Source organism: Methylocystis sp. Se48 (assembly GCF_056269425.1).
In genome coordinates, this window is sequence record NZ_CM149850.1 from 223,481 (window position 1) to 279,919 (window position 56,439).

Genomic DNA, 56,439 nt, shown 5'->3' on the forward strand with positions numbered 1-56,439 from the left:
CGGCTCGGCTCTCGCGAAAATTTCGGGCTCGGCGCCACACATGACAGTGAGCGCGCCGTTCTCCGCTCCCGCCTGTCCGCCGGAGATCGGCGCGTCGATCGCGCCGAGCCCGCGCGATCCGGCTTCGGCGTAAAGTTCCCGGGCGACCTGCGCCGAGGCGGTGGTGTGGTCGACGAAAATCGCGCCCGGAGACATGCCGGCGAAGGCGCCGTTTTCCCCGAGCGTCACCGCGCGCAGGTCGTCGTCATTGCCCACGCAGGCGAAGACGAATTCCGCGCCGGCCGCGGCTTCGCGGGGCGTCGGGGCCCATTTTGCTGCACTATGCTGCGATGCAGCAAACTTCTCCGCCTTCTCGCGCGAGCGGTTATAGACCGTGACCTCATGGCCCGCGCGGACGAGATGCCCGGCCATGGGATAACCCATGACGCCGAGGCCGATGAAGGCGACCTTCTTTGATCCGGTCATGACGTCAGCCGCCCGTCATGCTCATGTGGCGCGCGACCGCCGGGGTCTGCGTCGCGCGGTCGATGACGAAGTCATGGCCCTTGGGCTTGCGGCGGATCGCCGCCTCGATCGCGGCGTGGAGCAGCGCGTCGTCGCCGCTCTCGCGCAGCGGCGCGCGCAAATCGGCCGCGTCCTCCTGTCCGAGGCACATAAAAAGCGTGCCGGTGCAAGTGACGCGCACGCGGTTGCAGCTCTCGCAGAAATTATGGGTCATCGGCGTGATGAAGCCGATACGCCCGCCCGTCTCCGACGCGCGCATGTAGCGGGCCGGGCCGCCGGTGCGATAGTCGATCTCGTCGAGCGTGAAGGCCTCGGCGAGCTTTTCGCGCACGGCCGTCATCGGCAGATACTGGTCGACGCGCGCAGGACCGTCGAGTTCGCCGAGCGGCATCACCTCGATGAAGGTCATGTCCATGCCGCGCTCATGGGCGAAGCGCGCGAGGGGGATGAATTCGTCCTCATTGACGCCTTTCAGCGCCACGGCGTTGAGCTTCACGCTCAAGCCCGCCCTCAGCGCGGCGTCGATCCCGGCCAGGACGCGGGCGTGATCGCCCGTGCGGGTCAGCGCCTTGAAGCGGTCCGGGTCGAGCGTGTCGAGCGACACATTGATCCGTCGCACGCCGCAGTCGGCGAGTTCGGCGGCGAAGCGGGCGAGCTGCGAACCGTTGGTGGTGAGCGTCAGCTCCTCCAGCCTGCCGTAGACGAGGTGGCGGGAGAGCGCGCGGAAGAGCTTCATCACGTCGTGGCGCACCAGCGGCTCGCCGCCGGTGATGCGCAGCTTCCTCGTGCCGCGAGCGACGAAGGCGGAACACAACCGGTCGAGTTCCTCGAGCGTGAGCAAATCCTTCCGTGGCAGGAAGGTCATATGTTCGGCCATGCAGTAGACGCAGCGAAAGTCGCAGCGGTCCGTCACCGACACGCGGACATAGGAGATCGCGCGGCCGTAAGGGTCGACGAGCGGCGCGGGCGCGGCGCGCCCTGGCGGTTGCGTAAAGGCGTTCATGTCGGGCGCTTCCTCGGGCGGTCGTCTCGCCGCCCCGGCTACTCCATATATTGCCGCCGGCGAAACTCGTGAAGCCCGAGGCCTTTCTATGCGCCGATCGGGAATCCCGATGAGCCCCAGGAAAAACGCGGGCTGACAGCGGCTTCCGCACTGTAATAGTTTCCGCGCAAATCGCGACGTCCCTGATCCGGAGCCTTCCTTGACCGCAGAACCCTGGCCCACCGAAATCCGCCTGCTCGACAACGGCCGCAATTTGCGCGTGACCTTCGACGACGGGAGCGCCTTCACGCTGAGCGCGGAGCTGCTGCGCGTGAGAAGCCCCAGCGCCGAGGTGCAGGGCCATTCCCCCGCGGACCAGAAGACGGTCGGCGGCAAGCGCAACGTGACGATCATCGCCGTCGCGCCGGTCGGCAATTATGCGGTGAAGCTCGATTTCGACGACATGCACCGAACCGGCATCTACACATGGCGCTATCTGCGCCAGCTCGGCGAGAGCGCCGAGGCGAGCTTCGTGGCCTATCTCGGGGAGCTGAAGGCCAAGGGGTTGGATCGCGATCGGCCGGGGGAGGCGTGAGGCCCGCCCGGCGTTTCTTCCTGGCGGACCGGCGCCGCCGACAGAGAAACGGCCGACCCGGGGCCGGCCGCTCCAAAACCCGGGAGGCGGGCTGCCTACCGCGTCACGACCACCTTTGTGCCGACGCGGACGCGATCATAGAGATCCACCACGTCGTCGTTGGTCATGCGGATGCAGCCCGAGGACACGGCCTGGCCGATCGTCTCCGGCTCGTTGGAGCCGTGGATGCGGTAGAGCGTGCCCGAGAGATACATGGCGCGGGCGCCGAGCGGGTTGTTGACGCCGCCCTCCATGTGGCGCGGCAAATCGGGACGGCGCTTCAGCATCTGCGCGGGCGGCGTCCAGTCCGGCCATTCGCGCTTGCTGGAGATGTAGCGCACGCCCGCCCATTCGAAGCCAGGACGGCCCACGCCCACGCCGTAACGAATCGCCTGGCCGTTGCCGAGCACGTAATAGAGCCGGCGCTCGCTGGTGTTGATCACGATCGTTCCCGGCGCGAATTTGCCGTCGAAGGACACGGTCTCGCGCGGAATGGCGACCGCCTGCGGCCGCCCGTCCGGACCCGCCGGAGCGGGGGCGGGCGCGCCGCCGAACAGCTCCGTCAGCGGGTCGACGTCGGCCTGGGGCGCGGCCTCGCGCGCGAGGCCCGGCGATGAAAGCGCGCCGACGGCGGCGAGGAGGCACAGCGATGCAAGTACGAGCCGTCGCATGAGAATCCCTTGTTCGATTGCGGGAAGAAACAATCCGGCCGGCGCACTGAAATGCGGCTCCGACGCGGCCATTGCGTCGATTAGTCTCGCAGGCGCAGGGCCTTCGCAAGGGCGAAGAAAGCCTCCCAGAACCCGCCCGCGGCGTTTAGGTCGCGAGCGTTGCAGTTATGCAACAGTGAGGAAAGAAAAGGCTTTCTAGAACCTTAACGTCACCGCCTGTTTCACCCCGGGCAGGGCCCGGACGGCGGCGAGCGCGTCCTCGGGCAGCGCGCCGTCGATGGCCACGAGCGCCACCGCGCAGCCGCCGGGTCGGTCGCGCCCGAGCGCGAATGTCGCGATATTGACCTGCGCCTCGCCCAGAACGCCCGCGAAACGGCCGATGAAACCGGGCCGGTCCTCGTTGCGCGTGTAGATCATGGAGGGGGAGAACTCGGCGTCCACGCCGATGTCCCCGATCCGCATAATTCGGGGCTTGCCGTCGTGGAAGACCGTGCCGGCGACCCGGATTTCTCCCCCGGCGGTCTTCGCGACGAGCGTCAGCAGCGATTCGTAGCCGCTGTGCGCCTCGCGCGTCACTTCCTCGACCGCGAGGCCGCGCTCTTTCGCAATGACCGACGCCGAGACGGGATTGACATCCTCCAGGATCGGCTTCAGCAGGCCGGACAGCGCCGCCGCCGCGATGGCGCGCGTCTTCTGCTGCGCGACGGCGCCTTCGAAAACGATCGACAGCGTCTCGACCCCCGAGCGGGCGATCTGTCCGGCGAAGAGGCCAAGCTTTTCCCCGAGGTCGACGAAGGGCGCGAGGCGGGGCGCCTCCTCGGCGGTGATCGACGGGAAGTTGACGGCGTTCGTGATCGCGCCGCGGATCAGATAATCGGACATCTGCTCCGCGATCTGCAACGCCACCTTCTCCTGCGCCTCGGCCGTCGAGGCGCCGAGATGCGGCGTGCAAACGACGTTGGCCCGCCCGAACAGCGGGTTCTCCGTTGCGGGCTCCGACGCGAAGACGTCGAGCGCCGCGCCGGCGACATGGCCGGCGTCGAGCGCCGCGCGCAGCGCCGCCTCGTCGACGAGCCCGCCGCGCGCGCAATTGACGATGCGCACGCCCTTCTTCGTCCTGGCCAGCGCCTCGGCGGAGAGGATGTTTTTCGTCTGCGCCGTCAGCGGCGTGTGGAGGGTGATGAAGTCCGCGCGCCCGAGCAGTTCGTCGAGATCGACTTTTTCGACCCCGAGCGTCTGGGCGCGCTCCTCGGTGAGAAAGGGGTCGTAGGCGAGAACGCGCATCTTCAGGCCCAGCGCCCGGTCCACGACGATCGCGCCGATGTTGCCGCAGCCGATGACGCCGAGAGTCTTGCCCGCGATCTCGACGCCCATGAAGCGATTCTTCTCCCATTTGCCGGCCTGGGTGGAGGCGTCGGCGGCGGGGATTTCCCGCGCGAGCGCGAACATCAGGGCGATGGCGTGCTCGGCGGTGGTGACGGAATTGCCGAAGGGCGTGTTCATCACCATCACGCCGCGCGCCGTCGCGGCCGCGACGTCGACATTGTCGACCCCGATGCCGGCCCGCCCGATGACCCTGAGCCGTCCGGCCCTCGCCAGGATCTCCGCCGTGACCTTCGTGGCGGACCGGATGGCGAGCCCGTCATAGCCGCCGATCGCGGATGCGAGCTTTTCCCTGTCCTTGCCGAGCGCAGGCTGGAAATCGGCCTCGATTCCCCGCATGCGGAAAATCTCTACGGCGGCAGGGGAAAGCGAATCGGAGATGAGGACGCGGGGAGGCATCGTTGGTTTCCGTCGGCGCGCGAATCGGGGCTTTTGCGTTCGAGGCCGCTCTATACATGAATAGCGCGGCCGTCCGTCGAAAGCTCTTTGTCGCAGGCCCTGCCGGGATGAGGGAACCAAAGGCCGCTTTCGGTGTTGTTCAGAATGATTTGACAAGTTTGCTCTTTGATTTTTTGCGAGGAGTCGAGATGGTTTCCGTCCCGCCGCTGAATCCGCTTCCCTACAGCGCCGACCTTGAAAATCCGGACGCCGACGATCCCGAGACACGGGCCGAGGTGGTCGCGACCATCTGCGGCATCGTCGACGGCGCTTTCGAACGCAGCGGCCATGCGCGCCGCGCCGTCCACGCCAAGAGCCACGGCCTTCTCGTCGGAGAAGCGGAGGTTTTGCCGGATCTGCCGGAGCCCTACCGGCAGGGATTGTTTGCGAAACCCGCGACCTATCCGCTCCTCATGCGTTTCTCGACGCTGCCCTGCAACATCATTTCGGACGAAGTGTCCCTTCCGCGCGGGCTGGGGTTGAAAATCGTGGGAGTCGAGGGCGAGCGTCTGCCGGATTTTCCCGACGACGTGACGCAGGACTTCCTGCTCGCCACGGGCGACGCCTTTCCCTCGCCGACGGCGGACCGCTACGCTCGCGCGCTGCGGCTCTTCGCCGAGGCGACGGAGAAGCCGGAGTTCCTGAAGCGGGCGGTGGCGGGAATCGCCAAGGCCATTGCGCCGGCGCTCGAAAATTTCGGCGTCCCGGCCGCCCTCTTCAACGCGCTCGGCGCCTATCCGCCGAAGAATGTTTTGAACGACGCCTATTTTAGTCAGGGCGCGCTGCTCTTCGGCCGGTATGTCGCCAAACTCTCGGTCGCGCCAGTCTCGCCGGCGCTGAAGGCGCTCGGGCTCGTGGACCTCTCGACAGGACCGAATGCGCTGCGCGAGGCGGTCGCGGCGTTTTTCGCAAGAGAGGGCGGGGAATGGGAGCTGCGCGCGCAGCTTTGCGTGGACGCGAAGGCCATGCCGATCGAGGATCCGTCGGCGCCCTGGTCCGAGGAAAAGAGCCCCTATGTGCCCGTGGCGCGGCTGCGCGCGCCGCCGCAACCGGCGTGGAGCGAAGACCGCTCCCGCCTCATCGACGACGCTTATTCCTTCACGCCCTGGCGGGGCCTCGCCGCCCATCGGCCGCTCGGGTCTGTGATGCGCGCTCGGCGCTCGGCCTATGCGGCTTCGGCCAACCGCCGCGCCGAGCGAAACGGCCTCGCGCTGCGAGAGCCGAGGTCGGCCGCCGATCTGCCTTCGGCGGCGGGCTAAACCGCCTCCCCGGCCGCCTCGGCGTAGGCCCAGTCGAGCCATTCGGTCAGGGTCGAGACGTCCCGCGCCTCGACGGTCGCGCCGCACCAGATGCGGAAGCCGGGGGGCGCGTCGCGATAGGCGCCGAAATCGTAGCCCGCGCCCTCCGCCTCGATCATGGCGACCATCTTTTTGGCGAGGGCCGCCTTTTCCTCCGGCGTGCGCGCCGCGCACTGCTCAGAAAAGACGAGGCAAACGCTCGTATTCGAGCGGGTCGCGGGATTTTTGGCGAGATGGTCGACCCAGGGCGTTCTGGCCACCCAATCCGCGACCGTCTTTGCGCTCGCGTCGCAGCGCGCGATCAGCGCGTCGAGGCCGCCGATCGACCGCCCCCAGCGCAGCGCGTCGAGATAGTCCTCGACCGCGAGAAGCGAGGGCGTGTTGATCGTCTCGCCCTCGAAGATGCCCTCGTTGATCTTGCCCTTCTTCGTCAGCCGGAAAATTTTCGGCATGGGCCAGGGCGGCGCGTAGCTCTCGAGCCGCTCGACGGCGCGCGGCGAGAGGATCAGCATCCCATGCGCCGCCTCGCCGCCCATCACCTTCTGCCAGCTGTAGGTGGTCGCGTCGAGCTTCGAAAAATCCAAGTTCTGCGCGAAAGCGGCCGAGGTCGCGTCGCAGATCGTCAATCCCTTCCGGCCGGCGGGAATGAAATCGGCGTCGGGGACGCGCACGCCAGAGGTCGTCCCGTTCCATGCGAAGACGAAATCATTGTCGAAATCGACCCGAGAGAGATCCGGCAATTCGCCGAATGGCGCGGCGAAGGTCCGGGTCCGGGGCAGCTTCAGCTGCTTGACGACGTCCGTCACCCAATCGGCCGAGAAGCTTTCCCAGGCGGCCACATCGACTCCGCGCGGGCCGAGCAGCGACCACAGCGCCATCTCGACCGCCCCCGTGTCGGAGGCCGGAACGACGCCGATGCGATAGTCGGCGGGAACGCGCAGCACCTCGCGGGTGAGGTCGATGGCCTGTTTCAGCTTCTCCTTGCCGGCCTTCGAGCGGTGCGAGCGCCCGAGCGCCGCGCCCTTCAGATTGTCGAGGGACCAGCCCGGACGCTTGGCGCAGGGACCGGACGAAAAGCGGGGATCGGCCGGCTTTTCGCCGGGCTTGGGGGTCGCCATTTCGCGTATTTCCTGATTTTGCCGCGCGAAGCGGATTCTGCGCCCGCGCTACGCGCCCGCGCGGCTTCCGTCAAGGCGCGCCTGCCGGCGCGAGAAGACGGCCAGCGCGGTCAGTCCCGCGCAAGGGGCGCGCGCCAGGGTGGAGAGTCGAAAACGTCCGGAGTCCGAAAAGAGGGCGCCCCGGTCCAGCCATCGGGCGCGAAAGTCGATGGAAACAGTCAAGACGGCGTCGGTCTTTCTTGTCGTTTGCGCGGCCTTCGCCTTCAATCTGAAGCTCTACGCCGACAAGCAGGGCGTGCTGCTCTCGACCGCAAAAGATCCAGGCGGGTGGCATGTCAATTGCCGCTATTATGCGCCGTTCCGCCTATATTACCTCAAGCAGCCGTTGCAGTTCGGCTGCCCGGATTACGCGCCCGCCGATTGAGCGCGTTCGGTCGGATCCTGGACATGATGCGTTTCGTCGTCTCAGTTTTGGTCTCGCTCCTTCTTGCCGCCGCGCCCGCTTGGGCCATTCCCTTGCGGCAGGTGATTCGCGACTGCGGCGCGGATGGGAAGGCCTATTGCGAGGGCGTCGGCTATGGCGCGCCCATGCAGGCGTGCCTCGCGCGCAACAAGAAGAAGCTCGCCCCCGCCTGCCGGGCCGTCATCGAGCGGCTGGAGAAAGGCGAGGAGGTCGAGATTTTCGGCTAGCGCCCGTCCGGCCGCCGCATGTCGCGCGAAACCTGGCCAGACTTTCGGGAGCGGGCGCCCTGGTGGGGCCCGGACCTTCAGACGATTCGCAATATTCTGCTCCCTGCGCCGGCGGAGCTCCCCGGCGGCGAGCGGCTGCTGCTGCCCATGCCGGACGGCGACCGTCTGGCGGCCCGGCTCGACCGCTCTGCTCATCCTTCCGAAAGGCCCCTCGTCGTCCTCGTCCACGGCCTCACCGGCACAGAGGCGAGCGTCAATGTCGTGCGGACGGCGCGGCATCTCGTCTCCGAAGGCTGGCCGGTGCTGCGCCTCAATCTGCGCGGCTCGGCGGTTTCCCGTCCGACCTCGAAGGGCCGCTATCACGCGGGGCGGACGGAAGACCTCGCCGAGGCGCTGCGCCAATTGCCGCCCGCGCTTGTCCGTCACGGCGTCGCGCTCGTCGGCCATTCGCTCGGCGGCAATCTCGTCCTAAAATTCATGGGCGAGGGCGGCCATGGCGCGCCTGTCCTCGGCGCGGTCGCCGTTTCGACCCCGCTCGACCTCGCGGCGGCGAGCCTGCGCATTCAGTCGCGGCGCAACGCCGTCTACCATCTCTATTTGCTGAACGGCCTGAAAAGCGAGGCCCTCGCGCCGGGCGCCGGCATCACGCCAGCACAGCGCGCGGCGATCGCGACGGCGCGGACGATCTGGGAATTCGACGACCGCTTTGTCGCGCCCAGCTTCGGCTTTCAGGGCGCCGCCGACTATTATCAGCGGAACTCAGCGGGCCGTTTTTTGCGCAGCATCGACCGTCCCACGCTGGTCGTCCACGCGATGGACGACCCCTGGATTCCGGCCGCCAGCTACGAGGCGGTCGATTGGCCGGGCCTTGCCGCCGTCGAAACCGCCTTCGCGCCGGGCGGCGGGCATTTGGGGTTCCATGACCGGGCCAGCCGTATCGGGTGGCATGACAGGGTGACGGCGGCGTGGCTCGCGCGGACGTTCCCGGCCGGGTGAGCCGCCACGCCGGGCTACGCCTCCCCCGGCGCCCTCGCCCCGATCGCCAGCGCGTGGACCCCTTCGGCGATTTCCTGCGCCAACAGGGCGTTCACCATCCTGTGCCGCTCGATCCGGCTCTTGCCCGTAAAGGCGGCGCTCACCACCTCCACCCGGAAGTGGCTCTCCCTCCCGTGGCGCTTGTCGCCGGGATGGCCGTGGCCGGCGTGATGATGCGATTCGTCGATCACTTGCAATGAAACCGGCGCGAGCGCCTCGGCAAGCTTGCGTTCGATCCTGGCCGCCACCGGTCCTTTACCCTGATCCGTCATAGTTCCTCCGTCCAATGTTCCGTCAGCTGGAGCCGGAGCGCCCGCCTTGCAAGATCGGGCGCGCAACGAAAATTGGCGCGGTCCGCGCTTGCGGCGGAGCCCGCCGCCATCATAATGGGATCACATGAATCTGAATTCGCCCCTCTTCGATCGCATCAGAACGCAGCGTCAGCCGCGGGAGGAGAAGCGCGAGACGACGATCAAATGCGATTCGCCCGGTTGCGAGGCTGAAGGCGCCTATCGCGCCCCCATGGGCCGGCTGCGCGAGGGGCAATATTTCTGCTTCTGCCTCGACCACGTCCGCGAATACAATGCGACCTACAATTATTTCAATGGGATGAACGACGCCGACGTCGCCCGCTACATGAAGGACGCGACCGTCGGCCATCGCCCGACCTGGGCCATGGGCGCGCGCCGCGGGCAGGCGGGCTTCCGCGAGGACGGCCGCCCCACGGGCGATCCGCTCGGCATGTATCGCGCCCGCCGCCATTGCCGCGCGGCCGAGAAGAAGCAGCCGCGCTATTCGCCCGTCGCGATGCGCGCCTTCGAGGCGCTCGGCCTCGATGAAACCGCCGGTGCGGAGGCGATCCGGGCGCGCTACAAGGAACTCGTCAAGCGTCACCACCCCGACGCAAATGGCGGCGATCGTTCCCGCGAGGAAAAATTGCGGGAAATCATCCATGCCTATAAGACGCTGAGGGCCGCGCGGCTCGTCTGACCGCTCAGACGCCGGTTCCGCGCGAGAATTCACGCCCCGCCAGACGGAGGACGATTTTGGTCGATGAAGTTAAATCCGGCTCGGGCCTCGAAAGTATGCCGGACATGAAGGTGTCGGCGCGCGAGGTTTTCGGCATCGACACTGATCTCGTGGTTCCGGCCTTCTCCGAGCGCAACGAGCATGTCCCGGACGTCGACCCGGACTATCTCTTCGACCGCCAGACGACGCTGGCCATTCTCGCGGGCTTCGCGAGGAACCGCCGCGTCATGGTCACGGGCTATCACGGCACCGGCAAATCGACCCATATCGAGCAGGTGGCGGCGCGGCTCAACTGGCCCTTCGTGCGCGTCAATCTCGACAGCCACATCTCCCGCATCGACCTCGTCGGCAAGGACGCGATCGTGCTGAAGGACGGCAAGCAGGTCACGGAGTTCCGCGACGGGATCCTGCCCTGGGCGGTCCAGCACAATGTCGCGCTCTGCTTCGACGAATATGACGCCGGCCGCCCGGACGTGATGTTCGTCATCCAGCGCGTGCTGGAGGTCTCGGGCCGCCTGACGCTGCTCGACCAGAACCGCGTCATTCGCCCGCATCCGGCCTTCCGCCTGTTCGCCACGGCCAATACGGTGGGGCTCGGCGACACCTCGGGCCTTTATCACGGCGTGCAGCAGATCAATCAGGCGCAGATGGACCGCTGGTCGATCGTGACGACCCTGAACTATCTGCCGCACGACGCCGAGACCAACATCGTCCTCTCCAAGGTGAAGTCCTACGCCGCCGCCAAGGAGGGCCGCGACATCGCCAACAAGATGGTGCGCGTCGCGGACCTGACCCGCAACGCCTTCATGGCCGGCGACCTCTCAACGGTCATGAGCCCGCGTACGGTCATCACCTGGGCGGAGAACGCCGAAATCTTCAACGATGTCGGCTTCGCCTTCCGCCTCACCTTCCTCAACAAATGCGACGAGCTGGAGCGGCCGCTGGTCGCAGAGTTTTATCAGCGCTGCTTCGGCAAGGAACTGCCGGAGAGCGCGGTGAACGTCGTGATGACGTAGGAACGCGCGAGCCGATCGTCGGCCTGCGTCATGCAGGGCGGCGTATCGCTCCGCCGCGTCCGGCGATAGCGCGCTCATCGGCGATCTGGAGGGGGCGTCGCCGTTTGCCTGAGAAGCCCTGGGTTTCCGGCGCCCGGGCGAGAATCAGCCCGCGCGCCGGGCGTCGTCATGCGGCCGTCATCTTCCCGCCGGTCACTGGCTGCATATAGAGAAGCCGAGCGCATGACCCAAGACCGCCTCAAGGACGCCCCCCACGCCGGCATTCCCGGCTGCCTCTGGATTCTCCGCTTCGATGCGCAGGGCCGCGCTGCGCCGGGCGATGCGGCGGATCTCGATTCCATTGGCCAGCCACGCGAGGGTTTCGTCTGGCTGCACATGGATTTGACGGATGTGCGCACGCGGCCGCTCATCGGGCGCCTCGCGGCGCTTTCGGACAGCGCGCGGGAAGCGCTCTGCGATCCGGTCGACCACCAATATCTCGAATATTCGGCTGGCCTCGTCAGCGGCGCGCTGCTCGACCACGAGCGCACGCTCGCCGGTCCCGCCTCGCGCACCGATTTTCTGCGGTTCGCGATCGGCGAGACCTTCTTCGTCTCGGCCCGTCGCCGGCCGATGAGCTGCGTCGAGGCCGCGCGCGGCGCGATCGGCCGCGGCGCGCGGGTCGAGTCGCCGCTCGCCCTCTTCGAGCTGATGGCGGCGCGTCTCGTCGACGAATTGAGCCGCATGGCGAACGACATCGGCGCCGCCTTCGACCGCGCCGAGGATCTCATCATCGACTCGCGCGGTCGCGCGGCCCGTCCGCTCCTCGGGGGCGGACGGCGAGACGCGGTGCGCCTGTCGCGCCAGATCGGCGGCCTCGTCTCGACCCTGGCGCGCCTCGAGGCCATCGACGACGATCCAGAGGATCCGACCGACAATGAGCTGCGCGAAATGGCGGCGCGCCTCGTTCAGCACACCGAATCGCTCGCGCGCGACATGCAGACGCTGCAGGAGCGCGCCCGACTCCTGCAGGACGAACTCAACGCCATTCTCAATCTCGAGACGAACGACCGGCTCTATGTGCTGACCCTCGTCACCACCCTGCTGCTGCCGGCAACCTTCGTCACCGGCTTTTTCGGCATGAATCTGAAAAATCTTCCCTTCGCCGAGAGCGAGGAGGGAACCATCTACGCCACGATTGTCTGCTTCGTCGCGGCCGGGGCCGTCATGCTCCTGATGCGCCGCTGGGGGCTCACGGGACGCGGACCCGAGGAGGAAAGCCGCCCGCGCACGCCGCCGCCCTCGCGCCCGGCGGACGGCGGCTATTGAGAGGCGACGCTTTACATCCCGTCGCGCCCCGCCTAATTTCCGCGCCATCCGACGCGGGAGCGCCGCTCCCGAATTCATCGAAAGCTAGAGACATATGCGCGCCGAGCCGCTTGCGCTCAAGGAACAGATCGAGCAGTCCGTGGGACTGCTGAGGAGGCATCTTTGACGTCGAGACCGCAACCCGCCGTCTCGCCGAACTGAACGTCAAGGCCGAAGACCCCACTCTCTGGAACGATCCCGACGAAGCGCAGAAGCTCATGCGCGAACGCACCCAGCTCGAGGAGCAGATGGGCGCGCTCGACAAGCTCGCCCGCGATCTCGACGATGCGCTGACGCTCGTCGAACTCGGCGAGGAAGCCGGCGACGCAGACACGGAGAAAGAGGGAATCGAGGCCCTCAAGGCCGTTCTCAAGGAGGCCCAGACGCGCCAGATCGAGGCGCTGTTCTCGGGCGAAGCCGACGGCAACGACACCTTCATCGAAATCCATTCGGGGGCCGGCGGCACGGAAAGCCAGGACTGGGCGCGCATGCTGTTCCGCATGTACGCTCGCTGGGCCGAGCGCAAGAAATTCAAGGTCGAGGTCATCGAGGAGACCGCCGGCGAAGAGGCGGGCATCAAGTCGGGGACGCTGCTGATCAAGGGCCACAACGCCCATGGCTGGGCCAAGACCGAGTCGGGCGTCCATCGCCTGGTGCGCATTTCGCCCTTCGACTCGAACGCGCGCCGGCATACGAGCTTCGCCTCCGTCTGGGTCTATCCCGTCGTCGATGACAAAATTGAAATAGACGTTAAGGAGTCGGATTGCCGTATCGACACGTATAGATCGTCGGGGGCGGGCGGCCAGCACGTCAATACGACCGATTCCGCCATCCGCATCACCCATATTCCGACCGGCATCGTCGTCGCCTGTCAGGCCGAGCGCTCGCAGCACAAGAACCGCGCCACGGCCTGGAATATGCTCCGCGCGCGTCTCTATGAGCTCGAGCTCGAAAAGCGCGAGGCGGAGGCGAACAAGGCGGCCGCGAGCAAGACCGACATCGGCTGGGGCCACCAGATCCGCTCCTACGTCCTGCAGCCCTATCAGCTCGTGAAGGATCTGCGCACCGGCGTCACCTCCGGCACGCCGCAGGAGGTGCTCGACGGCGACCTCGACGCCTTCATGCAGGCTTCTCTCGCCCAGCGCATCTATGGCGGCGGGCCCGAGAAGGTGGAGGACGTGGAGTAGGGGCTTACGCCCAGCTTTCCAGCGCGAGACCGGGGATATCCCCGAAATCCTGCGGACTCAGCGTGACGAGCGCGAGCCCGAGGGAGACCGCCTGTGCGGCCGCCATCCGGTCGAGCGCGCGGCGCCGCTTGGGTTCGATTTTGCGCAGCATTCGCCCATAGGCATCGGCCGCGGCGCGGTCGAAGGGGAGAATATCGAGATTTTGCCCGAGGAGCGCGATGTTTTCCGCGAGCCGAGCATCTTTCGGCGCCTGCGCGGCCGCCCCCAGAAGCTCCGCATAGACGATAGCGGAAATAGCGACGTCGCCGATCGCGAGTCTGGAGAGCCGGGCGAGCGTCGCCATCTCGCCGCTCGCAGCGGCGAAGACGACCGAAGCGTCGAGCAGATAACGCGCCATGGGGTCAGTCCTCTGCCCATGGGCGCCGGGGCGGCTTGAATTCCAGGCGTTCCAGCGCGGCGCCGGGTTGCGGCGGGAGCGCCAGCCTCGACACGAGCGTCTTCATGTCGAGCCGGGCGGGCGAGACCAGCAGGCTCTCCCCCTGGCGGGAGACAATCACTTCCGCACCCTCGGGAAAGGCGATGTCGCGCGGCAGGCGCACCGCGAGGCTGTTGCCGGATTTGAAGATCTTCGTCTTCGCCATGGCGGCAGCGTCCCACTGGGCGGGCCCGCTGTCAATCCTTGTATCTACTGAATGATTCCGCCCAGCGCCGAGGCCGCTTTCAGGAAGCGCGTTGGGTCGACCGCCTCGCCGTCGATGCGCACTTCGTAATGAAGATGCGGGCCGGTCGAACGGCCGGTCGAGCCGACCCGGCCCACCACCGCGCCCGGCGCGACCTGCTGGCCCGGCGTCACGTTGACGGCCGAAAGATGGCCGTAGCGGGTGGAGAGGCCGCCGCCGTGGTCGATCTCGACGAGATTGCCGTAGCCGCCCTGCGGGCCGGCGACGCTGACGACGCCCGCCGCCGTCGCCTTGACCGGCGCGCCATATTCCTCCCGCAGATCGACGCCGCTGTGCAGCGCAGGGCGCCCGAAGAACGGATCGGTGCGGTAACCGAAGGTCGAGGTCATCTGGAGGTCGCCGGAGAGCGGCTTCCTGAGCGGCGTCATCGGCAGCGCGCGGCGCAGGCCGTCGAGAGTCGCGACGGCCGTCTGGGCGGCGGCGAGATCGCGTTCGAAAAGCCCGTCCGCCGCTTTCGGATCCGCCGCCACGAAGGGCCCGCCGACGGCGTCGCGCGCATCCTTGCGGCGGATTTTCGAAATGAAGCGCTCGACCGGAAGCCCGGCGATGTCGAAGGCGCGCCGCAGGCGCGTCGCCGCCTCGATCGCCGGGCGGACGATCCCGTTGAGGCGGCGGGCCTGATCGCGCTCGATCCGGTCGAGCGACAGGGCGAGGCTCTCAAGCCGCGCCGGCATGGGCGCGTCCGGATTGGCGGCGTGGGCGAGCGACGCCGCCGGGGCGTTGGCCTGAGGCGCGAAAGAGGTGTCGATCGGCAGGATTTCGCCCTGCCGGGGGGCGGCGCTGGGCGGCGCCAGCGGCAGCGGTTTGGATTCCCCGTTGAGCCGCAAATCGAGCCCCTCCGGCTCCGGCTTGCCGGAGTAGCTCATGATGGGCTCCCCGATGGCGCCCTTCGCGGCCGTCGGCGCGGCGGCCTTCGCGAGCGGCTGGCCCGGCCTGGCGGCGCCGGAGGCGGGCGCGTCGGCGCGCATGGCCGGCGAGATCAACGTTACGCCCGCGTCGCGGGAGATGGTGCGCTCCAGGAGCTGCGCCACCACGGCGGCGCGCGTCTCGAGCTGCGCTTGCCGCAACACGAGGTTCTGAACCTTTCCTTCCACGCCGTCCTGATCGATGAACTGCCGGCTCGCGACCTGGTCGAGGCGCAGGCGCAACGCGGCGATCCTGTCCTCATAGGCGTATTGCATCTGGGTCTGGCGGTCGATGAGGCCGGCGAGCAGTTCGTCGCGAAACATGAGATAGCCGCCGGCGGCGATCACGGCGGCGCCGACGAGGCCGGCGACGCCGGCGCAGGCGGCGAGGACGACCGGAGAAACCCTGAATTTGCGGCTGAAATGGCCGCGCGACACCTGCACGACGTAGTCGCCGGACGCGTCGACGTAATGAAAGGACTGATCACGGTTGCGCATTGTCGACCCTGGCGGGGCGGCGAGCCCCGATACAGCCGGCCGGCGCTCCCACTCGCGAAAGAATGGTTGCCGACCTCAGGGGATGATCAGACCCCATTAAGGTTAACGCTTCGCCAAAACGCCGCCGGAATCGGCGCCGGCGCCCGCGCCCCGCTTAGCCCGCGCGTGGACAGGCGCCGCGCAACCTCTTATCCTTGCGGCGATGCTTCGCCTCCTGACCCGTTTTCTCGGTCTTTTGCTTCTCGCCGGCGGTTTCATCGCCCTCATCGTCGACGGCACGCGCTCGATCGCGGGCGGCGCGCTGATGGTCACGACCCTGCGCCGGGGCGCTTCCGAGACATTTCCGGCGCTTTATGAGTCGCTGCGCGCGGGCCTTGAGGCGAAATCGGCTTTCCTATGGGATCCCGTCGCGACGACGCTGATGCTGCTGCCGGTGAGCGTCGCCTTTGGCGGCCTCGGCGCGCTGATGATTCTCTTCAGCCACAAGCGCGAAACCGGCTATCGGGCTTGGCGGCGCTGAGCCGCGACCTACCTCTGGAGCATGTCCATCTTCGACAAGCTCGGCTTCGCCCGTCTTCTGACCCCAATCCCCGACCGCGAGACGCCGGTCGCGCATGGCGCGCGCCACTTCGTCAACGGCCATCCGCTCGACCCGCCCTTCCCGCTCGGAACAGAGGAGGTTCTGTTCGGCATGGGCTGTTTCTGGGGCGCCGAGCGCAAGTTCTGGCAGGTCGGCGAGGGCGTTTACGTCACGGCCGTCGGCTATGCGGGCGGGACGACGCGGAACCCGACCTATGAAGACGTCTGCTCGGGCCGGACGGGCCACGCCGAAGTCGTGCGCGTGGTCTATTGCCCCGCAGCGCTTTCTTTCGAGGCCCTGTTGAAGATTTTCTGGGAGAGCCACGACCCGACGCAGGGCATGCGGCAGGGCAATGACGTCGGAACGCAGTACCGCTCCGTCATCTATGCGCCGACGGCAGGCCAACTGGCGGCGGCGGAAGCCTCCCGCGCCGCGTACCAACGCGTGCTGACGACGGCGGGCTATGGCCCGATCACGACGGAAATCAGGGCGGCTCCGCCCTTCTATTACGCGGAGGACTATCACCAGCAATACCTTGCCAAAAATCCCGGCGGCTATTGCGGGTTGGGGGGTACGGGCGTCTCCTGTCCCGCGGGGGCCGGCGCGGCCTGACGCGGGCGGCTCACTTCGCCGTCAGAACCTCTTTGCAAGCGCTGGGCAGAGCCGCCATGGTCATCGGCGGCCAGACCTTGTTCGATTTCTTGGGATGCAGCGCCTCGTCGGTGAACCACCAGGCGAGGGACTGGTCGCACCCGTCGCCCGGCGGCGTCGGATCCTGATCCTTGCAGCTTGAGCCTTCCGGGCAGAAGAGCCGGACATGGAAGTGATAATTGTGCCCCCACATGGGGCGCACCTTGCGCATCCAGGGCTCGCCCTCCGCGACACGGCACAACGCGCGCTTGATCGCGGCGTTGACGAAGATGCGCTGGACCTTCGGCTCCAGCGCGGCCGCGCGAATCACCGCAACATGGCCATCGCTCCAGACGTCGGATTTCACGTCCAGGAGGTCTTCGCGCACGACGTCGGTGGCCGACATTTCCTCCCGCTCGGCGCGGGTCAATTCGCGCCGGGGCATGGGCGTGAGCCATATATCCGCGTCTAGACCAATCTGGTGAGAGGCGTGGCCGGTCAGCATCGGCCCGCCGCGCGGTTGCGACAGATCGCCGATCAAAAGCCCCGGCCAGCCCGAGGCCTGCGCCGCCTTTCCGGCGAAATGCTGAAGGAATTTAACGAGTTCCGGGTGACCCCAGTTTCGATTTCGCGACAGGCGCATCACCTGCCAGTGCGGGCCGCTGATCGGCAATTGCTCGCCGCCCGCGAGACAGCCGCGCGAGTAGAAGCCGATCGGGTCGGGGTCGAGCGGCGCGCTCTCCCGCGCGCGGCCGAACAACTCCTTGGCCGGCGTCGACGGGTCCGAGGGATGGGCCAGCGGCGGCAGGGGCCTGGGATCGAGCGTGCCCTTCTCCTGCGCGTCCGCCTGCCCGGCGAGGGCCAGCGCGAGAAAGGCCGCGGCAAGTTTCGATGCGCGCATGTCGTGTCACCCGTTCGATTATTCGCGAAAAGCCGCTCTCTGCGGTCCTTTACCGATCCTTGCCGGTCAACCTTACCGGTTCATTTACGTTGCCGGACAAACTCTTTCGAGCCACAATCGTGGCAATAAGCGTTCCGTTCGGAGTTGCGTCATGCGTTTGAAACTCGTTCTTTTGGTGCTGGCGTCCCTGTTCGCGTCGATGGGGCTCGCCCGCGCCGCAGCCCATATTCACATCGATCTGTCCACGCAGACCATGCATGTGGAGTCTGATTCGGGCAGCTACACCTGGCCCGTCTCGACCGCCCGCGCCGGCTATTCGACGCCGCGCGGCTCCTATGCGCCGACGGGAATGGAGCGCATGCATTACTCGCGCAAATATCACATGTCGCCCATGCCCTATTCCATCTTCTTCCGCGGCGGCTACGCCATTCACGGCACTTACGCCACTGGCGCGCTGGGCCGGCCGGCGTCGCACGGCTGCGTGCGTCTCTCGCCGGCCAACGCCAAGCGGCTCTATGAGATTGTCCAGGCCGAAGGCGGCAGCATTTCGATCACCGGCGCGCCTCCCGTAGGAGCCCGCTACGCCGCCGCCAAGCCGCGTCACAGCGCCGCCCGCTACGCCAGCCTGCGCCACGGAGGGCGCGCCATGGCCTATGCGCCGGTCCGTCATTCCTATCGCGACACGGTCCGCAGTTGGCAGGCCCATCCCTATTTCGCGCCCTTCTGACGCGGCGACGGGGGGCCGTCGCCCGGGCCGGAGCGCCAGCGTCGCCGTTAACGTAAGCGGCCGTTAACGGCTCTCGGACACAATGCGGACCAAGCGGAGCCATTGTGGGGCCGCTTTCGACAAGGGCCCGCAGGGAAAATGCGCGGCCCGCTTCAGGGCCGGCATGGGCGACATCATCGAAACGATCATCATCGGCGCCGGTCCGGCCGGCCTGACAGCAGGATACACGCTCGCCAAACACGGACGCGAGGTGCTCGTGCTGGAGCAGGATCCGGTCTATGTCGGCGGCATCTCGCGCACGGCGAACTACAAGGGTTTTCTGTTCGACATCGGCGGCCATCGCTTCTTCTCCAAGTCCAAGGAGATCGTCGATCTTTGGAACGAGATCCTGCCCGACGATTTCCTTGAGCGGCCGCGTCTGTCGCGCATCTACTACAGGGGCAAATTCTACGCCTATCCGCTGCGGGCCTTCGAGGCGCTGAAGAATCTCGGCTTCGTCGAGAGCGCGCTGTGCATGGCCTCCTTCGCCTGGGCGAAGGCTTTTCCGGTGAAAGCGCCCAGAACCTTCCACGAATGGGTGCGCAACCAGTTCGGCGAGCGCCTCTTCGGCATCTTCTTCAAGACCTACACCGAGAAGGTCTGGGGCATGGGCTGCGACGAGATTTCCGCCGACTGGGCGGCCCAGCGCATCAAGGGCCTCTCGCTCGCCGCGGCGATCGCTGACGGCCTGCGCCGGTCCCTCGGCTTGCGCAAGGGCGAGGCGGGCGCCAAGGGCGCCAAGACGCTGATCGAATCCTTCCGCTATCCGCGCCGCGGCCCCGGCATGATGTGGGAGGCCTGCGCCCGCAAGATGCGGGAGATGGGCGGGCGGCTCCTGATGGGCCGCAGCGTCGACGGGCTGCATTACGACGAGGCCGCCGGGCTCTGGACGGTGCGCGCCTCCAACGCGCAGGGCGAAACCGAAACCTTTCAGGCCCGCCACGTGCTGTCCTCCGCGCCAATGCGCGACCTGATGAACGCCATCGAGCCGAAGCCCCTGAGCCTTTTCAACGCCCGCGACCTCAAATATCGCGACTTCCTGACCGTCGTGCTCATCGGCCGCCCGCAGCGGGAACTGCCGGACAACTGGGTCTACATCCACGATCCGGCGGTGAAGGTGGGCCGCGTGCAAAATTTCCGCAGCTGGTCGCCGGAGATGATCGCCGACGGCGTTTCGACCTGCCTCGGGCTCGAATATTTCTGCTTCGAGGGCGACGGCCTCTGGAACGCGCCCGACGCAGAGCTAATCGCGCTCGCCAAGCGCGAGATCGGGCGGATCGGGCTGATGGATCCGGCCGACGTCGACGACGCCTGCGTGGTGCGCCAGGCCAAGGCCTATCCCGTCTATGACGAAACCTACGCGCAAAATGTCGAGACGATCCGCCGCGAGATCGCCGCGCGCTTTCCGACGCTCCATCCGATCGGCCGCAACGGGATGCACAAATACAATAATCAGGACCATGCGATGATGACGGGAATGCTGACCGCGCTCAACATCATTCGCGGAGAAGAAATCTTCGACGTCTGGCAGGTCAACGAGGACGCGGAGTATTCGGAGGCCGGCGTCGAGGGGGCCGTTCAGGCGCTCTCGAGCGAGCGGCTCGTGCCGCGCAAGGTCGCCGCGGCATGAGCGTCGTCGACGCCTTCCTCGCGCGCGCGCCGGCCTTCGAGGCTCGGCGCCTGCTGTCCGATCTCGTGAGATACGGCCTCGCGAGCGCCATGGCCCTCGCGCTCGATTTCGCGACGCTGATGCTTCTCTACAAGGGTTTCGGCGTGAACCACCTCGTCGCCGCGGCGGCGGGTTTCCTCGGCGGCCTTGCGCTCGTTTACGCGTTGAGCGTTCGCGTCGTTTTCCGCGGCCGCCGCCGACTCGGCGTCCGCGTCGAGATGATCGGCTTTCTCGTCACGGGCCTCGCCGGCCTCGCGTTGACGGAGGCGCTGATGCATCTCTTCGTAGACTGGCTCGGCCTCGCCGTCGCGCTGGCGAAGGCTCCCACCGCCGGCTGCGTGTTTCTGTTCAATTTCACCGCCCGCCGCGCGCTGTTCTCGTCGGAGGCGCGCGCGTCATGAGCGATCTCGCGGCGCCGGGCGCCCTGCTGCGCACGACACCCTTCAGCGCGCGCGCCGCCTTCGTCGCGACGCTGTTCGTCTCGCTGCTCATCGCCGCGCTGCTCTCTTATTCGCGCGCGGCGATCGTCTGGCGCACGGGCGCCTTCTTCGACTCCGACGACGCCATGCGCGCCGTCGAGCTGCGCGACTTCCTCGCCGGCCAGCCCTGGTTCGACCTCACGGCGCATCGCGTCGATCCGCCGAACGGCCTGCCCATGCACTGGTCGCGCGTCGTCGACGTTCCGCTCGCCGCGCTCGATCTCTTCTTTTCGACATTCCTCGCGCCGGATGATGCGGAGCGGGCGACGCGCCTCGTCTTCCCCTTCGCGCTGCTCGCGGCGCTCCTCTCCCTGTCGAGCTGGATCGCCTCCATTTTGTCTTGCGCGGCGTCGCGGCTCGCGGCGATCTGGCTCGTCATGCTGTCGGGCGCGATGTTTCTGCAATTCGCGCCGGGCCGGATCGACCATCACGCCCCGCAGATCGTGACGCTCGCGGCGGCCTTCGGCTGCTTTCTGCAGGGGCTCGATCCCGCGCGCGCCCCACGGCTCGCCATATCGGCCGCGCTGATGGCGCTTTCGGTGTCGATCAGCCTCGAGAACCTGCCTTTCTTCGTCGTGATGATCGCGGCGGCGCCGGTCCTCTTCGTTCTCGACGGAGCGGCGGCGCGCGCGCAACTGCTTTGGTTCGCGGCCGGGGCGCTCGTCGCCTTTCCGGCGCTCTATGTCGCGACCGTTCCGCCGGCCGCCGTTCTCGCTTCGGCCTGCGACGCTTTCTCCTTCGTGCATCTCGCGGCGATTCTTGTCGGCGCGGGCGCCCTCGCGGTGCTCGGCCTGTACGCGCCGCGCCTCGCGCGCCTGCGGGCGCGTCTCGCCGCCGTCGCCATCGCGGGCGCAGCGGCGCTTGCGAGCGTCCTTGCCACCGAGCCGAAATGCCTGGGCGATCCGCTGGGGGAGCTCGATCCGCTGCTGCGCGATCTGTGGCTGTCGCATGTCGTCGAGGCCCAGCCGCTGCTCTCGCTCGCCGCGACGGCGCCGAGCATGGGCGTCGCGACGGCGGCGCCGGTTCTGCTCGGCCTGCTTTCCGCGCTCCTCTTCGCGCAGCGCGCGGAGGGCGTCGCGCGGCGCCGCTGGCTCCTCGCCGCGGCGACCATCGCCATCGGATTCGCCGCGGGCCTTTGGCAGATGCGCGTCTTTACCTCCGTGACGCCGATCGCGCTCGTCCCGCTCGCCGCCGCGATCGTCGCGCTCGCCTCGCGTCTCGAGGTGAGCGACATGTTGCGCGCTGCGCTGGTCGCGATGATCGCGGCCCTCGTTTCGCCCGTCGGCCTCGCTCTGGCGCTGCCCTCGAAGGACGATCCCGGCGCCGGCGCCGAACGCGCCTGTCTTGCGCCGGAGGCTCTCGCGCCTCTGGCCGAATTGCCGCCTGCCCGCGTCGTCGCTTCCTTCGATCTCGGCGCGCATATTCTGGCGCATACGCCGCACAGCGTTTTCGCCGCGCCCTACCATCGCGACAATCACGGCAACCGCATCGCCGCCGACGCCTTGCTCGCGCCGCCCGAAAAAGCGGAGAATATCCTGCGCGCCGCGGGCGCGGAACTCGTCGTCTGGTGCCCGCGCGCCGGGCGGCCTTCGCCGCTCGTCGCAGCTGCGCCCGACGGGCTCGCCGCCATGCTCGCGCGGGGCGAGGCGCCCGTCTGGCTCGCGCGGGAAACGCTTCCGGGAACGTCTCTCCTTGTTTTCGCCGTGAGACCGGCACAATAGAAGCGTCTGACGGCCCGCGCCGGGAAAACCCAAGGATCAGACCGCCTTGACGACGATGTTCGATCGCCGCCGCTTGCTCGTTGGCGCGGGCGCCCTCGCCGCCGCGCCCGCCTTCGCGCAACCCTCGGCTCAGGAGCTCGCCGACGAGCTTCAGGTGCGCGTGGAAAACAAATCGGCGCCCGAACTTTGCGCCGAGAAGGACAATATCGAGCTCGATTTCATTTCGCCGCGCATCCGCAGCCTGCAAATCCAGGCCGTGCATCCCTCCTACATCAACACCATCGTCTCGGACCGCTGGGCGCCGGACTGGTCGAGCTGCGACCTCTCGCACGATCCGAAATTCTTCGCGCGGGCGCGGCGGCGCACCTTCTGGGAGACGCCGGAATTCTGGATGACCGGCTACACTTTCCCCTCCTTCTGGCGTCCCAACGACGTCCCGATCCGGGTGGGGGACACGGTCGAAAAGGGCTTCCATCTCGTCCAGTTCTGGATGTGGTATCGCGAGCGCGCGGAGGAGATCATGGTCTTCTACCCGCCGGACGGCTATTGGCGCGCGCGCCCCCTGCCTTTCGAAGACATGCGTTGGACCGCCTATGGCTCTTCCTTTCTCGTCGGACCCGTGGAGACGCAGGAGCGGCCCATCGTGGCGCTCGAGGAAATCGTCTTCGATCCCGCGACGCGCTCCTTCACGCTGAAATTCAGGCGCGGCGGCGAGGCGCGGCTTTCTATCAGGAGCGTGGATCAGGAGCGGCTCACGCTGGACGTTTCCTTCGACGACGCCATGCCCGGCGGCCGGCCCTTCGCGGCGCTACGCTCCATGTATGCGATGGAGACGATGAGCGACGCGGCGATCGTCGCCTGGCGCTCGAAGCGCGGGAAGGGCTGGCAGGAGGCGCCGGTGATCGATTTCGACGGCGCCAATGCGGTGGAGGTCTGGGTCGGCCGCCATTTGCCTTCGCGCCACAATCTCTCGGCGCCGGACATGGTGTTCAGCAAATTTCAGGGCGCCGCGTCGAAATGAGCGCGCGCTGGGGAGCGCTCGACGCCGCGCGCGGCCTCGCCGTGGCGGCGATGGTCGTCTTTCACCTCGTCTGGGATCTCGGCCATTTCGGCTATATCGCCGCGAGCATTCCCTGGTCGCCGCCGGTGAAGGCCTTCGGCCACGCCATCGCCTTTTCCTTTCTGTTCATCGCGGGCATCTCGCTGACGCTCGTCCATGGCGACGGCCTTCGCTGGCCCGCCTTCTGGCGGCGTTTCGCCATCGTCGCGGGGGCTGCGGCGCTGGTCAGCGCGGGCACTTACGTCGCCTTTCCCGCCGCTTTCGTCTTTTTCGGCATTCTTCACTGCATCGCGGCGGCGAGCCTCGTCGCGCTGCCCTTCCTGCGGGCCCCGTGGCCGGTCGCGGTCGCGGCGGGCGCGGTGTTTTTCGCCGCGCCGCACGTCGTGGCGTCGCCCGTGTTCAACGCCGCCGCGCTGCAATGGCTGGGGCTCGGAACGGCGGAGCCGCTGACGCAGGACTGGCGCCCGCTCTTTCCCTGGGCGGGGGCGCTGCTGATGGGCGTGGGCGCCGGACGCCTGCTTCCGCGCCCGGCGCGCGGGGGTCGGGACTGGCGCGCGCTCGGCTTTCTCGGCCGCCACAGCCTGCTGATCTATCTCGTCCACCAGCCGCTGCTTTTCGCGCTCTTCACGGCGCTCGTCGCCGTGGCCCCGCCGCCTCAGGACGCGACGGCCTTCATTCTCGACTGCGAGGCGAGCTGCCGCGCCGACGGCGCGGAAAAGAAATTCTGCCACGACGCCTGCGTGTGCACGGCGCAGGAAGCGATCCGCAGCAAGGCGCTCGATGGCGTGACGGACGACGAAGAGCGGGGCCGGCGGCTACGGGCGATCGCCGAGCGGTGCTTGGGCGCGGCGGCGAAGTGACGGTCGTTTGCCCCGTCCTGGCGAGGCGCAAATCGGCGCGGCGCGGCTGACGCGGCGCCGGAGCGCCGCGCATTGCTCGCGCCGCCAGACCGGCCCTCACATCCCGCCCAAATGCTCCGCGACCGTGAAAATGTCCTTGTCGCCGCGGCCGCACATGTTCATCACCATGATGTGGTCGCGCGGCTTTTGCGGCGCGAGTTCGAAGACCTTGGCGAGCGCGTGGGACGGCTCCAGCGCCGGGATGATGCCCTCGAGCTTGGAGCACAGCTGGAAGGCGTTCAACGCCTCCTTGTCGGTCGCGCTGATATATTTCACGCGGCCGGTCTCGTGCAGCCAGGAGTGCTCCGGGCCGATGCCGGGATAGTCGAGGCCCGCCGAGATCGAATGGCCTTCGAGGATCTGACCGTCGTCGTCCATCAGGAGATAGGTGCGGTTGCCGTGCAGAACGCCCGGGCGCCCGCCGGTGAGCGAGGCCGCATGGCCGTTCGGCACGTTGATGCCGTGGCCCGCCGCCTCGACGCCGTAGATTTCGACGCCTGGGTCGTCGAGGAAGGGGTGGAAGAGCCCGATCGCGTTGGAGCCGCCGCCGATGCAGGCGACGAGCGAGTCAGGCAGACGCCCCTCCATCTCCTGCATCTGGACCTTCGTCTCATTGCCGATGATCGACTGGAAATCGCGCACCATGGCCGGATAGGGATGGGGGCCCGCGGCGGTGCCGATGCAGTAGAAGGTGTCGGCGACATTGGTCACCCAGTCGCGCAGCGCCTCGTTCATCGCGTCTTTCAGCGTGCGCGCGCCGGACTGTACCGGCACGACCTCGGCGCCGAGCATCTTCATGCGGAAGACGTTGGGCTTCTGACGCTCGACGTCCACCGCGCCCATATAGACGACGCATTGCAGGCCGAAGCGCGCGCAGGCGGTGGCGGTCGCGACGCCATGCTGGCCGGCGCCGGTCTCGGCGATGATGCGCTTCTTGCCCATGCGCCGCGCGAGGAGGATCTGGCCCAGCACATTGTTGATCTTGTGCGCGCCGGTGTGATTGAGCTCGTCGCGCTTGAAATAGACTTTGGCGCCTTTGCCCGCGCCCGCCTTCTCGCGCACATGCTCGGTGATGCGCTCCGCGAAATAGAGCGGGCTGGGCCGGCCAACGTAGTGCTTGTGCAGGCCGGCGAGTTCTTCGTGGAAGGCGGGGTCGTTCCTCGCGTCCTGATAGGCCTGCTCGAGATCGAGAACGAGCGGCATCAGGGTCTCGGCGACGAAGCGACCGCCGAAAATGCCGAAACGGCCGTTTTCGTCGGGCCCGGCGCGGAAGGAATTGGGAAGCGGCTTGTTCACGGAGCGATCCTCGGGCGTGGGAGCGGCGTCGGCGTCTTCTCTCGCGTCCAAGAAGCGGGCGAGCCGGCCGGCGCGGCTGTTTCGTTTGGCTTGCCGAAATCTTTAGAGCCTTCGGGCTTCAAATCAAAGGGACCGGACCGCTTCGACGAACGCCTTTATCCTGTCCGCGTCCTTCACCCCCCGCGCGCGCTCCACGCCCGACGAGACGTCCACGGCCGGCGCGCCGGTGCGGCGGATCGCCGCCGCGACGTTTTCCGGGTCGAGTCCGCCCGACAGCATCCATTTTGCGGCGCCTATATTGCGCAGCAAATCCCAATCGAAGGTTACGCCCGCGCCGCCTGGAACGGTCGCGTCCGGGGCGGGCTTGGCGTCGAAGAGGAGGGCGTCGGCGACGCCCTCATAGGCGCGCCCCGCCGCGACGTCCTCGGGCGACGCGACGCCGATCGCCTTGATGACGGGCAGGCCGAATCGGGTCTTCACCGCAGCGACGCGGGCGGGACTCTCATGGCCGTGAAGTTGCAAAAGCTCCGGCGCGAGGGCGGCGACGATCTTCTCGAGGGCGGCGTCCTCCGCATCGACGGTGAGGGCGACCTTCGCGATTTTTCCCTGCGCCAGGAGACCGAGCGTGCGGGCGGTTTCGAGATCGACGCGCCGCGGGCTCTTATCGAAGAAGACGAAACCCGCCATATCGGCGCCCGCCTCGATGGCCGCAAGCAGGGTTTCAGGGCTGGAGAGGCCGCAAATCTTGACGGCGACGTCGGCCATGTCACCCGCGATTATAGGCGTCCTGGAAGCGGACGATGTCGTCCTCGCCCAGATAGGAGCCCGTCTGCACCTCGATCAGCTCCAGGTCGATCTTGCCGGGGTTGATGAGCCGGTGCTTGCAGCCGATCGGCAGATAGATCGACTCGTTCTCGTGCACGAGATGCACCTCGTCGTCCCGGCCGACCTCGGCCGTGCCGCGCACCACGATCCAGTGCTCTGCGCGGTGGAAGTGCTTTTGCAGCGACAGGCGCTCGCCCGGCTTCACGACGATGCGCTTCACCTGATAACGCTGGCCCTCGTCGATGGACTGATAATAGCCCCAGGGGCGGAAGATGCGCTTGTGCGCGCCGGCCTCGCGGCGGTTCTGGGTCTTCAGCTCATCGACGAGCTGCTTCACCTTGTCGCCGTGGTCGTGGCTGAGCACGAGCACCGCGTCCTGCGTCGTCACCACGATGACGTCGTCGACTCCGACGACGGTGGTCAGCGTCTCCTCCGAGCGGACATGGACGTTCTTCGCGTCCATGACGACGCCCTGTCCGCGCACGGAGTTGCCGTATTCGTCACGCTCGGACAATTCCCAGACCGCGCGCCAGGTTCCGACGTCCGACCAGCCGATGTCGGCGGGAATCAGCGCCGCTTTTTCGGTCTTTTCCATCACGGCGTAGTCGATGGATTTCTTGGGCGCGCGGGAGAACGCCTCCGCGCCGAGCACGCAGAAGCCCAAATCATGGCTCGCGCCGTCGATCGCGGCCTCCGCGGCCTCGGCGATGGCGGGCTCGAAACGGGCGATCTCCGCCTGCATCACGTCGGCGCGGAAAATGAAGTTGCCGCTGTTCCAGAAGTAGCCGGCCTCGACATATTCCTGCGCGGCGGCGCGGTCCGGCTTTTCGACGAAGGCTTCCAGCTTCAGCACCTCGCCGCCCGGATGGATCGGCGCGCCGGGGCGCAGATAGCCGTAGCCGGTGGCCGGGCTGTCGGGCTTCACGCCCAGCGTCACGATACAGCCCTCGGCGGCCGCCTCTCCCGCCTTTTTGCAGAGCGCCACGAGGCCGGCGCGATCCCGCACCACATGGTCGGCGGCGAGCACGACGACGACCGTGTCGGGCGCGCGCCGCGCGGCGAGGCCGGCCGCAACGGCGACCGCCGGACCCGAATCGCGGCGCGAGGGTTCGAGCACGATGTCCGCCTCGGCGCCGATCTGCCGCAACTGGTCCGCGATCAGGAAACGGTAATCGCTGTTGGAAATGACGATCGGCTTTTCAAACGCGGGGTCCGCCAGCATCGCCATGGTCGTCTGGAAGGTGGAGCGCTCGCCCACGAGCGGAATGAATTGCTTGGGCAATGTTTCGCGCGATTCCGGCCAAACCCGCGTGCCCGAGCCTCCGCACATGATGACGGGCAGGATTTTTCTCATTCGTTTCCCTCCAGCCCTGGCGCGTCGGCCCGGCGGGGAGACCCGCCGGCGCGCCGGACGATCCTAGAAGCAGTTTTTCCGACAATAAGCCAAGCTGCTATTCCGGGAACCGCGCTCCCGGCTCGAAAACGCCGGCGAATACCGTCAATCCGCCCGCTTCTTGGCAAGAGTTTGACGGAAAAGCCGGCCGGGCGGCGCCCCTCAGCCCTTGCCCTTCTTCTCTAATTCAGCCTTGAGGGCGGCCAATTTCGCGAAAGGCGAGTCCGGGTCCGGCTGCCGGTCGCGCTCGCGCTTCTCGCCGGCCGCAAAGGCGGGGCCGGGACGACGGCCGCGCCGGTCGTCCTCGCGCGGTCCGCCGCGCTCGTGGCGCGGCCTGTCGAAACGGGGCTTTCCGCCAGGGCGCCCGCCCGCATCCGGCGCGGCGCCCTCTGCGGCCTGCGGGCGGTCGCGGCGCGGTCCGCGGCGGTCGCCGTCGCCTTCGCGTGGCCCGCGATTCTGTTGCGGCCCGCCATGGCGGCCTCGGGGGCCGCCGGCGTGAACATGGCGCTGCAGCGACCAGACTTCGATCAGCGCCGGCGCTTCCGCGGCCGCCTCCTCGGCGGGGCCCGGAGGCGCCTCGACGGGTTCGGCGGCTTCGGCGGAGGGCTGCTCCGGAGCCGATTCGCTCGCGGCTTCCGGCGCGGGCGCTTCGGCGCCGGCTTCGCCAGAGGATTCAGGCGCCGTCTCCTCGGATGCGGGCTTGGGGACGATCGGCTCGGTCGAGGCGGCGGGAAGGGTCGGAACGGTGATCGCTGGTCCGGGACGTTGCGCCGCGGAATAGCCGAGAGATTTCAGAATCGACGAAAAGGCCTCGCCGGAGCAGCCGGTGAGCGACGTCATGGCGACGGTGACGACGAAGCCCTCGCCGTCCGCCGCGCCGGGCGGCGGGTCGCCGGCGGTGACGCCCGGCCTGTAGGCGATCGCCGGACGGATCAGATCGGCGAGGCGCTCCAGAATGTCGACGCGCACCACGCGATCGCCGCAGACGCGGAAGCCCGCTGCGCGGTAGAAGCCTTTCGCGATGGAGGGGTCGGCGGCGAAGGAGGTGCGGCCCGAGGCGGCGAGATGGGGGACTTCTTCGAGCCCCTTCACCGTGTCGAGCCCGCCGTGCTGGAGCGCCCAGAGGAGCGAGGCAAGCGTGCGCGGCGCGGGCTTCAGCAGTTGCGGCAGATAGATGTGATAGGCGCCGAAGCGCACGCCAAGCTTGCGCAGCGCGCCGCGCTCTTCCTGCGAAAACCCCTTGACTTCCTTGGCGACGCGGGCGCGGTCGAGCACGCCGAGCTCCTCCGCGAGCTGGAAGGCGACGCCGCGCGTCACGCCCTCGAGGCCCTCGCCCTTCTCGAGCTGCTCCAGCGGCCCGAGCAATTTTTTGACGTGCTGCCTGAGCCAGAGGTCGAGCCGCGTCTGGACCTTTTCCAGCGCGGCGCCCGTCAGCTGCTCGTCGGCGAGCACGCGGGCCGCGGGGGTCAGCACGCCGGCGCCGGCGGCGATCTTGCCCACGGGCTCCCCGAGCCAGCGGATCACGCCGTCGTTGCCCAGCACGAAAGCGTCGTCGACCGCGTCGAAGACCCGCGTGGCGCGCGCCTCGAGTTCTCCGGCCAGCGCCTTCAGGGCCGCGGCGTTCAGGGCCTTCGCGGCCTCGCCCGCCGCCCCAGGGTCGGGCGTGAAGCGAAAACCTTGAAGGCTTCCGACATGCTGGCCTTCGACCAGCACGTCGCCGGCGGCGTTAATTTCGGCTTCGAGCATCGCATTCTCTCTCAGGCGGCGCATCAGCACGCTGGTGCGGCGATCGACGAAACGCTGCGTCAATCGGTGGTGCAGCGCGTCGGACAGGCTGTCCTCTACCCGACGCGCGACGCTCTGCCAATGCTCGGCGTCGTCGAGCCAGCCGGAGCGGTTGGCGATGAAGCTGACCGTGCGCACCTGGGCGAGGCGATTCGACAGCGTGTCGATGTCGCCGTCGACCCGGTCGACGGCCGCGATCTGCCTGGACATCCAGTCCGCCGGGATTTTCCCTCGCCGGGCGATGAAGCCGAAAACCGACAGCGCCAGATCGGCGTGGGCGGCGGGCGAGGTCTTGCGGTAGTCGGGAATCTGGCAGGCTTCCCACAGCCGCGCGACGTCCGCGGGCGTCTTGGCGTTGCGCTGCGCCGTTTCGTCGCGGCTCAGGGCTTCCAGCGTCAGCTGATCCACTGCGGTCGGCGCGCGCGCGAAACGCGGGTGGTCCGGGGTCTTGTCGAGCGAATGGACGAGCGCCTGGACGGAGGAGAAGTCCAGGTCGCCGTTGCGCCACTGTAGAAGCTGGACGGGAGCGAAACGGTGATCCTCCAGCGCCTCGATCAGCTCTTCCTCGAAGGGCGGGCAGCGGCCGGTCGCTCCGAAAAAGCCGTCGCTCATGTGGCGCCCGGCCCGTCCGGCGATCTGGCCGAATTCGGCCGGCGTCAGCCGCCGGCGCCGCCACCCGTCGAATTTGCGGTCGGAGGCGAAGGCCACATGGTCCACGTCCAGATTGAGGCCCATGCCGATGGCGTCGGTGGCGACGATGTAGTCGACGTCGCCGGACTGAAAAAGCTCCACCTGGGCGTTGCGCGTGCGCGGGCTGAGCGCGCCCAGCACCACGGCGGCGCCGCCCCTCTGGCGCTTGATCCACTCGGCGATGGCGTAGACCTCCTCGGCCGAGAAGGCGACGATGGCGGTGCGCGGCGGCAGTCGCGAGATTTTCTTGTCGCCGGCGAAACTGAGCCGCGACAGACGCGGGCGGGAGAAAATCGGCGCGCCGGGGAAAAGTTCGGAAATCAGCGGCGCCATCGTGCCCGCGCCGATCAGCAGCGTCTCCTGCCGGCCGCGCCAGCGCAGGAGGCGGTCCGTAAAAATATGGCCGCGGTCGAGGTCGGCGGCGAGCTGGATTTCGTCGATCGCCAGAAAATCGACGTCGACGTCGCGCGGCATGGCCTCGACGGTCGAAATCCAGTAGGCCGGCGCGCGGGGCTTGATCTTTTCCTCTCCGGTGATGAGCGCGACGGCCTGGGTCCCCACTTTCTCCGCCACGCGGTTGTAGACCTCGCGCGCGAGCAGGCGCAGCGGCAGGCCGATGAGGCCGGTCGGAAAGGAAAGCATCCGCTCGATGGCGTGATGCGTCTTGCCGGTGTTGGTGGGTCCGAGCGCCGCCGCCACGCCGGAGCTTCGGGCGGCGGCGCGGCTTCCGGGCGGGAGCGGCGCCATGCTTGTCGTCGTTTCTTGTCGTTCTTGCCCTCGACGCCCCCGTCGTGACGGCGCGACGCCGTCTCATAACGGAACTTCTCGGGCGATGCGAATTTACCGTCCGAACAGGCTGCGAACGAATCGCGGCCGAATCGGCGACCCGGTACGAATCTCCGTCTGTTCCAGCGACATATGGGGACTGACTCCAGGAAATTCCCCATCTATTGCGGCGACGGCGGGTCGGGGGCGTCCGCCTCCTGCAGCGGCCTCGCTTCCATCGACGCCGTCCTGTCAAGGGGGAAGCGTCAGCCGTGGGCGCCCGCGCCGGTTAACCTTTGGGCGCAAGCGCGAACGCAGCGCGCACGAATCGCTTGCCGTGTGGCGTTGCCGACGCGTTCTCCCAAATATTGCGGTTTTGAGCCGGACGCCGCGCAAGATGTCGAGGCAGGAGCGGGCTGCTTGGGGTCGGACCCATTCGCCATATCCCAGCGGCGCGCGCCATCCTTAACCGGTCGTCCGAAAGCGGGACAGCCGGCGCCCGCCGTCCTTCGCGGCGAGGTCGCGACGGCGGCGGCGTCCCAGGCGGCCGTCATGGTTAATGGCGTGAGCGCAGCGGCGCTCCCGGTTGGGGAGCGCGCCTGTGGGATTAAAGAAATTTTGAGGGCCGCCCGGTAAACCAAGGCGCAGCTTGCGGCGCCGCTCGCCGCCGCCAGACTCTCAGTTGGGGGAACGATGAGGCAGTTGTTCATTCTCGCCGCCATTGGGGCGATGACCGTGGTCCCGACGTCGGCCGGCCGGGCGCAGGCGGTGGTCGCTTCCCCCGACGAGACCGCTGCTTCCGGCCGGGCTCCGGATTACGCCGGCGCCCGGGCGTTTCCGATGCCGACGCCGAAAGGGCCGCTCCCGACGCGGGAGGCTGCGCCGGCGCCCGCCCTCGAGCCGGCCCGGCTCGTCAGCCAGGGAGCGGGCGGCGGCGGCCAGCTCAAGCTCGCGCGCATCGCGCCGGCGCGGCCGGCCCTTGCCGGCGTCAATCTCGCGAGCGCGGCGCCCGTGACGGGAGACGTCGCGCCGCAGCAGTTCGGAACGTCGAACCACCCCTTCTCGACGGCGCGCGTGCAGCTTCGCCCGATGGCGACGACGCCGGCGCAATTGCCGACGTCCTTCTCCTATCCCTATCGCGCGGCGGGCAAGCTGTTCTTCACCGACGGCGCGGCAACCTATGTCTGCTCCGCCTCGCTCATCAAGCGCGGCCTCGTCGTCACGGCGGCGCATTGCGTCTCGAAATTCGGGGAGCGTCGCTTTTACACGAATTTCCGCTTCGTGCCCGGCTACCATAACGGCCTCGCGCCCTTCGGGGTCTGGAGCGCGGACGCGCACGGCGTCTACATCATGCAATCCTATTACTATGGCGTGGACAGTTGCGCGGTGGCCGGCGTCGTTTGCGCCAACGACGTCGCGGTGATCCGGCTCGCGCCCCAGTCCAGCCCCACATTTCCGGGGACGTCCACCGGATGGTTTTCCGTCGGCGCGGGCGCCTGGGGCTTCACCCCGACCGGCAAGACCCTCGTGAACCAGCTCGGCTATCCCGTCGCGCTCGATCTCGGCGAATTGCAGGAGAGGAACGATTCGCAGGGCGACATCGACATCGCCATGGCCGGAAACATCGTGATCGGATCGCTGATGACCGGCGGCTCGAGCGGCGGGCCCTGGCTCAACAATCTGGGCGAACGTCCGCTCGTTGGCGGCGCGACCTATGGCTCCTATTCGACGCCCAACGTCGTCATCGGCGTGACGAGCTGGGGCTATGTCTCGCCGGCTCCGAAGGAACAGGGCGCCTCGCGCTTCACGAGCGGGAACATCGTCCCCCTGATCAACGCCGCCTGCGGCAGTCCGGTCAGTCAGCCCGCCTGCCAGTAAGTCGGGCGCGGAACGCGTGGGGGAACCGCCGGCCGGGCGGCGGTTTTTTCGTCCGCGAAATTTCGCGCATCCCGTAGGCCGTTCGTTAATTGCGCCGTCGCAAGTATTTCCCTCTCAACGTGCATTTGACTTTTTTCATCCGTCCGAAACTTGACTTGCCGGCGGTATCGCGTACGGTCGCCCGCGGTTCCTGAAGAAGTGCATTTCTGGAGGAAGAGGGGCATGAAACGCTTAATTTTTCCGGCGCTCGTCTTTTTGAGCGTCTTACCGGCGACGGCCTTTGCGCAGTCCGCCACCGTCGCCGCGCCGGCGAACGCCGTCGGGGGCTCCGAGCCGGACTACGCCGGCGCGAGGGCGATGCCTATCCCCACGTTGAGCGCGCCGCTCCCGGAGAATCCGCGCGCGCCTGCGGTCAGCACCGGTCCCGCGCAGCTTCTCAGCCGCGGCTACGCCGGCACGGGCGAACTCATGCTGAAGAGAATCGCCCCGTCGTCCTCCGCCGCCGAAGAGGAATCCGGCGTCGCGCCGCAGCAGTTCGGCACCTTCAACCGCCCGTTCTCGACGGCGCGCGTTCGCGCGATTCCCCGCATCACGACGCCCGCGCAGCAGCCGACGGAATGGTCCTATCCTTTCCGCGCGTCTGGCAAGCTGTTCTTTAACGACGGCGCCTCCACCTTCGTCTGCTCCGCGTCGCTCATCCGGCGCGGCCTGGTCGTGACGGCGGCGCATTGCGTCTCGAAATGGGGCCAGCGGCGCTTTTACACCAACATCCGTTTCGTGCCCGCCTTCACGGACGGCGTCGCGCCCTTCGGCACCTGGACCGGCCAGGCTTTCGTGCTGACCTCCTATTTCAACGGCACGGCGGCAAACTGCACCGTCGCGGGCGTTGTCTGCGACAACGACATCGCGGTCATCCGGCTTCTCCCGCAGAGCAACGCCTTCCCCGGCACGTCGACGGGCATCTATGGCGTCGGCGTGAACGGCTTCGGCTTCACCACCACGACGCCGAACAAGACGCTCATCAACCAGCTCGGCTATCCGGTCGCGCTGGACGGCGGCCAGCTCATGCAGCGCAACGACTCGCAGGGCGAGCGCAGCCCGTCAAACAGCGACAACACGCTCATCGGCTCCTTGATGACCGGCGGTTCGAGCGGCGGCCCGTGGCTGATCAACCTTGGCATGCCGCCGGCCCTGAGCGGCACGTCCTTCGGCACGGCGTCGACCCCCAACGTCGTGGTCGGCGTGACCAGCTGGGGCTACACGTCTTCGCTTCCGAAGGAGCAGGGCGCGTCGCGCTTCACCTCCGCCAACATCGTTACGCTCATCAACGCGGCGTGCGGCAATCCGGTCAGTCAGCCGGCCTGTCAGTAACCTCGTAACGGAAGATTGAAATCGGCTCTGCCGGTCGTTCGACCGGCGGAGTTTTTTTATGCGCGGCGCCCCGCCGATGACAAGCCGGCGCCGCTTTCGTTGTCGGGATAAGCCAAGCGTTAACCAATCGGAAGCCATAGTGCGTCGAACGGCAACGCGCGCCGCCGCATCCAGTTCGGCGCGCCGTTGACGAGCCTCCGGAGCCCTCACCGGCGCAGAGCGGGTCGACGACGCAGATGAAAGTAGTTGTGCTGACTGGCGGCCTGGGCACGCGTCTCGCGGAGGAGACCTCCGTGCGCCCGAAACCGATGGTCGAGATCGGCGGACGGCCGATCCTTTGGCACATCATGAAAATCTACGCGGCGCACGGCTTCAACGAATTCGTGCTGTGCCTGGGCTACAAGGGTTATTTCATCAAGGAGTTCTTCTCCAACTACTTCCTGCACATGTCGGACGTCACCTTCGACATGCGCACGCAGCAGATGGAGGTGCATCGCCGCAATGCCGAGCCCTGGCGCGTGACGCTCGTCGACACGGGCGACATTACGCAAACGGGCGGCCGCGTAAAGCGCGTCATCGATTATGTGAAGGACGACGACGTTTTCGCGCTGACCTATGGCGACGGCGTGGCCGACATCGATCTCACTGCGGAACTCGCCTTCCATCGTGCGCACGGCAAGATGGCGACGGTCGCCGCCGTGCGTCCCGAGATGCGTTTCGGCGCCATGACGCTCGACGGCGATCGCGTGACGACCTTTGCGGAAAAACCCGTCGCGGAAAGCGCCTTCGTCAACGGCGGCTTCTTCTTTCTCAGCCCGAAAGTCGGCGATCTCATCGAGGGGGATTCGACCGTCTGGGAACATGGGCCGGTCAACTGGCTTGCCGCGCACGACGAACTGCGCGCGTTCCAGCACAACGGCTTCTGGCGGCCGATGGATACGCTGCGCGACAAGCTCTACCTCGAAGAACAGTGGAACTCCGGCCAAGCGAAGTGGAAAATCTGGTGATCTCATCTGCGTTCTGGCTCGGCAAGCGCGTTTTCGTCACCGGCCATACCGGCTTCAAAGGCTCGTGGCTCGCGCTCATGCTCTCGCGGCTCAACGCGCGCGCGACCGGCTATGCGCTGGAGCCGCCGACGCGGCCCAATCTATTTTCGCTCGCGCGCGTCGCCGAACATATTGACGATCTGCGCGGCGACGTGCGCGATCTCGAAACGCTCTCGGCGGCGATGAAGGCCGTAGCGCCGGAGGTCGTCATTCACATGGCGGCGCAGCCGCTCGTGCGCGAATCCTATTCGGATCCGGTCGGCACCTACGCCACCAATGTGATGGGCACGGTCAATGTGCTCGAGGCCGCGCGCGCGGTGGAGAGCGTGCGGCTCGTTCTCGTCGTCACGACGGACAAATGTTACGAGAATCGCGATTGGGTCTGGGGCTATCGCGAGACCGACGCGCTCGGCGGGCATGATCCCTATTCGAACAGCAAGGCCTGCGCGGAGCTTGTCACCAGCGCCTATCGCGACAGTTTTTTCCGCGCCAAGAAGAACGTCCGCATCATTTCGGCGCGCGCGGGCAATGTCATTGGCGGCGGCGATTTCGCGGCCGATCGCATCCTGCCCGACGCGCTGCGCGCCTTCGTCGCCCGGCGTCCGCTCAAGGTTCGCAATCCCGGGGCCGTGCGCCCCTGGCAGCATGTGCTGGAGCCGCTCTCCGGCTATTTGCAACTCGTCGAAAAAGCCCTGTCCGCGACCCCCGAACGCGCGGGCGATTTCGACAGCGGCTTCAATTTCGGACCCGGTCCCGGTTCCGAGCAGAGCGTCGAACAACTGCTGACGCGTTTCGTCGCCGCCTGGGGTCTCGACGCGCAGTGGGAGCAGGACGGCGACCAGCATCCGCATGAAGCCCGGCTTTTGCGCCTTGACACCGCCAAGGCGCGCGAGACGCTGGGCTGGACGCCGCTTCTCGATTTCGAGCAGACGACGCAATGGACGGCGCATTGGTATCGCGCTTTCGCCGACAGAGCGGACGTTCTGGAGACGACGCTCAAACAGGTCGACCGCTATCTCGGTCAGCGCGTGCGCCTCACCTCGCCATTTACCGACGCCACGAAGGACATCGACCATGACGAAAGACGCATCGTCGCAAGCTGACGAATTGCGCGCGCAGATCCTCGATCTCGTGGGTCAGTATCACCGCGTCGCCAATCCGCCGAAAAGCTTCACGCCCGGCGAGTCGCCCGTGCCGGTTTCTGGCCGCGTGTTCGACGCGCGCGACATGCAGACGCTCGTCGACTCGGCGCTCGATTTTTGGCTGACGACCGGCCGCTTCAACGCGCAATTCGAGGAGCGGCTGGCCGCCTATATCGGCGTCAGGAAGTCGCTCACCGTCAATTCCGGCTCCTCCGCCAATCTCGTCGCCTTTTCCGCGCTGACTTCCCACACACTGCGCCATCGCGCGCTCCAGCCGGGCGACGAGGTCATCACTTGCGCCACGGGTTTTCCGACGACGGTCAATCCGATCCTGCTGTGGGGCATGGTTCCGGTCTTTGTCGACGTCGACATACCGACCTACAATATCGACGTCTCAGCGGTCGAAGCGGCGATCACGCCGAAGACCAAGGCGGTCATGGTCGCGCATACGCTCGGCAATCCCTTCGACGTGCGTGCTGTCAAGGAGCTGTGCGATCGCCACAATCTCTGGCTTGTCGAAGACTGCTGCGACGCGCTCGGCGCAAAGGTCGACGGCAGGCATGTCGGAACCTTCGGCGATATCGGCACGCTGTCATTCTACCCGGCCCATCACATCACCATGGGCGAGGGCGGCGCCGTCTTCACCAGCAACAACCATATCGCCAAAGCTATGGAGTCCTTCCGCGACTGGGGCCGCGACTGCTATTGCGAACCCGGCAAGGACAACAGCTGCAACAAGCGTTTCGGCTGGCGCCTCGGCGATCTGCCGAAAGGCTACGACCACAAATATGTCTATTCGCATCTCGGCTTCAATCTGAAGATCACCGACATGCAGGCGGCGGTCGGCCTTGCGCAGATGGACCATCTGGATGGCTTCGTCGCCGCGCGCAATCGCAATTTTGAGGCGCTGAAGGCGGGACTCAAGCGGCTCGAGCATTTCTTCATTCTGCCGGAAGCCACGGCTGGAACGGAGCCTTCATGGTTCGGCTTCCCCGTGACGCTCCGTCCTGACGCCCCGTTCACGCGCGATGAACTCGTCATTCATCTCAATTCGAAGAAGATCGGCACGCGACTCCTCTTCGGCGGCAATCTCGTCCGCCAGCCTTATATGAAGGGCCGCAATTTCCGTGTGAGCGGGCAATTGACGAACGCCGACGTCGTGGTCGGTCGAACTTTCTGGATCGGCGTCTATCCCGAACTGACGCAGGACCACGTCGATTACATGCTGGATGTCATCGACGATTTCTGCCGGCTGACGGCTATGAAAGCGGCGGTGTGACCATGCGCGACGCGGCTCCCGACGGCGCGCTGCTGTCGCGCCATCCCCTGTGGCGCGACGATATCTCGCGCGTTCTCGCCGCCGATCTTCCCTGGGAGGATTTCGATGGCCGGACGATCCTCGTCGCAGGCGCCAATGGTTTTCTCCCCGCCGCCATGGTCGAGACGCTGCTTGCGCTCGCCCTGCGCGGCAAGGCGCCCAGGCTGAAAGTGATCGCGCTCGCGCGCTCGCGAGAAAAAGCGCTTCGCCGCTTCGCCGCGCATCTCGGGCATCCGGCCCTGTCGATTAAGGTCGCCGACGTTTCGCAGCCGCTCGATGTCGAGGGGCCGGTCGACATGATCGTTCACGCGGCGAGTCAGGCGAGTCCGCGCTTTTACGGGGTGGATCCCGTCGGCACCGCGTTGCCCAATGTCGTCGGGACGAATAATTTGCTGGATCTCGCTCGCCGCAAGGGCGCTTCGCGTTTCCTCTATTTTTCCAGTTCGGAGATCTATGGCGCCGTCAATAGCCGGCGGGAGCCGATCGTCGAAACGGAATTCGGCGGACTCGATCCGGCGGCGCTACGGGCCTGCTACGCCGAATCGAAACGGCTCGGCGAGACGCTTTGCGTCGCCTATGGCGCGCAACACGGCCTGCATTGCGTCATCGCGCGGCCGTTCCACACTTACGGACCGGGCATGCGGCTCGACGACGGCCGCGTCTTCGCGGATTTCGTGCGCGACGTTGTCGAAGGTCGGGACATTGCGCTGAACAGCGACGGCGCCGCCGAGCGCGCCTTCTGCTATCTGGCGGATGCGGCGCAGGCATTTTTCACGCTGCTGCTGAAGGGCGAAAAAAGCCGCGCCTACAATGTCGGCAATCCGCGCGCCGTCATCTCGATCCGCGACCTCGCGACCCTGCTGACCGGGCTTTATCCGGAGCGCGGGCTCTGCGCGCGTTTCGCCGCGCCGCGGGATGGCTATATCGCCTCGAGCGTCATGCGCTCGGCGCCCGACACCGCGCGTCTCGAAAAGCTCGGCTGGCGCCCTCAAACGGGCGTTGCGGAAGGCTTCCGGCGCACCATCGACATCTATTCCGACATTTTCAACCGGCGCAGCTTCGGAGCAAGCGCATGACCTCTTTCGCCACCATGCGCCCCGCGGCGCCCGCGACGCCGATCGAATTCCGTCACGCGTTCGAACGCGGCGAACTCGACCGTCTCGACTTGTGGAGGCGGTTCGCCGAGCGTCATCGCCTGATCGCGGAGCACGCGGCCGTCATCGACGGCACGGAGATCGCCGCGCTGGTCGTCGAACCCTCGGGCCTCTCCGCGAAGCTGAAGAATGGCCTGTCCTTTGCGCTCGATCCCGACGCATTGCGCGAGGCGCCCAACATCATTCTGTCGCAGGGCGGCTACGAGACATTCGAGCTTGCGCTCATCTCTCGCCTCGCGCGCGGCGCGGAAACCGTCTTCGACATCGGCGCCAATATCGGTTGGTACAGCCTGCACATCGCCCAGCAGGAGCCGCAGGCGCGCATTTACGCCTTCGAACCGGTGCCGACCACTCATGAGCGTCTGCTCATAAATCTCGCGCGCAACGCCGCCGGCAATCGCGTGACGCCGGTGAAGGATGGATTGACCGACGCGCCCGGCGCGTTCGACATGTTCGTGCCGGCGACATCGGGTTCGCCGGCGGCCTCCCTCAACGAGCTTCATCCGGGCGAGGGCAGCCGCCGCGTTTCGTGTCGCTTCACGACGCTCGACGCCTTCGTCGACGACAATGAGATCGACCGTCTCGATTTTCTCAAATGCGACGTCGAGGGCGCGGAACTGCGCGTGCTGAAGGGCGGCGTAAAGTCGCTCAAACGCTTCCGTCCGGCCGTGGTGATCGAGCTGTTGCGTAAATGGTCCGCGGCCTTCGGCTATCACCCCAACGATGTTCTCGACCTCTTCGCATCGCTCGGATACGTCTGCTATGGCGTGAGCGACGGAACGGTGACGAAGATCGCGCGCGTGACGGACGAGACGCGCGAGACGAATTACGTCTTCCTCGATCCGGCGCGTCATCCGTCGGTCAATGCGATTCTCGCCGACTGCCGCTGACATGGGCGGGATGGCAGTGCGGATCGATGCGCTTCGCGACCGCATTTGGCGGCTTCGCGTCGCGCGATTCCTCGTCGTCGGCGCCGTCAACACGGTCTTCGGTTACGGCGTCTTCTATCTGCTGCTGCGCGGCGGGCTCAGCCCCACGCCGGCGCTCGCGCTTGCGACCGTGATCGGCGTGTCCTTCAATTTCGTGACGACCGGGCGACTCGTGTTCGGGAATGCGGAACCGGGGCGGATCCTGCGTTTCGTTTCAGTCTATGCGATCGTCTTCGCTGTCAATGCGGCGCTGCTCGAGGCCGCGATCAGGATCGGCTTCGGCGCGGCGACGGCGCAGGCGTTGCTGCTCGCGCCCTGCGTTGCGCTCTCCTATCTTCTCAATCGCACCCTCGTCTTCGGATCGGGCCGGGAAATCCACGAAACATGAAAACCATCTCCATCGTCACGCCCTGTTACAATGAGGAGATGAACGTCCGCGAATGCTACGCGGCGATCAAGTCGCTCTTCGAGAACGAGCTGAAGGGATACCGGCGCGAACACGTTTTCTGCGACAACGCGTCGAAGGATCGCACTGTCGAGATTCTCCGCGAGATTGCGGCGCAGGACAAGGATGTGAAGGTCATCCTCAACGCTCGCAATTTCGGCGCGATGCGCTCGAACTACAATGGCGTCATGGCGGCGACGGGCGACGCGGTGCTGCTGTTTTTTCCGGCCGACATGCAGGACCCGCCGGAACTCATTCCGCAATTCGTCGATCTATGGGCGCAGGGCAACGAGGTCGTTTACGGCATCCGCAAAATTCGCGAGGAAAACGCCACGATGCGGATGTTGCGCCAGCTCTATTACCGGGTTCTCACCTCGCTTTCGGAACTGTCGCTTCCCCGCGGGGTCGGCGACTTCCAGCTCGTGGACCGCAAGGTGATCGAGGCGATGCGCCAGATCGAGGACTCATATCCCTTCATGCGCATGATGACCTTCGAATGCGGTTTCAAATCCGTGGGCGTGCCCTACAAATGGGTCGAGCGGCGCCGCGGCGTTTCCACCAACACGCTGCGCAGCCTCGTCGATCAGGGCATGAACGGCCTCGTCACCAATACGCTCGCGCCCTTGCGTCTCGTGCTGTTCGGCGGCTTCGCGATCGCCGCGCTGTCGATCCTTTACGCCTTTGTCAATCTTGTTCTGGGCATTCTCTTCTATCAGAGCTTCGCGCAGCCCGGCATCATGACGATCATCGTGGCCGTCTTCTTCTTTGGCGGCGTGCAGCTCTTTTCCATCGGCGTCCTCGCCGAATATGTGCTCGCGATCTACTCGCAGGTTCGGCGCAAGCCGGTCGTGTTCGAGCGCGAGCGCATCAATTTCTAGCGTGCGGAGCGTGAGGCCATGAAATCGCAGATCGCTGAAGCGGGCTCTCTCGACGGCGTAGCGCCGCTCGAACGCGAAGGCGGCGGGACGCGGGCGGTTTCACGCGCCCTCTGCAATTTCCATCTGTTCTTCCTCACCGCGCTGATCTTCGTTCTGCCGAATGCGATCTTCGCCGCCGCTCTCAGGCCATGGTCGGGCGCATTCGTTCTGGCCGGTTGCGCCGGCGCCGGCGCCGTTCTCTGGCGCGGCCGGGGCGCAAACGCCCTTCTCGCCGCCCCTGTCGATCTCGCGCAACTCGCCTTCAGTCTCTCGTTCGGCGTCGCGCTCTGCATGCTCGGGGGCGAGGGCCATTTCTTTTATGCGACGACGGACTGGCTGACGCGCGACGCGGTGCTCGCCGATCTCGTCGAGAACGGCCTGACGGTGGTTTACCGCTACGAGGAACAGGACTATCTTCTGCGCGCCCCGCTCGGCATGTATATGATTCCGGCGCTCTTCGGCCGCGCGTTCGGTCTCTACGCCGCGCATATGGCGCTGCTCGCGCAAAACAGCCTGATCCTGGGAACCGTCGCCTATTTCGCCGCGCGTCTCGCGAATGTGAAGAAGACGCCGTTCCTGCTCATCCTGATCGGCTTTAGCGGCCTCGACATCGTTCCGATCCTGCTCGCCGAAGCGGTCGAGATGTCGAAGGGCGCGGACTTCATGCCCTTCACCCATATCGAGTGGTGGGGCGAATATTATTCACCGGTGCGGCTGCAATATTCCAGTCATATCACACAGCTCTTCTGGGTGCCCAATCACATGGCGCCGGGCTGGTGGTTCGCGCTTCTGTCGCTGCTTCATGTGCGGCGCGAGATCGACCTTGCCGCGCTGCTCGTTTCCTTCGCCGCTCTGCTGATGTGGTCGCCGCTGGCCATGATGGGCGCGGCGCCTTTCGTCGCGCTTTTCGCCATCGGGCTTTTGCCGCGCGATCTTTTTTCGTCGCGCAATCTGGCCGCAGCGGCGATCGGACTCTGTTTTCTCCCGATCTTCTTCTATCTCACGACGGACGCGGGCGCCGTGCCGCATGAATTGCTGCTGACCCACGAGGGTTATGCGCTGCGCTATGTTCTGTTCCTCGCGGTGGAGATTCCGCAGGCGGCGATCGTCCTTTATGCGTGGAAAAAGGTGGAGGCGGCGGATCGCCGCATCCTTGCCCTGTCGCTCGCGCTGCTCCTGCTGATTCCCTTCTACAGTGTGGGCGTGTCGAATGATTTCGTCATGCGCGTCTCGATCCCGCCGCTGTTCCTGCTCGCCTTCGCCTTTGCGCGCATCGCCGTGCTGACGCCGCGTGACGGCGGCATGTTCGCGACCTCGATTTCCGTTATCGTCATTCTTTCAGCAGCGACGCCGCTTCTCGAAATCAAGCAGGCGCTGCGTCAGAACTACGCCATCAGCGACTGCAACATGCTGACGAGCTGGCACAAGGGCGATCCTTCCGTTCTGCCGACGAATTACTGGGCGCGGACGGAGAAAGTGTCGCCGTGGCTGATGTCGACCGAGTCGGCGCCGCGGCTGACGCTCGAAGACCGCAAATGCTGGCCCGATCATCCGTTTTTGCAGGACCGAATGAAATGATCTGTGCGCGGCGCGCGCGGGGTCTTTGACTTCGGCCGCTCGCCTTCGCTAAAAGCCTCGCTTCAATTGAAGGAGAGGCGGACATATGGCGTCGATCGTCGAGCGGCTGAGCGAGGAGCTTGCGGCGAAACCCTGGCAGGTGGAGGCCGCGATCGGCCTGCTCGACGGCGGCTCGACGGTGCCCTTCATCGCGCGCTACCGCAAGGAAGCCACGGGCCAGCTCGACGACGCGCAATTGCGCAAGCTTGAAGAGCGGCTGCGCTATCTGCGTGAACTCGAGGAGCGCCGCAAGGCGATTCTCGATTCGATCGAGTCGCAAGGGAAACTCGACGATGCGCTGCGGCGCGTCATCATGGAGGCGGACAACAAGGCGCGCCTCGAAGACATTTATCTACCCTACAAACCCAAGCGCCGCACAAAGGCGCAGATCGCGATCGAAGCCGGCCTCGCGCCGCTCGCCGAGGCGCTGCTCGCGTCGCCGGAAAAGGATCCGAGAGCGCAAGCCGAAGCTTTCGTCGACGCGGAAAAGAACGTCGCCACGGTGGAGGCGGCGCTCGAAGGGGCGCGCGCCATTCTCGTCGAGCGATTCGCGGAAGACGCCGATCTCATCGGCGCGCTGCGCGAGACCCACTGGCGCCAGGCCATCCTCAAATCCCGGCCGCGCGAGGGCAAGGAAGCGGCGGCAGTCAAATATTCCGATTATTTCGATTTCTCGCAACCGATCTCGAAACTGCCCTCCCATCGCATTCTCGCGCTGTTCCGCGGCGAGAGGGAAGAAATGCTGGAGCTCGAGATGTCGCCCGAGGCCGAGCCGGGGCTGGGGGGCTATGAGACCCGGATCGCGCGCCGCTACCAGATCGAGGACCGCGGCCGTCCCGGCGACAAATGGCTGCTCGAAACCGCGCGCTGGGCCTGGCGCACCAAGATCGAGCTGCATCTGTCGGTCGACGCGCGGTCGCGCCTGTGGCGATTCGCGGAGGAGGAGGCGATTCGCGTTTTTGCCGAAAATCTGCGCGACCTGCTGCTCGCCGCGCCCGCCGGCGCCCGCCCGACGATCGGCCTCGATCCCGGCTTCCGGACCGGCGTGAAAGTCGCCGTGATCGATGCGACGGGAAAGATCGTCGCGACGACCGCCATCTATCCGCATGAGCCGCAGCGGCGCTGGGACGAATCGATCGCGACGCTCGCGCGCCTCGCTCGCGAACACAAGATCGAGCTGATCGCCATCGGCAATGGGACAGCCTCGCGCGAGACGGACAGGCTCGCGGCCGAACTCATCTCGAAACATCCTGAATTGAAGCTCACCAAGGTCGTCGTGTCGGAAGCGGGCGCGTCGGTCTATTCGGCCTCTGAATACGCCTCGAAGGAATTGCCCGATCTCGACGTGTCGCTGCGCGGCGCCGCGTCCATCGCGCGGCGTCTCCAGGACCCGCTCGCGGAGCTTGTGAAGATCGAGCCGAAGTCGATCGGCGTCGGGCAGTATCAGCATGACGTGTCGGAGACGAAGCTCTCCCGGGCGCTCGACGCCGTGGTCGAGGATTGCGTGAACGCGGTCGGCGTCGACGTGAACACGGCGTCCGCGCCGCTGCTCGCGCGCGTGTCGGGGCTGAGCGAAACGCTCGCGGCCAACATCGTCGCCTACCGCGACGCCAATGGCCGTTTCCGCACGCGCGCCCAGCTCAAGGAGGTGCCGCGCCTCGGTCCCAAGGCTTTCGAGCAGAGCGCGGGCTTCCTGCGCATCATCGACGGCGACGATCCGCTGGACCGCTCCGGCGTGCATCCGGAAGCCTATCCTCTGGTGCGCCGCATCCTCGAGGCGGCGAAAACGGACATACGGTCGCTCATCGGCAATACGAACGAATTGCGCAAACTGAAGCCCGCGCAATTCGCCGACGAGACCTTCGGCGTTCCGACCGTCACCGACGTTCTCGCAGAACTCGAGAAGCCGGGCCGCGACCCGCGTCCCGCCTTCAAGACGGCGACGTTCCAGGAGGGCGTCGAGACGCTCGCCGATCTGAAGCCCGGCATGACGCTCGAAGGCGTCGTCACCAATGTCGCGGCCTTCGGCGCCTTCGTCGACATCGGCGTGCATCAGGACGGTCTGGTGCACGTTTCCGCCATGTTGAAGGAGTTCGTCAAAGACCCGCGCAGCGTCGTGAAGCCCGGCGACATCGTCAAGGTGAAGGTCATGGAAGTCGACGCGCCGCGAAAGCGCATCTCGCTCTCCATGCGCCTCGACGACGTTCCCGGCCAGCAGGCGAAGGGCGGCCAGGCGGGCGGTCCTGGCCGCGACATGAACCGTCCGCGGGGGCCGCAGCAGGGCCAAGCCCCGCGCGGCGGCAAGCCGGCAGGCGGACCCGGCGGCCTCGGCGAGGCGCTGCTCGCGGCGATGAAGCATAAGGGCGGGCGCTGAGCGCGCTTGGCCGGGAGCGGTCATCCGCTCCGCACGGCTTCCCCGTCGCGGCCGTTTCCGGCTGTGGGGCAATTGGAGCGGGTGAAGGGAATCGAACCCTCGTATTCAGCTTGGAAGGCTGCTGCTCTACCATTGAGCTACACCCGCAGCCCCTTTTCTATGCCAAGCCGCGCGGCGGTTTGCAATGGGCGAATGTCTGGTCCGCGCCGCCGGCATTTATCCATTTGACAGCGCCGCCGGACCCCACTAACCCGAGCGCCCGACGGTCAATCATTCGGGCGGGCGTTCCCACGCTGCTTCTTTCGTAAGGATCAACGAACCGTGGCCAAACCGGAACTCGGCGCCAAGCGCCAATGCCAGTCCTGCGCGACGAAATTCTACGACCTCAACAGGGACCCGATCGTCTGCCCGAAGTGCGGGACGATTTTCCAGGTCGCCGCCCTGTCGCGCGTCGCCAGCCGCGTCGAAGAGGATGAAAGCGATCTCGAGAAGGAGGGCGTCGATACGGTTTCGCTCGATGAGGTCGAGGAAAGCGAGGCCGCCGCCGAGGTCATCGACGTCGACGAGGACGTGGAGATCGAGGGCGCGGATGCGGACGACGACACCTTCCTCGAGGAAGAAGAAGGCGAGGACGACGACGTCGCCGGCCTGATCGACGGCGACATTGAGACGGACGACGAGGGCTGATTCGGCGCCCTCTCCGCTCTTGCGGCGACGGAGGGTGGAAAAAGGAAAACCCGCGGCTTTCCGGAAGCTGCGGGTTTTTTCTTGGCCGGAGGCGGCGGCGTTACTTGGTGCGGCGGCGGCGTTGCTGGCCGAGGCCCATCTGCTTGGCGAGGTTGGAGCGCGCCTTGGCGTAATTGGGAGCGACCATCGGATAATCGGCGGGCAGCCCCCACTTCTCGCGATATTCTTCCGGCGAGAGCCCGTATTGGGTGCGCAGATGGCGCTTGAGGCTTTTGAACTTCTTCCCGTCTTCGAGGCATATGATGTAGTCGTTCGTCACCGATTTTCTGACCGCGATCGCCGGCTTGGGCGGCTCGACCGGGGCCGCGACGACGCCGGAGCCCACGCGCAGCAGCGCGTTGTAGACTTCGTTGATCAGTCCCGGAAGGTCTCCGGCCGGAACTGAATTGTTGCTGACGTAAGCGGAGACGATGTCAGCAGCGAGTTCGATGTTGTTGGTGACGTTCATGGGGGCGCCTGTTGCCGTTTGTGGGCCTTGTGAGACTGCAGCCTCGTCCGCGGATGCGTCGCAGCTTCGAAATGGTTCGATCAACGTTCTTTACGCTTCGTGTTTCCGCCGAACATGAGAGGATTGCCAATAGAATAGCTCACTCAACTGCCTATATCAAGAATTATAAACCAAATTTCTCTTTAGTTCAGATTTTGAAATAAATGACGCAGTGTTTCCGCGGGCTTCCCGGTCTGGAGCTTCGAATGTAACTAGAGGGCTCGCCCGCAGGGCGTGCCAGGACGGGAAATTTTCACGTCTAGCGAGACGTCCGTCGGCGTCCGCATACTTGGGTCCAAGCAACGTCGGGAGCTCTTCGTGACCTCTTTCCGAGCCATCCGCGTCGAAAAGGACGCGCAAGACTATCGCGCCGCCTATGTGGAAATGGGGGAAAACGACCTGATGGCGGGCGACGTCGACCTCGACGTGATCTGTTCCGCGATCAATTACAAAGACGGTCTCGCCGTGACCGGAAAAGGGCCGGTCGTGCGGCGCTTTCCGATGATTCCGGGCGTCGATCTCGCCGGCCGCGTCACGCGATCGGACCATTCGGCCTTCGCGCCGGGCGATATCGTCGTCGCCACGGGCTGCGGCGTCGGCGAGGCCCATTACGGCGGCTTCGCGCAGAAGGCGCGGCTCAATGGCGACTGGCTCGTGAAACTGCCTGAATCATTGTCGCCAGAACGCGCGATGACCGTCGGCACGGCGGGACTGACGGCGGCTTTCTGCGTGCTGGCGCTCGAGCGTCACGGCCTGAGGCCGGCCGACGGCGCGGCCGTCGTCAGCGGCGCCTCGGGCGGCGTCGGCTCCTTCGCCGTGGCGCTTCTCGCGCGCGCGGGCTGGCGCGTGGCCGCGATCACGGGCCACGCCGCGGAAGCCGATTACCTGAAGTCCCTCGGCGCGGCGGAAATACTTGCGCGCGACGATTATTCGGCTCCAGGAAAGCCGCTGCAGGCCCAGCGATTCGCGGCCGGCGTCGATACGGTCGGCGGCGCGACGCTCGCCAATATTCTGTCCCAGACGCAATTCGACGGCGCGATCGCGGCTTGCGGCAATGTCGGCGGGATGGACCTGCCGGCGAGCGTCGCGCCCTTCATTCTGCGCGGCGTTTGCCTGCTCGGCGTCGAGAGCGTGCGGCCGCGGATCGCGCTGCGCCGGGAAGGCTGGGCGCGAATCGCGCGGGATCTCGATCCCGCGATGATTGACGCGATGCGCGAGACGATTCCTTTCGATCAGGCGCTCGAGCGCGCGCGCACGATCGTGACGGGCAAGATTCGCGGGCGCGTCGTGATTCGCATGCCCTGAGCGGCGCTTCGGGCGAGCGAGCGAATTGTCGCATCGCCGCGTCCGTTCTCGACTTTCGCGCCTCTCTGCGGTCTAATGCGCGCATCCGGCCCCCGCGAGGGCCGTTTGTTTTTTCTCGCCCTCCCCGGCCCCAAAGGTAGGACGCATGAGTTCGGCTTTCACCAAGGAACAGGAAGACGACAATCCGCGCGAAGACTTGCCCGATCGTCCCCTTAGTCCGCATCGCAATCTCGTGACGCCCGAGGGGCTCCAGCAGATCGACGACGCGCTGACCCGTTTGCATGCGGACATCGAGAAAGCGACGGCGGCGGACGACCGGCACGCGCTCGCGCTCGCGCAGCGCGACCTGCGCTACTGGACGGCGCGGCGGGCGAGCGCGGAAGTCGTGCGTCCCATCGCGGACCATTCGCATGTGCGCTTCGGCCATCGCGTCGTCGTCGAACTCGACGACGGCGAGCGCCGGACATTCCGTCTCGTCGGCGAGGACGAGGCGGATCCGGCGAAGGGCCTCATTCCCTATGTCGCGCCGCTCGCGCAGGCCCTGATGGGCAAGTCGGTCGGCGACAAGGCCGAGGTCGTCCATCACAGCGCGAAGATCGTCGAGATCGGATGAACTCCGCGCCGCGCGCCCAGGCGCGCGGCTGTCTCTCAGGCGGCTTTTTTCGCAGGTTTTTTCGCGCCTGCTTTCTTCGCCGCTTCGACAGGGGCCGCAGGGGCCGGCGCGGCCTTCGCGGGCGCTTTCTTCGTCGAGGCGTCTTTCGCGTCTTTCGCCGGCGCGCGTTTCAGCCGCCGCTTGATCGAGTTCCACAATTCGCGCATCTCCTGCGCGGCGACGCCGTCGGGGTTGTATTCGCCGACGCCGAGTCCGAGGCGCGCGGCCTCCTGATAATCGACGCGGGAGGAAACCAGCGGCGCGAGCAGTCCGCCCATCGCCTGCAAGGCCTTTGCGCCGATTTCGACGCGCGCCGACTGCTGCGACGGCGGGCATTGATTGAGCAGGAAAGCGTAGTCGCAACCGCTGTCCTTGATCTGCGCGCGCGTGACTTCGCTCGCCCAGAGATCGAAGGCGTTGGGCCGCGCCGGAATGACGCAGAGATCCGCGGCGCGCACGGCGGCGGCGGCGTGCTCGCTGTCCTGACCCGGCGCGTCGATCACAACGAGCGTCACGCCCTTCTTCTCGAGCGCGGCGAGCGCCTTTGACAGCTTCGCGGGCGGCACGTGCTCGACGCCGATGTCCGTGTTGCCGCGTGCGCCCGCCCATTTGACGAGCGTCTGCAGCGGATCGAGATCGATGATGAAGACGCGTTCCCCGGCGCCGCGCGCCGCGACGGCGACGCTGCTCGCAAGCGTGCTCTTGCCTGCGCCTCCCTTTTGCGTGACGAAAGCGATGGTCCGCATTTGTTCGTTCCGTTGTTGAATGTGCCGACGCTGCGAAAGCCTTACGCGGAAGAACGCCATTTTCGACAATTTGCGGGCTTGGCCCGCCGAATCGACTTGACTCGCGCAAAGTTAATCGTTGGTTGACGCGCCGTCGAGGCGGTATTCAAAGTTGAACGCGAGAGAATAACGACAAGCTGATGCCCGACCTCTTCGAAGCCGCGAAACTCGAGAAAGGCGCCCCGCGCCCGCTCGCCGATCGCTTGCGTCCGACGCGTCTCGATGACGTCGCCGGGCAGGATCATCTGCTTGGCCCTGAAGGCGCCCTCGCGCGGCTCATTCGCGCCGGTTCGCTCGGTTCGCTGATTTTCTGGGGGCCCCCCGGCACCGGAAAGACAACCGTTGCGCGGCTCCTCGCGCATGAGACCAGGCTTGCTTTCGTGCAGATCTCGGCGATTTTTTCGGGCGTCGCCGATCTCAAGAAGACGTTCGAGGCGGCGCGCGCGCGGCGCGCGGCGGGGCAGGGCACGCTGCTCTTCGTCGATGAAATTCATCGCTTCAACCGCGCGCAGCAGGACAGTTTCCTCCCCGTCATGGAAGACGGAACCGTTACGCTAATTGGCGCGACGACGGAAAACCCCTCCTTCGAACTCAACGCCGCTCTCCTCTCCCGCGCGCGCGTGATGACCTTCAAGCCGCTCGACGCCGCGGCGATCGAAAAACTGCTCGCGCGCGCCGAAGCGGCCGAGGGAAAGCAATTGCCGCTCGACGCGGACGCGCGCGCGGCGCTCGTCGCCATGGCGGACGGCGACGGCCGCGCGGCGCTGACGCTCGCCGAGGAAATCTGGCGCGCGGCGCGCGACGGCGAGATGTTCGACCGCGCCGGGCTCTCGGAAGCGGTTCAGCGCCGCGCGCCGATCTACGACAAGGCGCAGGAAGGCCACTACAATCTCATCAGCGCGCTTCACAAATGCGTGCGCGGCTCGGATCCGGACGCGGCGCTGTATTATCTCGCGCGCATGCTCGACGCCGGCGAAGACCCGCTCTTTCTCGCGCGGCGCATCGTGCGCATGGCGGTCGAGGACATCGGACTGGCGGACCCGCAGGCGCTCGTCGTCGCCAACGCCGCAAAGGACGCCTACGACTTCCTCGGCTCCCCGGAGGGCGAACTCGCGCTGGCGCAGGCGGTGATCTACGTCGCGACCGCGCCCAAGTCCAACGCCGCGTACGTCGCCTACAAGAAAGCCCGCCGCCTCGCCGCGGAAAAGGGCTCCCTCATGCCCCCGAAGATCATTCTCAACGCGCCGACGAAGCTCATGCGAGAGGAAGGCTATGGGGAGGGCTACGAATACGACCACGACGCGCCGGACGCCTTCTCCGGCCAGAACTACTGGCCCGAATCGCTTGAGCGCCAGAAGCTCTACCGGCCGGTCGAACGCGGATTCGAACGCGAACTTTCCAAGCGGCTCGACTATTGGGAGCGACTGCGCCGCGAACGCGGTGAAAAATAGCTTTCCAGGGGTCGATTCTGTTGCGGAATTGTCACGCGGCTGGGCAAACGCGCTGCACAAGCCTTGCTCAGCCCGCCTTTTCATTGACCGTGTCCGACCACTGGCCGTAAGTCTGACGGCGACGGCGGGGATGTCGCGGGGAGCGACGACAGCCGCAACAGATTGATTACTTACGAGGGCGTCACAAATGACCAAATTGCCTGTCGCCGCCGGCCTCGCGCTGGCGCTCGTCGCCGGATCGGCGGTCGCCGCCGACCTTCCCTCGCGCAAGGGCCCGCCGGTTCTGCCCCCGCCGCCGGCTCCCATATTCAGCTGGACCGGCCTCTACGGCGGTGTGAACATCGGCTACGGCTTCAGCGCCGGCGGCAACTGGACCGGCGCCCAGACGGCCGGCACGTTCAATCAGGCGCTTGGCGTAATACCGGGCGGCGCGGCCTGGTCGCAGGCGACGGACCTCAACGGCGTCGTCGGCGGCGGCCAGATCGGCTACAACTATCAGTTCTCGCCCTGGCTGGTGCTCGGCTTCGAAACCGACATTCAGGCGAGCGACCTGAACCACAACAACTCGGCCTTCGCGCCGCTCGGCCTGCCCTTCGCGCCCGGCACTTTCGGCTACGCCACTGGCGGCCAGCATGTCGACTGGTTCGGCACGGTTCGCGGCCGCATCGGCCTCGTCATGCCGTCTTGGCCGAATCTCATGGTCTACGGCACGGGCGGCTTCGCCTATGGCGGCGTGAACGACCTCTACAGCTACACCATGGCCACGCCGTTCTTCCCTCCGGCGGGCGCGATGGTGCAGGGTCAGGGCGTTTACGACAACACCTCGACCGGCTGGACGGCTGGCGGCGGCGTGGAATGGACCCCGATGTCCTTCCCGTCCTTCTCGCTCAAGGTCGAGTATCTCTACACCGATCTCGGCACCGTCACCCACAATGTGCTGAGCGTCGTGAACACCAATATGAACGGCTGGGCCGCCTCGACCGTTTCGTCGCCCTACCGCTGGCACACGGTTCGCGCCGGCCTGAACTGGCACTTTAACCCGTTCGGCTCGTCCGCGCCGGTCCTGGCGAAATACTGAGTTCCTTCCGCGAAGGAAATCGAATGGAGCCCGGCCCTCGCGGCCGGGCTTTTTCGTTCCGGCCGGAACGCATTGTCGTTATTGCGGCTCCTCAGCGCATGGACGCGAATCGCGGGAGGCGGTAAAAGCCCACGTCCGCGTCGCCGAGGGATTCGACTCTCCTCGTCCGTCGCCGTCGATGGCGTGGACGAACCGGCGGCGCCAGGAAGAATTCAAGGGCGTTGCGGCCGCTGCGCCACGGAGCCCGACTGCCGACGATGTCTCGCCATCTCACACTCGTCCTCGCGATTCTTGCAAGTCTGGCGGTCGGCGCGTCTCTGCCCGGCCTCCTCGGGCGTTTCGCCGGCGCGCCCGCGCCCGCTGGCCCCGAGGGCGAAAAGACCGGCGCGGGAGCCGCGCCCGAAGGCCTCGTGAGACTGTCGGCCGAACAGATCGACGCCGCGAAGATCGGCCTTGCCAAGGCCGGCCCCGGCGTTCTGAAGCGCCAGATCACCGTTCCCGCCGCCCTGAAGCCGGACCCCGACCATCTCGCGCGCGTCGCCGCCAAGGTTTCCGGCGTCGTCGCGGAAATGCGCAAGAAGCTTGGCGATGAGACAGCGAAAAACGAGACGGTCGCCGTCATCGATTCGCGCGAGGTTGCCGACGCCAAGAGCGAATATCTCGCAGCGCTCGCCAATTTCGACCTGCAATCCGCGCTCTTCCAGCGCGAGAAGGGGCTCTTCGAAAAGAAGATCACCGCCGAGCAGCTTTTTCTCAAGGCGAAAGCCGCCTTCACCGAGGCGAGGCTGCGGCTCGACCTCGCCCGCGGCAAGCTCGCCGCGCTCGATCTGTCGGAGGCCGAGATCGCGGCGCTCGCCGCCCAGCCGATCGCCCGCCTGCGCGAAAAGGAGCTCCGTGCGCAGATCAAGGGCCGCGTGATCGAGCGCCTCGCCAATATCGGCCAGCCGGTGACGCCCGAGACCGAGATTTACGTCCTCGCCGATCTCTCGGAAATCGAGGCTGATCTTGCCGTTCCGGTGGCGTCCCTCGCGAACCTGCGCGTCGGCCAGCCGGTCGTTCTGAAGGGGCCGGACGGGCGCAGTTTCGAGGGCGCGGTGCGCGTAGTCAGCGCCGTCGTCACGCCCGAGACGCGCACCGGCCATGTCATCGCCGGTTTCAGGAACCCCGATCTCGCGCTCCATCCAGGCGTGCTGCTCAACGCCGAGATCGCGCTGGATCAGAGCCCCGCGAAGGTTCTCGTTCCGCGCGCGGCGGTGCAGCTCGTTCATAACGAGCCAACCGTGTTCGTGCGCGTGAAGGAAGGTTTCCAGAAGCGCGTCATCGAATTGGGGGAGGGCGACGAAAGTTCCGTCGAGGTCGTCAAGGGCCTGTCGCCCGGCGAGACGATCGCGACCGACAACAGCTTCGTTCTAAAGGCCGAGGCCGGCAAGAGCGAGATTCCGGAGGAGTGAGCGCGCCAAGCCCATGATGCAGCGGATCATCGCCTTTTCGGTTCACAACCGCTGGCTGGTCGTCCTTCTGGTCGCGCTCGTCGGCGCGTTCGGCGTGTGGGCGCTCGCCCATCTGCCGATCGACGCCGTGCCGGACATCACCAACAATCAGGTCCAGATCAACGCCCGTGCGCCCGCGCTCTCCGCTTTCGAAATGGAGAAGCAGGTCACCTATCCGATCGAGAACGCGCTCTCCGGCATTCCGGGTCTTGAATATACGCGCTCGCTGTCGCGCAACGGCTTCGCGCAGGTGACGGCGGTTTTCTCCGACAGCGTCGACATCTATTTCGCCCGCCAGCAGGTGAACGAGCGCATCGCCCAGGCGCGCGAGGATTTTCCGCCCTCGGTGGAATTGCGCATGGGGCCGATCGCGACGGGCCTGTCCGAAATCTATATGTGGTCCGTGCGCTACAGGGAGCCGCATGTTGTCGCGCGCGAGGGCGACGCCGGCTGGCGGCGGGACGGCGCCTATCTCACGCCGGAGGGCGCGGTGTTGCGCACGCCGGTCGAACTCGAGTCCTATCTGCGCACCGTGCAGGACTGGATCATCCGGCCGCAATTGCGCACCGTGCCCGGCGTCGCGGGCGTCGATTCGCTCGGCGGCTATATGCGCCAGTACCACGTGCAGCCGGACCCGGCGAAGCTGATGTCGCTCGGCCTTTCCTTCGGCGATCTCGCCACGACGATCGCGAAGAACAACGTCAGCCGCGGCGCCGGCTATGTGGAGCGCAACGGAGAGGGGCTCGTCGTGCGAAGCGGCGGGCGCCTAGAGACCGTCGAGGACATCGCCAATGTCGTGGCGACGACGCGAAACGGCGTGCCCGTGCGCGTGCGCGACATTGCGAGCGTCGCCATCGGCAAGGAACTGCGCACCGGCAGCGCCAGCATGAACGGCGAGGAGGTCGTGATCGGCACCGCTCTCATGCTGATCGGCGCCAACAGCCGCACCGTCTCCGCCGCGGTCGACGAGAAAATGAAGACGATCATCAAATCGCTGCCGCCGGGGATCGAGGTCAAGACGATCCTCAACCGGACAACGCTCGTCGACGCGACGATCAAGACAGTGGCGAAAAACCTCGCCGAGGGCGCCGGCCTCGTCATCCTCGTTCTCTTCGTGATGCTGAGCAACTTCCGGGCGGCGCTGGTGACGGCGACGGTCATTCCCGTGACGATGCTCTTTCTCGCCATCGGCATGTATCTCGGCAAGATCAGCGCCAATCTGATGAGTCTCGGCGCGCTCGATTTCGGCCTCATCGCGGACGGCGCCATCATCGTGGCAGAGAACAGCCTGCGCCGCCTCTCGGAGCGCCAGCACGCCGTCGGGCGCATGCTCACGGCCGAGGAGCGCCACGACACGGTGATCGACGCCGCCGTCGAAATGCGCCGTCCCACCGTCTACGGCCAGTCGATCATCATTCTTGTCTATCTGCCGATCCTGAGTTTTTCGGGCGTCGAGGGGAAGATGTTCCATCCGATGGCGATGACCGTCATCATCGCGCTGCTGTCGGAGTTCGTGCTCTCGCTCACCTTCTTCCCGGCGATGATCGCGCTGTTCGTGTCGGGGCACGCGGATGAGCGCGAGAATGCGCTCGTCCTGGGGATGAAGCGCGTCTACGAGCCGGTGCTGCGATGGGCCATGGCGGCGCCGCTGAAAGTGATGGCGATCGCGCTCGGCGCTTTCGTCGTCGCGGTCCTTCTTTACATGAACCTCGGACAGGAGTTCATTCCCAAGCTCGACGAGAAGAATCTCGCGATGCAGGCCAATCGCATTCCCAGCGCCTCGCTCACGCAATCGCAGGCGATGCAACTCGACATCGAAAACGCCATCCGAACCTTGCCGCAGGTGGATTACGTCTTCTCCAAGACCGGCACGGCCGAAGTCGCGACCGACCCCATGCCGCCCAATCTCACCGACACTTTCATCATGTTGAAGCCGGAGAGCGCGTGGCCGGACCCGCATCTCTCCAAGGACCGGCTGATCGAGGACATCACGGCGAAGATCGAGAAGCTGCCCGGCAACGCCTATGAATTCTCGCAGCCCATCCAGCTGCGCTTCAACGAGCTTCTCGCCGGCGTGCGCGGCGATATCGCGGTGAAGGTTTTCGGCGAGGATTTCGACGCCATGCTCAAGGCGGCCAATCACATCGCAGCCATCTTGCGGTCGACCCCCGGCGCGGAAGACGTGAAGGTCGAGCAGGTGACGGGCCTGCCCGTGCTCGACATCAAGGTCGACAAAGGCGCCATCGCCCGCTACGGCCTCAGCCTCGCCGCGGTTCAGGATACGATTGGCGCCGCGATCGGCGGCGAACCCGCCGGCATGATCTTCGAGGGCGACCGCCGCTTCCCGGTCCTCGTTCGTCTGCGCGACAATCTGCGTGAGGACGCGAGCGCGCTTGAGACGATCCCCGTCTCGCTGCCGCCCGACGCGCAGGGCCATGTCGCGACCGTGCAGCTCAAACAGGTCGCGAGCTTCTCGGAGATCGACGGGCAGAACCAGATTTCGCGCGAGAACGGCAAGCGGCGCGTGGTGGTGAGCGCGAATGTGCGCGGCCGCGACATCGCCTCGGTCGTCAACGAGGCGCGCGCCAAGGTCGATGCGAAAGTTCAGATCCCGGCCGGCTATTGGATCGAATGGGGCGGACAGTTCGAAAATCTCGCGGCGGCGCGCGCGCGTCTGATGATCGTCGTGCCGGTCTGCTTCTTCATGATCTTCCTTTTGCTCTATTCGGCGCTCGGCTCGGCGCGCGACGCGCTGCTCGTATTTTCCGCCGTGCCGCTCGCGCTCATCGGCGGCGTGCTGGCGCTATGGCTGCGCGGCATGCCGATGTCCGTCTCGGCGGCGGTAGGCTTCATCGCCCTGTCCGGCGTCGCTGTGCTCAACGGCCTCGTCATGCGCACCTACATCCATCAGTTGATGGTCAGCGGCGTCCCCGAACTCGAGGCGATCTTCACGGGCGCGATGACGCGACTTCGTCCCGTCTCGATGACCGCCCTCGTGGCCTCGCTCGGATTCGTGCCCATGGCGCTCGCAACTTCGACGGGGGCCGAGGTGCAGCGCCCCATTGCGACCGTCGTCATCGGCGGCCTCATCAGCGCGACGCTGCTCACGCTCATCGTGTTGCCAGCGCTCTACGCCTTTTTCGGCGAGGACGAGACAGCGCTCGCCGCCGCGCGCAAACGGGAGGCCGCGTGACCCACGCGCGCCGCGCCCTTTTTCTCGCGTTCTGTTTTCTCGCCCATCCGGCGCGCGGGGAAACGCTCGAGGGCGCATTGCAGCGCGCCTACGACAATAGCCCCGTCATCAATTCGAGCCGCGCCG

At 66.5% G+C, this 56,439-nt stretch carries 52 protein-coding genes and 1 tRNA gene (2 of these 53 only partly in view); 36 read left to right on the top strand and 17 right to left on the bottom strand.

The features are described 5' to 3' along the window. Positions 1-465, bottom strand: the 5' portion of a protein-coding gene (locus ACV959_RS01110) for an NAD(P)-dependent oxidoreductase (protein ID WP_475738097.1). 420 nt of this gene lie to the left of the window's left edge; the window shows 465 of its 885 coding nt (coding positions 1-465); the start codon lies at positions 463-465; its stop codon lies off the left edge, out of view. Positions 466-469: 4 nt separating this feature from the next. Further along, the gene (gene moaA / locus ACV959_RS01115; RefSeq protein WP_475738098.1) at positions 470-1,507 is read right to left on the bottom strand and encodes a GTP 3',8-cyclase MoaA; all 1,038 of its coding nucleotides are present in this window, start codon (positions 1,505-1,507) and stop codon (positions 470-472) included. 199 nt (positions 1,508-1,706) lie between these two features. Between moaA and ACV959_RS01120 the strand changes: the two genes are divergently transcribed. Beyond that, on the top strand, positions 1,707-2,081 hold the full coding sequence (locus tag ACV959_RS01120) for a gamma-butyrobetaine hydroxylase family protein (RefSeq protein ID WP_475738099.1): 375 nt from the start codon (positions 1,707-1,709) through the stop codon (positions 2,079-2,081). Between the two features lie 95 nt (positions 2,082-2,176). Here ACV959_RS01120 and ACV959_RS01125 read toward each other — a convergent pair whose 3' ends face one another. Both ACV959_RS01125 and serA read right to left on the bottom strand, forming a co-directional pair. Beyond that, positions 2,177-2,791 carry a L,D-transpeptidase gene (locus tag ACV959_RS01125; protein WP_475738100.1) on the bottom strand — a complete coding sequence of 205 codons (615 nt, stop codon included), beginning with the start codon at positions 2,789-2,791 and terminating at the stop codon, positions 2,177-2,179. 195 nt (positions 2,792-2,986) lie between these two features. Beyond that, a complete protein-coding gene (gene serA, locus ACV959_RS01130; protein ID WP_475738101.1) occupies positions 2,987-4,573 on the bottom strand; it encodes a phosphoglycerate dehydrogenase in 1,587 nt (528 codons plus the stop codon). Between the two features lie 188 nt (positions 4,574-4,761). On the opposite strand from serA, the gene ACV959_RS01135 reads away from it, so the two are divergent. After that, on the top strand, positions 4,762-5,871 hold the full coding sequence (locus ACV959_RS01135; RefSeq protein WP_475738102.1) for a catalase family protein: 1,110 nt from the start codon (positions 4,762-4,764) through the stop codon (positions 5,869-5,871). On the opposite strand, the gene ACV959_RS01140 is transcribed toward ACV959_RS01135, so the two are convergent. Beyond that, entirely contained in the window at positions 5,868-7,028 is a 1,161-nt protein-coding gene (locus ACV959_RS01140) for a phosphoserine transaminase (protein ID WP_475738103.1), read from the bottom strand. The two genes, ACV959_RS01135 and ACV959_RS01140, sit on opposite strands and share 4 nt — an antisense overlap. Before the next feature lie 208 nt (positions 7,029-7,236). Here ACV959_RS01140 and ACV959_RS01145 point away from each other — a divergent pair, with 208 nt between their 5' ends. From ACV959_RS01145 to ACV959_RS01155, 3 genes are read left to right on the top strand one after another with little or no spacing between them, the layout of a single operon-like run. Beyond that, positions 7,237-7,452, top strand: coding sequence for a hypothetical protein (locus tag ACV959_RS01145; RefSeq protein ID WP_475738104.1), 216 nt, complete (start codon positions 7,237-7,239; stop codon positions 7,450-7,452). 23 nt (positions 7,453-7,475) lie between these two features. Then, complete coding sequence (locus ACV959_RS01150) at positions 7,476-7,718, top strand: hypothetical protein (RefSeq protein WP_475738105.1); 243 nt, start codon at positions 7,476-7,478, stop codon at positions 7,716-7,718. An 18-nt stretch (positions 7,719-7,736) separates the two neighbouring features. Continuing rightward, the gene (locus ACV959_RS01155; RefSeq protein ID WP_475738106.1) at positions 7,737-8,714 is read left to right on the top strand and encodes a YheT family hydrolase; all 978 of its coding nucleotides are present in this window, start codon (positions 7,737-7,739) and stop codon (positions 8,712-8,714) included. Between the two features lie 14 nt (positions 8,715-8,728). On the opposite strand, the gene ACV959_RS01160 is transcribed toward ACV959_RS01155, so the two are convergent. Further along, the gene (locus tag ACV959_RS01160; RefSeq protein ID WP_475738107.1) at positions 8,729-9,025 is read right to left on the bottom strand and encodes a BolA family protein; all 297 of its coding nucleotides are present in this window, start codon (positions 9,023-9,025) and stop codon (positions 8,729-8,731) included. 124 nt (positions 9,026-9,149) lie between these two features. Between ACV959_RS01160 and ACV959_RS01165 the strand changes: the two genes are divergently transcribed. From ACV959_RS01165 to prfB, 4 genes are all read left to right on the top strand, one after another. Then, a complete protein-coding gene (locus ACV959_RS01165; RefSeq protein WP_475738108.1) occupies positions 9,150-9,743 on the top strand; it encodes a J domain-containing protein in 594 nt (197 codons plus the stop codon). Between the two features lie 95 nt (positions 9,744-9,838). After that, a complete protein-coding gene (gene cobS / locus ACV959_RS01170) occupies positions 9,839-10,798 on the top strand; it encodes a cobaltochelatase subunit CobS (RefSeq protein ID WP_475739725.1) in 960 nt (319 codons plus the stop codon). Between the two features lie 222 nt (positions 10,799-11,020). Continuing rightward, positions 11,021-12,106 carry a CorA family divalent cation transporter gene (locus ACV959_RS01175; protein ID WP_475738109.1) on the top strand — a complete coding sequence of 362 codons (1,086 nt, stop codon included), beginning with the start codon at positions 11,021-11,023 and terminating at the stop codon, positions 12,104-12,106. A gap of 94 nt (positions 12,107-12,200) precedes the next feature. After that, a protein-coding gene (gene prfB / locus ACV959_RS01180) for a peptide chain release factor 2 (protein WP_475738110.1) occupies positions 12,201-13,332 on the top strand; the annotation gives its coding sequence in 2 pieces (ribosomal slippage) (positions 12,201-12,269 and positions 12,271-13,332; 1,131 coding nt in all). A 4-nt stretch (positions 13,333-13,336) separates the two neighbouring features. Here the strand turns inward: prfB and ACV959_RS01185 are convergent. The 3 genes from ACV959_RS01185 to ACV959_RS01195 are packed head-to-tail and all read right to left on the bottom strand — an operon-like array spanning position 13,337 to position 15,475. Next, a complete protein-coding gene (locus tag ACV959_RS01185; RefSeq protein ID WP_475738111.1) occupies positions 13,337-13,729 on the bottom strand; it encodes a PIN domain-containing protein in 393 nt (130 codons plus the stop codon). Positions 13,730-13,733: 4 nt separating this feature from the next. Continuing rightward, a complete protein-coding gene (locus tag ACV959_RS01190; protein ID WP_475738112.1) occupies positions 13,734-13,973 on the bottom strand; it encodes an AbrB/MazE/SpoVT family DNA-binding domain-containing protein in 240 nt (79 codons plus the stop codon). A 44-nt stretch (positions 13,974-14,017) separates the two neighbouring features. Further along, positions 14,018-15,475, bottom strand: a complete 1,458-nt coding sequence (locus ACV959_RS01195) for a M23 family metallopeptidase (protein WP_475738113.1) — start codon at positions 15,473-15,475, stop codon at positions 14,018-14,020. A gap of 202 nt (positions 15,476-15,677) precedes the next feature. On the opposite strand from ACV959_RS01195, the gene ACV959_RS01200 reads away from it, so the two are divergent. Continuing rightward, positions 15,678-15,995, top strand: coding sequence for a hypothetical protein (locus ACV959_RS01200; RefSeq protein ID WP_475738114.1), 318 nt, complete (start codon positions 15,678-15,680; stop codon positions 15,993-15,995). 21 nt (positions 15,996-16,016) lie between these two features. Continuing rightward, on the top strand, positions 16,017-16,667 hold the full coding sequence (gene msrA, locus ACV959_RS01205) for a peptide-methionine (S)-S-oxide reductase MsrA (protein WP_475738115.1): 651 nt from the start codon (positions 16,017-16,019) through the stop codon (positions 16,665-16,667). 10 nt (positions 16,668-16,677) lie between these two features. On the opposite strand, the gene mepA is transcribed toward msrA, so the two are convergent. Beyond that, complete coding sequence (gene mepA / locus ACV959_RS01210) at positions 16,678-17,586, bottom strand: penicillin-insensitive murein endopeptidase (RefSeq protein WP_475738116.1); 909 nt, start codon at positions 17,584-17,586, stop codon at positions 16,678-16,680. Positions 17,587-17,737: 151 nt separating this feature from the next. Here mepA and ACV959_RS01215 point away from each other — a divergent pair, with 151 nt between their 5' ends. The 6 genes from ACV959_RS01215 to ACV959_RS01240 all read left to right on the top strand — a co-directional run bounded on the left by ACV959_RS01215 (position 17,738) and on the right by ACV959_RS01240 (position 24,141). Next, on the top strand, positions 17,738-18,313 hold the full coding sequence (locus ACV959_RS01215; RefSeq protein WP_475738117.1) for a L,D-transpeptidase: 576 nt from the start codon (positions 17,738-17,740) through the stop codon (positions 18,311-18,313). Between the two features lie 163 nt (positions 18,314-18,476). Next, a complete protein-coding gene (locus ACV959_RS01220) occupies positions 18,477-19,982 on the top strand; it encodes an NAD(P)/FAD-dependent oxidoreductase (protein ID WP_475739726.1) in 1,506 nt (501 codons plus the stop codon). Beyond that, the gene (locus ACV959_RS01225) at positions 19,979-20,422 is read left to right on the top strand and encodes a GtrA family protein (protein ID WP_475738118.1); all 444 of its coding nucleotides are present in this window, start codon (positions 19,979-19,981) and stop codon (positions 20,420-20,422) included. The genes ACV959_RS01220 and ACV959_RS01225 overlap by 4 nt, the downstream gene beginning before the upstream one ends. After that, positions 20,419-22,221, top strand: a complete 1,803-nt coding sequence (locus ACV959_RS01230) for a hypothetical protein (protein ID WP_475738119.1) — start codon at positions 20,419-20,421, stop codon at positions 22,219-22,221. Before ACV959_RS01225 ends, ACV959_RS01230 begins: the two co-directional genes overlap by 4 nt. 55 nt (positions 22,222-22,276) lie before the next feature. Next, a complete protein-coding gene (locus ACV959_RS01235; protein WP_475739727.1) occupies positions 22,277-23,242 on the top strand; it encodes a hypothetical protein in 966 nt (321 codons plus the stop codon). After that, positions 23,239-24,141: a heparan-alpha-glucosaminide N-acetyltransferase gene (locus tag ACV959_RS01240; protein ID WP_475738120.1), complete on the top strand. Its 903-nt coding sequence runs from the start codon at positions 23,239-23,241 to the stop codon at positions 24,139-24,141. Before ACV959_RS01235 ends, ACV959_RS01240 begins: the two co-directional genes overlap by 4 nt. Positions 24,142-24,237: 96 nt before the next feature. On the opposite strand, the gene trpB is transcribed toward ACV959_RS01240, so the two are convergent. The 4 genes from trpB to ACV959_RS01260 form a co-directional block, all read right to left on the bottom strand. Further along, positions 24,238-25,476 carry a tryptophan synthase subunit beta gene (gene trpB, locus ACV959_RS01245; protein WP_475738121.1) on the bottom strand — a complete coding sequence of 413 codons (1,239 nt, stop codon included), beginning with the start codon at positions 25,474-25,476 and terminating at the stop codon, positions 24,238-24,240. A gap of 123 nt (positions 25,477-25,599) precedes the next feature. After that, positions 25,600-26,241 carry a phosphoribosylanthranilate isomerase gene (locus ACV959_RS01250; RefSeq protein ID WP_475738122.1) on the bottom strand — a complete coding sequence of 214 codons (642 nt, stop codon included), beginning with the start codon at positions 26,239-26,241 and terminating at the stop codon, positions 25,600-25,602. Position 26,242: 1 nt separating this feature from the next. Further along, complete coding sequence (locus ACV959_RS01255) at positions 26,243-27,655, bottom strand: mannose-1-phosphate guanylyltransferase/mannose-6-phosphate isomerase (RefSeq protein WP_475738123.1); 1,413 nt, start codon at positions 27,653-27,655, stop codon at positions 26,243-26,245. Between the two features lie 201 nt (positions 27,656-27,856). Then, positions 27,857-30,916, bottom strand: coding sequence for a helicase-related protein (locus ACV959_RS01260; RefSeq protein ID WP_475738124.1), 3,060 nt, complete (start codon positions 30,914-30,916; stop codon positions 27,857-27,859). A gap of 711 nt (positions 30,917-31,627) precedes the next feature. Between ACV959_RS01260 and ACV959_RS01265 the strand changes: the two genes are divergently transcribed. The 11 genes from ACV959_RS01265 to ACV959_RS01315 all read left to right on the top strand — a co-directional run bounded on the left by ACV959_RS01265 (position 31,628) and on the right by ACV959_RS01315 (position 45,125). Continuing rightward, positions 31,628-32,812, top strand: a complete 1,185-nt coding sequence (locus ACV959_RS01265) for a trypsin-like serine peptidase (RefSeq protein ID WP_475738125.1) — start codon at positions 31,628-31,630, stop codon at positions 32,810-32,812. 222 nt (positions 32,813-33,034) lie between these two features. Next, positions 33,035-34,183, top strand: a complete 1,149-nt coding sequence (locus ACV959_RS01270) for a trypsin-like serine peptidase (protein WP_475738126.1) — start codon at positions 33,035-33,037, stop codon at positions 34,181-34,183. Between the two features lie 236 nt (positions 34,184-34,419). Next, on the top strand, positions 34,420-35,190 hold the full coding sequence (gene rfbF, locus ACV959_RS01275; RefSeq protein ID WP_475738127.1) for a glucose-1-phosphate cytidylyltransferase: 771 nt from the start codon (positions 34,420-34,422) through the stop codon (positions 35,188-35,190). Beyond that, a complete protein-coding gene (gene rfbG, locus ACV959_RS01280) occupies positions 35,187-36,332 on the top strand; it encodes a CDP-glucose 4,6-dehydratase (protein WP_475738128.1) in 1,146 nt (381 codons plus the stop codon). The genes rfbF and rfbG overlap by 4 nt, the downstream gene beginning before the upstream one ends. Further along, the gene (gene rfbH, locus ACV959_RS01285) at positions 36,304-37,650 is read left to right on the top strand and encodes a lipopolysaccharide biosynthesis protein RfbH (RefSeq protein ID WP_475738129.1); all 1,347 of its coding nucleotides are present in this window, start codon (positions 36,304-36,306) and stop codon (positions 37,648-37,650) included. Before rfbG ends, rfbH begins: the two co-directional genes overlap by 29 nt. Positions 37,651-37,652: 2 nt before the next feature. Further along, positions 37,653-38,765: an NAD-dependent epimerase/dehydratase family protein gene (locus ACV959_RS01290; protein WP_475738130.1), complete on the top strand. Its 1,113-nt coding sequence runs from the start codon at positions 37,653-37,655 to the stop codon at positions 38,763-38,765. Further along, a complete protein-coding gene (locus ACV959_RS01295) occupies positions 38,762-39,733 on the top strand; it encodes an FkbM family methyltransferase (protein ID WP_475738131.1) in 972 nt (323 codons plus the stop codon). The genes ACV959_RS01290 and ACV959_RS01295 overlap by 4 nt, the downstream gene beginning before the upstream one ends. A 16-nt stretch (positions 39,734-39,749) precedes the next feature. After that, on the top strand, positions 39,750-40,160 hold the full coding sequence (locus ACV959_RS01300; RefSeq protein ID WP_475738132.1) for a GtrA family protein: 411 nt from the start codon (positions 39,750-39,752) through the stop codon (positions 40,158-40,160). Next, a complete protein-coding gene (locus tag ACV959_RS01305) occupies positions 40,157-41,095 on the top strand; it encodes a glycosyltransferase family 2 protein (RefSeq protein ID WP_475738133.1) in 939 nt (312 codons plus the stop codon). The genes ACV959_RS01300 and ACV959_RS01305 overlap by 4 nt, the downstream gene beginning before the upstream one ends. 18 nt (positions 41,096-41,113) lie before the next feature. Further along, a complete protein-coding gene (locus ACV959_RS01310) occupies positions 41,114-42,712 on the top strand; it encodes a hypothetical protein (RefSeq protein WP_475738134.1) in 1,599 nt (532 codons plus the stop codon). Positions 42,713-42,797: 85 nt separating this feature from the next. Next, positions 42,798-45,125, top strand: a complete 2,328-nt coding sequence (locus ACV959_RS01315; RefSeq protein WP_475738135.1) for a Tex family protein — start codon at positions 42,798-42,800, stop codon at positions 45,123-45,125. Between the two features lie 73 nt (positions 45,126-45,198). Here ACV959_RS01315 and ACV959_RS01320 read toward each other — a convergent pair. Further along, positions 45,199-45,272 (bottom strand) — tRNA-Gly (locus ACV959_RS01320). A gap of 174 nt (positions 45,273-45,446) precedes the next feature. Between ACV959_RS01320 and ACV959_RS01325 the strand changes: the two genes are divergently transcribed. Further along, a complete protein-coding gene (locus ACV959_RS01325; protein ID WP_475738136.1) occupies positions 45,447-45,812 on the top strand; it encodes a TIGR02300 family protein in 366 nt (121 codons plus the stop codon). Between the two features lie 100 nt (positions 45,813-45,912). Here ACV959_RS01325 and ACV959_RS01330 read toward each other — a convergent pair whose 3' ends face one another. Further along, positions 45,913-46,320 (bottom strand): Ros/MucR family transcriptional regulator, encoded by a 408-nt coding sequence (locus ACV959_RS01330; protein WP_475738137.1) that lies wholly within the window; start codon positions 46,318-46,320, stop codon positions 45,913-45,915. Positions 46,321-46,677: 357 nt separating this feature from the next. Between ACV959_RS01330 and acuI the strand changes: the two genes are divergently transcribed. After that, a complete protein-coding gene (gene acuI, locus ACV959_RS01335) occupies positions 46,678-47,664 on the top strand; it encodes an acrylyl-CoA reductase (NADPH) (protein WP_475738138.1) in 987 nt (328 codons plus the stop codon). A gap of 145 nt (positions 47,665-47,809) precedes the next feature. Then, on the top strand, positions 47,810-48,277 hold the full coding sequence (gene greA / locus ACV959_RS01340) for a transcription elongation factor GreA (protein ID WP_475738139.1): 468 nt from the start codon (positions 47,810-47,812) through the stop codon (positions 48,275-48,277). Positions 48,278-48,312: 35 nt separating this feature from the next. Here the strand turns inward: greA and ACV959_RS01345 are convergent, their stop codons facing one another. Next, a complete protein-coding gene (locus ACV959_RS01345) occupies positions 48,313-49,062 on the bottom strand; it encodes a division plane positioning ATPase MipZ (RefSeq protein ID WP_475738140.1) in 750 nt (249 codons plus the stop codon). Positions 49,063-49,241: 179 nt separating this feature from the next. Here ACV959_RS01345 and ACV959_RS01350 point away from each other — a divergent pair, with 179 nt between their 5' ends. The 5 genes from ACV959_RS01350 to ACV959_RS01370 all read left to right on the top strand — a co-directional run. After that, complete coding sequence (locus ACV959_RS01350; protein WP_475738141.1) at positions 49,242-50,552, top strand: replication-associated recombination protein A; 1,311 nt, start codon at positions 49,242-49,244, stop codon at positions 50,550-50,552. A gap of 187 nt (positions 50,553-50,739) precedes the next feature. Then, on the top strand, positions 50,740-51,630 hold the full coding sequence (locus ACV959_RS01355) for an outer membrane protein (RefSeq protein ID WP_475738142.1): 891 nt from the start codon (positions 50,740-50,742) through the stop codon (positions 51,628-51,630). 257 nt (positions 51,631-51,887) lie between these two features. Further along, positions 51,888-53,081, top strand: coding sequence for an efflux RND transporter periplasmic adaptor subunit (locus tag ACV959_RS01360; RefSeq protein WP_475738143.1), 1,194 nt, complete (start codon positions 51,888-51,890; stop codon positions 53,079-53,081). 13 nt (positions 53,082-53,094) lie between these two features. Next, positions 53,095-56,313 (top strand): efflux RND transporter permease subunit, encoded by a 3,219-nt coding sequence (locus ACV959_RS01365; RefSeq protein ID WP_475738144.1) that lies wholly within the window; start codon positions 53,095-53,097, stop codon positions 56,311-56,313. After that, positions 56,310-56,439, top strand: the 5' portion of a protein-coding gene (locus ACV959_RS01370; protein WP_475738145.1) for a TolC family outer membrane protein. 1,274 nt of this gene lie beyond the right edge of the window; 130 of the gene's 1,404 nt are visible here — the first part of the coding sequence; the start codon lies at positions 56,310-56,312; the stop codon falls past the right edge of the window. The genes ACV959_RS01365 and ACV959_RS01370 overlap by 4 nt, the downstream gene beginning before the upstream one ends.

Bases quoted from the DNA above. Each gene is read 5' to 3' on its own strand.
- moaA (WP_475738098.1), bottom strand. From the start codon at position 1,507: ATGAACGCCTTTACGCAACCGCCAGGGCGCGCCGCGCCCGCGCCGCTC.
- ACV959_RS01125 (WP_475738100.1), bottom strand. From the start codon at position 2,791: ATGCGACGGCTCGTACTTGCATCGCTGTGCCTCCTCGCCGCCGTCGGC.
- serA (WP_475738101.1), bottom strand. From the start codon at position 4,573: ATGCCTCCCCGCGTCCTCATCTCCGATTCGCTTTCCCCTGCCGCCGTA.
- ACV959_RS01135 (WP_475738102.1), top strand. From the start codon at position 4,762: ATGGTTTCCGTCCCGCCGCTGAATCCGCTTCCCTACAGCGCCGACCTT.
- ACV959_RS01140 (WP_475738103.1), bottom strand. From the start codon at position 7,028: ATGGCGACCCCCAAGCCCGGCGAAAAGCCGGCCGATCCCCGCTTTTCG.
- ACV959_RS01145 (WP_475738104.1), top strand. From the start codon at position 7,237: ATGGAAACAGTCAAGACGGCGTCGGTCTTTCTTGTCGTTTGCGCGGCC.
- ACV959_RS01150 (WP_475738105.1), top strand. From the start codon at position 7,476: ATGATGCGTTTCGTCGTCTCAGTTTTGGTCTCGCTCCTTCTTGCCGCC.
- ACV959_RS01155 (WP_475738106.1), top strand. From the start codon at position 7,737: ATGTCGCGCGAAACCTGGCCAGACTTTCGGGAGCGGGCGCCCTGGTGG.
- ACV959_RS01160 (WP_475738107.1), bottom strand. From the start codon at position 9,025: ATGACGGATCAGGGTAAAGGACCGGTGGCGGCCAGGATCGAACGCAAG.
- ACV959_RS01165 (WP_475738108.1), top strand. From the start codon at position 9,150: ATGAATCTGAATTCGCCCCTCTTCGATCGCATCAGAACGCAGCGTCAG.
- cobS (WP_475739725.1), top strand. From the start codon at position 9,839: ATGCCGGACATGAAGGTGTCGGCGCGCGAGGTTTTCGGCATCGACACT.
- ACV959_RS01175 (WP_475738109.1), top strand. From the start codon at position 11,021: ATGACCCAAGACCGCCTCAAGGACGCCCCCCACGCCGGCATTCCCGGC.
- ACV959_RS01185 (WP_475738111.1), bottom strand. From the start codon at position 13,729: ATGGCGCGTTATCTGCTCGACGCTTCGGTCGTCTTCGCCGCTGCGAGC.
- ACV959_RS01190 (WP_475738112.1), bottom strand. From the start codon at position 13,973: ATGGCGAAGACGAAGATCTTCAAATCCGGCAACAGCCTCGCGGTGCGC.
- ACV959_RS01195 (WP_475738113.1), bottom strand. From the start codon at position 15,475: ATGCGCAACCGTGATCAGTCCTTTCATTACGTCGACGCGTCCGGCGAC.
- ACV959_RS01200 (WP_475738114.1), top strand. From the start codon at position 15,678: ATGCTTCGCCTCCTGACCCGTTTTCTCGGTCTTTTGCTTCTCGCCGGC.
- msrA (WP_475738115.1), top strand. From the start codon at position 16,017: ATGTCCATCTTCGACAAGCTCGGCTTCGCCCGTCTTCTGACCCCAATC.
- mepA (WP_475738116.1), bottom strand. From the start codon at position 17,586: ATGCGCGCATCGAAACTTGCCGCGGCCTTTCTCGCGCTGGCCCTCGCC.
- ACV959_RS01215 (WP_475738117.1), top strand. From the start codon at position 17,738: ATGCGTTTGAAACTCGTTCTTTTGGTGCTGGCGTCCCTGTTCGCGTCG.
- ACV959_RS01220 (WP_475739726.1), top strand. From the start codon at position 18,477: ATGGGCGACATCATCGAAACGATCATCATCGGCGCCGGTCCGGCCGGC.
- ACV959_RS01225 (WP_475738118.1), top strand. From the start codon at position 19,979: ATGAGCGTCGTCGACGCCTTCCTCGCGCGCGCGCCGGCCTTCGAGGCT.
- ACV959_RS01230 (WP_475738119.1), top strand. From the start codon at position 20,419: ATGAGCGATCTCGCGGCGCCGGGCGCCCTGCTGCGCACGACACCCTTC.
- ACV959_RS01235 (WP_475739727.1), top strand. From the start codon at position 22,277: ATGTTCGATCGCCGCCGCTTGCTCGTTGGCGCGGGCGCCCTCGCCGCC.
- ACV959_RS01240 (WP_475738120.1), top strand. From the start codon at position 23,239: ATGAGCGCGCGCTGGGGAGCGCTCGACGCCGCGCGCGGCCTCGCCGTG.
- ACV959_RS01250 (WP_475738122.1), bottom strand. From the start codon at position 26,241: ATGGCCGACGTCGCCGTCAAGATTTGCGGCCTCTCCAGCCCTGAAACC.
- ACV959_RS01255 (WP_475738123.1), bottom strand. From the start codon at position 27,655: ATGAGAAAAATCCTGCCCGTCATCATGTGCGGAGGCTCGGGCACGCGG.
- ACV959_RS01260 (WP_475738124.1), bottom strand. From the start codon at position 30,916: ATGGCGCCGCTCCCGCCCGGAAGCCGCGCCGCCGCCCGAAGCTCCGGC.
- ACV959_RS01265 (WP_475738125.1), top strand. From the start codon at position 31,628: ATGAGGCAGTTGTTCATTCTCGCCGCCATTGGGGCGATGACCGTGGTC.
- ACV959_RS01270 (WP_475738126.1), top strand. From the start codon at position 33,035: ATGAAACGCTTAATTTTTCCGGCGCTCGTCTTTTTGAGCGTCTTACCG.
- rfbF (WP_475738127.1), top strand. From the start codon at position 34,420: ATGAAAGTAGTTGTGCTGACTGGCGGCCTGGGCACGCGTCTCGCGGAG.
- rfbH (WP_475738129.1), top strand. From the start codon at position 36,304: ATGACGAAAGACGCATCGTCGCAAGCTGACGAATTGCGCGCGCAGATC.
- ACV959_RS01290 (WP_475738130.1), top strand. From the start codon at position 37,653: ATGCGCGACGCGGCTCCCGACGGCGCGCTGCTGTCGCGCCATCCCCTG.
- ACV959_RS01295 (WP_475738131.1), top strand. From the start codon at position 38,762: ATGACCTCTTTCGCCACCATGCGCCCCGCGGCGCCCGCGACGCCGATC.
- ACV959_RS01305 (WP_475738133.1), top strand. From the start codon at position 40,157: ATGAAAACCATCTCCATCGTCACGCCCTGTTACAATGAGGAGATGAAC.
- ACV959_RS01310 (WP_475738134.1), top strand. From the start codon at position 41,114: ATGAAATCGCAGATCGCTGAAGCGGGCTCTCTCGACGGCGTAGCGCCG.
- ACV959_RS01315 (WP_475738135.1), top strand. From the start codon at position 42,798: ATGGCGTCGATCGTCGAGCGGCTGAGCGAGGAGCTTGCGGCGAAACCC.
- ACV959_RS01330 (WP_475738137.1), bottom strand. From the start codon at position 46,320: ATGAACGTCACCAACAACATCGAACTCGCTGCTGACATCGTCTCCGCT.
- greA (WP_475738139.1), top strand. From the start codon at position 47,810: ATGAGTTCGGCTTTCACCAAGGAACAGGAAGACGACAATCCGCGCGAA.
- ACV959_RS01345 (WP_475738140.1), bottom strand. From the start codon at position 49,062: ATGCGGACCATCGCTTTCGTCACGCAAAAGGGAGGCGCAGGCAAGAGC.
- ACV959_RS01350 (WP_475738141.1), top strand. From the start codon at position 49,242: ATGCCCGACCTCTTCGAAGCCGCGAAACTCGAGAAAGGCGCCCCGCGC.
- ACV959_RS01355 (WP_475738142.1), top strand. From the start codon at position 50,740: ATGACCAAATTGCCTGTCGCCGCCGGCCTCGCGCTGGCGCTCGTCGCC.
- ACV959_RS01360 (WP_475738143.1), top strand. From the start codon at position 51,888: ATGTCTCGCCATCTCACACTCGTCCTCGCGATTCTTGCAAGTCTGGCG.
- ACV959_RS01365 (WP_475738144.1), top strand. From the start codon at position 53,095: ATGATGCAGCGGATCATCGCCTTTTCGGTTCACAACCGCTGGCTGGTC.